The 54,882-nt window shown below is 61.1% G+C and carries 50 protein-coding genes, 3 tRNA genes and 1 pseudogene (1 of these 54 running past the window's edge); 23 read left to right on the top strand and 31 right to left on the bottom strand.

Annotation, left to right across the window (positions count from 1 at the left end):
- Both NW806_RS00720 and NW806_RS00715 read left to right on the top strand, forming a co-directional pair.
- On the top strand, positions 1-292 hold the 3' portion of the coding sequence (locus tag NW806_RS00720; RefSeq protein ID WP_414409637.1) for a BolA family protein. The gene continues 11 nt to the left of window position 1, outside the view; the window shows 292 of its 303 coding nt (coding positions 12-303); the start codon falls outside the window, past its left edge; it ends in the stop codon at positions 290-292.
- A 39-nt stretch (positions 293-331) separates the two neighbouring features.
- Positions 332-682 carry a phage holin family protein gene (locus tag NW806_RS00715; RefSeq protein ID WP_414409636.1) on the top strand — a complete coding sequence of 117 codons (351 nt, stop codon included), beginning with the start codon at positions 332-334 and terminating at the stop codon, positions 680-682.
- A 53-nt stretch (positions 683-735) separates the two neighbouring features.
- On the opposite strand, the gene topA is transcribed toward NW806_RS00715, so the two are convergent.
- Positions 736-3,396 (bottom strand): type I DNA topoisomerase, encoded by a 2,661-nt coding sequence (gene topA, locus NW806_RS00710; RefSeq protein ID WP_414409635.1) that lies wholly within the window; start codon positions 3,394-3,396, stop codon positions 736-738.
- 192 nt (positions 3,397-3,588) lie between these two features.
- On the opposite strand from topA, the gene NW806_RS00705 reads away from it, so the two are divergent.
- The 3 genes from NW806_RS00705 to NW806_RS00695 all read left to right on the top strand — a co-directional run bounded on the left by NW806_RS00705 (position 3,589) and on the right by NW806_RS00695 (position 5,489).
- Positions 3,589-4,014 (top strand): VOC family protein, encoded by a 426-nt coding sequence (locus NW806_RS00705; RefSeq protein ID WP_414409634.1) that lies wholly within the window; start codon positions 3,589-3,591, stop codon positions 4,012-4,014.
- Positions 4,015-4,191: 177 nt separating this feature from the next.
- On the top strand, positions 4,192-4,344 hold the full coding sequence (locus NW806_RS00700) for a photosystem II protein Y (RefSeq protein ID WP_414393370.1): 153 nt from the start codon (positions 4,192-4,194) through the stop codon (positions 4,342-4,344).
- 29 nt (positions 4,345-4,373) lie between these two features.
- Complete coding sequence (locus tag NW806_RS00695) at positions 4,374-5,489, top strand: NAD(P)/FAD-dependent oxidoreductase (protein WP_414409633.1); 1,116 nt, start codon at positions 4,374-4,376, stop codon at positions 5,487-5,489.
- Between the two features lie 4 nt (positions 5,490-5,493).
- Here the strand turns inward: NW806_RS00695 and NW806_RS00690 are convergent, their stop codons facing one another.
- The 9 genes from NW806_RS00690 to NW806_RS00650 form a co-directional block, all read right to left on the bottom strand.
- On the bottom strand, positions 5,494-6,648 hold the full coding sequence (locus NW806_RS00690; RefSeq protein ID WP_414409632.1) for an FAD-binding oxidoreductase: 1,155 nt from the start codon (positions 6,646-6,648) through the stop codon (positions 5,494-5,496).
- Between the two features lie 34 nt (positions 6,649-6,682).
- Complete coding sequence (locus tag NW806_RS00685; protein WP_414409631.1) at positions 6,683-8,095, bottom strand: cytochrome c biogenesis protein; 1,413 nt, start codon at positions 8,093-8,095, stop codon at positions 6,683-6,685.
- 10 nt (positions 8,096-8,105) lie between these two features.
- A complete protein-coding gene (locus NW806_RS00680; RefSeq protein WP_414409630.1) occupies positions 8,106-8,843 on the bottom strand; it encodes a cytochrome c biogenesis protein CcdA in 738 nt (245 codons plus the stop codon).
- Positions 8,844-8,951: 108 nt separating this feature from the next.
- Positions 8,952-9,470: an inorganic diphosphatase gene (locus tag NW806_RS00675; RefSeq protein ID WP_414393789.1), complete on the bottom strand. Its 519-nt coding sequence runs from the start codon at positions 9,468-9,470 to the stop codon at positions 8,952-8,954.
- An 82-nt stretch (positions 9,471-9,552) separates the two neighbouring features.
- Positions 9,553-9,624 (bottom strand) — tRNA-Asn (locus NW806_RS00670).
- Between the two features lie 47 nt (positions 9,625-9,671).
- A complete protein-coding gene (locus NW806_RS00665; protein ID WP_414409629.1) occupies positions 9,672-11,501 on the bottom strand; it encodes a proline--tRNA ligase in 1,830 nt (609 codons plus the stop codon).
- An 89-nt stretch (positions 11,502-11,590) separates the two neighbouring features.
- On the bottom strand, positions 11,591-14,593 hold the full coding sequence (infB, locus tag NW806_RS00660; RefSeq protein WP_414409628.1) for a translation initiation factor IF-2: 3,003 nt from the start codon (positions 14,591-14,593) through the stop codon (positions 11,591-11,593).
- 300 nt (positions 14,594-14,893) lie between these two features.
- Positions 14,894-15,214 (bottom strand): YlxR family protein, encoded by a 321-nt coding sequence (locus NW806_RS00655; protein WP_414393383.1) that lies wholly within the window; start codon positions 15,212-15,214, stop codon positions 14,894-14,896.
- Between the two features lie 33 nt (positions 15,215-15,247).
- Entirely contained in the window at positions 15,248-16,285 is a 1,038-nt protein-coding gene (locus NW806_RS00650; protein WP_414409627.1) for an HD domain-containing phosphohydrolase, read from the bottom strand.
- Positions 16,286-16,528: 243 nt separating this feature from the next.
- On the opposite strand from NW806_RS00650, the gene NW806_RS00645 reads away from it, so the two are divergent.
- Both NW806_RS00645 and NW806_RS00640 read left to right on the top strand, forming a co-directional pair.
- Positions 16,529-16,927, top strand: coding sequence for a DUF4346 domain-containing protein (locus tag NW806_RS00645; RefSeq protein ID WP_414405420.1), 399 nt, complete (start codon positions 16,529-16,531; stop codon positions 16,925-16,927).
- A gap of 84 nt (positions 16,928-17,011) precedes the next feature.
- Entirely contained in the window at positions 17,012-19,861 is a 2,850-nt protein-coding gene (locus NW806_RS00640; protein WP_414409626.1) for a tetratricopeptide repeat protein, read from the top strand.
- On the opposite strand, the gene NW806_RS00635 is transcribed toward NW806_RS00640, so the two are convergent.
- From NW806_RS00635 to NW806_RS00620, 4 genes are all read right to left on the bottom strand, one after another.
- Positions 19,845-21,467 carry a copper resistance CopC/CopD family protein gene (locus NW806_RS00635; RefSeq protein WP_414409625.1) on the bottom strand — a complete coding sequence of 541 codons (1,623 nt, stop codon included), beginning with the start codon at positions 21,465-21,467 and terminating at the stop codon, positions 19,845-19,847. The genes NW806_RS00640 and NW806_RS00635 overlap by 17 nt on opposite strands.
- 17 nt (positions 21,468-21,484) lie before the next feature.
- Positions 21,485-22,057 carry a YcnI family protein gene (locus tag NW806_RS00630; RefSeq protein ID WP_414409624.1) on the bottom strand — a complete coding sequence of 191 codons (573 nt, stop codon included), beginning with the start codon at positions 22,055-22,057 and terminating at the stop codon, positions 21,485-21,487.
- 81 nt (positions 22,058-22,138) lie between these two features.
- Positions 22,139-22,462 carry a hypothetical protein gene (locus tag NW806_RS00625; RefSeq protein WP_414409623.1) on the bottom strand — a complete coding sequence of 108 codons (324 nt, stop codon included), beginning with the start codon at positions 22,460-22,462 and terminating at the stop codon, positions 22,139-22,141.
- On the bottom strand, positions 22,462-22,809 hold the full coding sequence (locus tag NW806_RS00620) for a c-type cytochrome (RefSeq protein WP_414393791.1): 348 nt from the start codon (positions 22,807-22,809) through the stop codon (positions 22,462-22,464). The genes NW806_RS00625 and NW806_RS00620 overlap by 1 nt, the downstream gene beginning before the upstream one ends.
- A gap of 144 nt (positions 22,810-22,953) precedes the next feature.
- On the opposite strand from NW806_RS00620, the gene dnaG reads away from it, so the two are divergent.
- Positions 22,954-24,852 (top strand): DNA primase, encoded by a 1,899-nt coding sequence (gene dnaG, locus NW806_RS00615; RefSeq protein ID WP_414409622.1) that lies wholly within the window; start codon positions 22,954-22,956, stop codon positions 24,850-24,852.
- Here dnaG and NW806_RS00610 read toward each other — a convergent pair.
- The 4 genes from NW806_RS00610 to NW806_RS00595 form a co-directional block, all read right to left on the bottom strand.
- On the bottom strand, positions 24,832-26,073 hold the full coding sequence (locus NW806_RS00610) for an NAD(P)/FAD-dependent oxidoreductase (RefSeq protein WP_414409621.1): 1,242 nt from the start codon (positions 26,071-26,073) through the stop codon (positions 24,832-24,834). The genes dnaG and NW806_RS00610 overlap by 21 nt on opposite strands.
- A gap of 101 nt (positions 26,074-26,174) precedes the next feature.
- Positions 26,175-26,969: a photosystem II manganese-stabilizing polypeptide gene (locus tag NW806_RS00605; RefSeq protein ID WP_414393399.1), complete on the bottom strand. Its 795-nt coding sequence runs from the start codon at positions 26,967-26,969 to the stop codon at positions 26,175-26,177.
- 116 nt (positions 26,970-27,085) lie between these two features.
- Complete coding sequence (gene hisG / locus NW806_RS00600; RefSeq protein WP_414393400.1) at positions 27,086-27,829, bottom strand: ATP phosphoribosyltransferase; 744 nt, start codon at positions 27,827-27,829, stop codon at positions 27,086-27,088.
- A gap of 49 nt (positions 27,830-27,878) precedes the next feature.
- The gene (locus NW806_RS00595) at positions 27,879-28,283 is read right to left on the bottom strand and encodes a DUF1818 family protein (protein ID WP_414409620.1); all 405 of its coding nucleotides are present in this window, start codon (positions 28,281-28,283) and stop codon (positions 27,879-27,881) included.
- A gap of 47 nt (positions 28,284-28,330) precedes the next feature.
- Between NW806_RS00595 and NW806_RS00590 the strand changes: the two genes are divergently transcribed.
- From NW806_RS00590 to NW806_RS00580, 3 genes are all read left to right on the top strand, one after another.
- Positions 28,331-29,977, top strand: a complete 1,647-nt coding sequence (locus NW806_RS00590; protein ID WP_414409619.1) for a SpoIID/LytB domain-containing protein — start codon at positions 28,331-28,333, stop codon at positions 29,975-29,977.
- An 8-nt stretch (positions 29,978-29,985) separates the two neighbouring features.
- A complete protein-coding gene (era, locus tag NW806_RS00585; RefSeq protein ID WP_414393405.1) occupies positions 29,986-30,993 on the top strand; it encodes a GTPase Era in 1,008 nt (335 codons plus the stop codon).
- A gap of 69 nt (positions 30,994-31,062) precedes the next feature.
- Positions 31,063-31,665: a glutathione S-transferase family protein gene (locus tag NW806_RS00580; protein ID WP_414409618.1), complete on the top strand. Its 603-nt coding sequence runs from the start codon at positions 31,063-31,065 to the stop codon at positions 31,663-31,665.
- 73 nt (positions 31,666-31,738) lie between these two features.
- On the opposite strand, the gene smpB is transcribed toward NW806_RS00580, so the two are convergent.
- Positions 31,739-32,203: an SsrA-binding protein SmpB gene (smpB, locus tag NW806_RS00575; protein WP_414393409.1), complete on the bottom strand. Its 465-nt coding sequence runs from the start codon at positions 32,201-32,203 to the stop codon at positions 31,739-31,741.
- Positions 32,204-32,234: 31 nt separating this feature from the next.
- Positions 32,235-33,608 carry a ribosome biogenesis GTPase Der gene (gene der / locus NW806_RS00570; RefSeq protein WP_414409617.1) on the bottom strand — a complete coding sequence of 458 codons (1,374 nt, stop codon included), beginning with the start codon at positions 33,606-33,608 and terminating at the stop codon, positions 32,235-32,237.
- A gap of 139 nt (positions 33,609-33,747) precedes the next feature.
- On the opposite strand from der, the gene NW806_RS00565 reads away from it, so the two are divergent.
- The gene (locus NW806_RS00565; RefSeq protein WP_414409616.1) at positions 33,748-34,938 is read left to right on the top strand and encodes an aspartate aminotransferase; all 1,191 of its coding nucleotides are present in this window, start codon (positions 33,748-33,750) and stop codon (positions 34,936-34,938) included.
- Positions 34,939-34,941: 3 nt separating this feature from the next.
- Here the strand turns inward: NW806_RS00565 and NW806_RS00560 are convergent, their stop codons facing one another.
- Positions 34,942-36,150, bottom strand: a complete 1,209-nt coding sequence (locus tag NW806_RS00560) for a Coenzyme F420 hydrogenase/dehydrogenase, beta subunit C-terminal domain (protein WP_414409615.1) — start codon at positions 36,148-36,150, stop codon at positions 34,942-34,944.
- Between the two features lie 116 nt (positions 36,151-36,266).
- Positions 36,267-36,899, bottom strand: coding sequence for a response regulator transcription factor (locus NW806_RS00555; RefSeq protein ID WP_414409614.1), 633 nt, complete (start codon positions 36,897-36,899; stop codon positions 36,267-36,269).
- Positions 36,900-37,210: 311 nt separating this feature from the next.
- Between NW806_RS00555 and NW806_RS00550 the strand changes: the two genes are divergently transcribed.
- Both NW806_RS00550 and NW806_RS00545 read left to right on the top strand, forming a co-directional pair.
- Positions 37,211-39,262 (top strand): ribonuclease catalytic domain-containing protein, encoded by a 2,052-nt coding sequence (locus NW806_RS00550; RefSeq protein WP_414409613.1) that lies wholly within the window; start codon positions 37,211-37,213, stop codon positions 39,260-39,262.
- A gap of 58 nt (positions 39,263-39,320) precedes the next feature.
- Entirely contained in the window at positions 39,321-40,316 is a 996-nt protein-coding gene (locus tag NW806_RS00545; RefSeq protein ID WP_414409612.1) for a phosphate ABC transporter substrate-binding protein, read from the top strand.
- 5 nt (positions 40,317-40,321) lie between these two features.
- Here NW806_RS00545 and NW806_RS00540 read toward each other — a convergent pair whose 3' ends face one another.
- Positions 40,322-41,443 carry an LptF/LptG family permease gene (locus NW806_RS00540; protein ID WP_414409611.1) on the bottom strand — a complete coding sequence of 374 codons (1,122 nt, stop codon included), beginning with the start codon at positions 41,441-41,443 and terminating at the stop codon, positions 40,322-40,324.
- Positions 41,444-41,689: 246 nt separating this feature from the next.
- On the opposite strand from NW806_RS00540, the gene NW806_RS00535 reads away from it, so the two are divergent.
- Complete coding sequence (locus NW806_RS00535) at positions 41,690-43,150, top strand: pyruvate kinase (RefSeq protein WP_414409610.1); 1,461 nt, start codon at positions 41,690-41,692, stop codon at positions 43,148-43,150.
- A gap of 12 nt (positions 43,151-43,162) precedes the next feature.
- Here the strand turns inward: NW806_RS00535 and lptB are convergent, their stop codons facing one another.
- The gene (gene lptB, locus NW806_RS00530) at positions 43,163-43,891 is read right to left on the bottom strand and encodes an LPS export ABC transporter ATP-binding protein (protein ID WP_414393426.1); all 729 of its coding nucleotides are present in this window, start codon (positions 43,889-43,891) and stop codon (positions 43,163-43,165) included.
- A 108-nt stretch (positions 43,892-43,999) separates the two neighbouring features.
- Here lptB and NW806_RS00525 point away from each other — a divergent pair.
- Together NW806_RS00525 and NW806_RS00520 are read left to right on the top strand one after the other, a co-directional pair.
- Positions 44,000-44,383: pseudogene (locus NW806_RS00525) on the top strand (pentapeptide repeat-containing protein); the annotation flags it as partial.
- Positions 44,384-44,433: 50 nt separating this feature from the next.
- Positions 44,434-44,532: a pentapeptide repeat-containing protein gene (locus NW806_RS00520; RefSeq protein ID WP_414409718.1), complete on the top strand. Its 99-nt coding sequence runs from the start codon at positions 44,434-44,436 to the stop codon at positions 44,530-44,532.
- 45 nt (positions 44,533-44,577) lie between these two features.
- Here NW806_RS00520 and NW806_RS00515 read toward each other — a convergent pair.
- Together NW806_RS00515 and NW806_RS00510 are read right to left on the bottom strand one after the other, a co-directional pair.
- Positions 44,578-44,658, bottom strand: a tRNA-Leu gene (locus NW806_RS00515).
- A 61-nt stretch (positions 44,659-44,719) separates the two neighbouring features.
- Positions 44,720-45,664: a PLP-dependent cysteine synthase family protein gene (locus NW806_RS00510; RefSeq protein WP_414409609.1), complete on the bottom strand. Its 945-nt coding sequence runs from the start codon at positions 45,662-45,664 to the stop codon at positions 44,720-44,722.
- 152 nt (positions 45,665-45,816) lie between these two features.
- On the opposite strand from NW806_RS00510, the gene NW806_RS00505 reads away from it, so the two are divergent.
- From NW806_RS00505 to NW806_RS00495, 3 genes are read left to right on the top strand one after another with little or no spacing between them, the layout of a single operon-like run.
- On the top strand, positions 45,817-46,962 hold the full coding sequence (locus tag NW806_RS00505; RefSeq protein WP_414393431.1) for a cob(I)yrinic acid a,c-diamide adenosyltransferase: 1,146 nt from the start codon (positions 45,817-45,819) through the stop codon (positions 46,960-46,962).
- A gap of 15 nt (positions 46,963-46,977) precedes the next feature.
- Entirely contained in the window at positions 46,978-47,721 is a 744-nt protein-coding gene (locus tag NW806_RS00500; protein WP_414409608.1) for a lysophospholipid acyltransferase family protein, read from the top strand.
- Entirely contained in the window at positions 47,709-48,497 is a 789-nt protein-coding gene (locus tag NW806_RS00495; RefSeq protein ID WP_414409607.1) for an alpha/beta fold hydrolase, read from the top strand. Before NW806_RS00500 ends, NW806_RS00495 begins: the two co-directional genes overlap by 13 nt.
- Here the strand turns inward: NW806_RS00495 and NW806_RS00490 are convergent.
- Both NW806_RS00490 and NW806_RS00485 read right to left on the bottom strand, forming a co-directional pair.
- Positions 48,475-49,203: an HAD-IA family hydrolase gene (locus NW806_RS00490; RefSeq protein WP_414405439.1), complete on the bottom strand. Its 729-nt coding sequence runs from the start codon at positions 49,201-49,203 to the stop codon at positions 48,475-48,477. The genes NW806_RS00495 and NW806_RS00490 overlap by 23 nt on opposite strands.
- Positions 49,200-50,186 carry a PhoH family protein gene (locus NW806_RS00485; protein WP_414409717.1) on the bottom strand — a complete coding sequence of 329 codons (987 nt, stop codon included), beginning with the start codon at positions 50,184-50,186 and terminating at the stop codon, positions 49,200-49,202. The genes NW806_RS00490 and NW806_RS00485 overlap by 4 nt, the downstream gene beginning before the upstream one ends.
- Positions 50,187-50,769: 583 nt before the next feature.
- Between NW806_RS00485 and NW806_RS00480 the strand changes: the two genes are divergently transcribed.
- The 3 genes from NW806_RS00480 to NW806_RS00470 all read left to right on the top strand — a co-directional run bounded on the left by NW806_RS00480 (position 50,770) and on the right by NW806_RS00470 (position 52,325).
- Positions 50,770-51,321: a hypothetical protein gene (locus tag NW806_RS00480; protein ID WP_414409606.1), complete on the top strand. Its 552-nt coding sequence runs from the start codon at positions 50,770-50,772 to the stop codon at positions 51,319-51,321.
- A gap of 106 nt (positions 51,322-51,427) precedes the next feature.
- A tRNA-Ser gene (locus tag NW806_RS00475) sits at positions 51,428-51,519 on the top strand.
- Between the two features lie 47 nt (positions 51,520-51,566).
- Positions 51,567-52,325, top strand: a complete 759-nt coding sequence (locus NW806_RS00470; RefSeq protein ID WP_414409605.1) for a TIGR00297 family protein — start codon at positions 51,567-51,569, stop codon at positions 52,323-52,325.
- A gap of 75 nt (positions 52,326-52,400) precedes the next feature.
- Here the strand turns inward: NW806_RS00470 and NW806_RS00465 are convergent, their stop codons facing one another.
- The 3 genes from NW806_RS00465 to NW806_RS00455 all read right to left on the bottom strand — a co-directional run bounded on the left by NW806_RS00465 (position 52,401) and on the right by NW806_RS00455 (position 54,633).
- On the bottom strand, positions 52,401-52,733 hold the full coding sequence (locus NW806_RS00465) for a ribulose bisphosphate carboxylase small subunit (RefSeq protein ID WP_414405442.1): 333 nt from the start codon (positions 52,731-52,733) through the stop codon (positions 52,401-52,403).
- 3 nt (positions 52,734-52,736) lie between these two features.
- The gene (gene rcbX / locus NW806_RS00460) at positions 52,737-53,144 is read right to left on the bottom strand and encodes a RuBisCO chaperone RbcX (protein ID WP_414405443.1); all 408 of its coding nucleotides are present in this window, start codon (positions 53,142-53,144) and stop codon (positions 52,737-52,739) included.
- Positions 53,145-53,208: 64 nt separating this feature from the next.
- Positions 53,209-54,633, bottom strand: coding sequence for a form I ribulose bisphosphate carboxylase large subunit (locus NW806_RS00455; RefSeq protein ID WP_414393443.1), 1,425 nt, complete (start codon positions 54,631-54,633; stop codon positions 53,209-53,211).
- Between the last annotated feature and the right edge of the window lie 249 nt (positions 54,634-54,882).

The raw sequence follows: 54,882 nt of genomic DNA, 5'->3' as shown, positions 1-54,882 counted from the left end.
GGATGGCCTGCGGCAGCTCCTGGCTGAAAAGCTGCAAGCTCTCTACGTCCACGTGGAGGACGAGTCGCACCGCCATGCTGGCCATAGGGGACGGCACCAGGGAGCGGGAGGACACTACCGCGTACAGGTGGTGTCGCCTCTTTTTACTGGCAAAACGCTTTTGCAGCGCCATCGCCTAGTGTACGCCGCCCTAGCCGAGCAGATGGGGCAGAGCATCCATGCCTTGGCCCTGCAAACGTACAGTCCCGAGGAGCTGCCGGCCTCCGAGATGTCTCACATTGAAATAGCATAGAGGGCGAAACGGCTACCCCAGCGAGGGAAGGGAGAAGGTATGGCAGCTCTTTTAGCCACCTGGCTGATGTCAGCCTTGAGCGTGATGATTTTGGCTTGGCTCTTGCCTGGGATCCACGTCTCCGGGTTTGGAGGTGCCTTGGTAGCGGCGCTAGCCATTGGTTTGGTAAATAGCTTGGTGAAGCCACTCCTGCAGTTGATTACCCTACCGCTTACGATCTTCACTTTTGGTCTGTTTTCCCTAATTTTGAACGCCATTTGCTTGCTCATTGCCGACAAGCTTGCCGGTGACGCCTTCAAGGTTGACAACTTTGGCTGGGCACTGGTTGGGGCAATTGCTCTCTCCATCATTGGCAGTTTGGTTCGGAGCATTTTTGAACAAGCTGCTTAGTTTCCTTGCAGAACAAGCCGAGTTAGCCAGCAAGTTGCCCCTACCCCCACCGCTCAAGCCCGAGCTTTGGAGACAGCCTCCAGCAGGGTGGGAGGGGATTGTTGCTTCTGGGGAGCAGCTTCAGCCTTCTTGGCCCGCTTGGCCGTCGCTGGTCGGCTGGCTTTTGCCTGGGCCTTGCCCTCTTTTTCCGCCAGCAGTTCCAGAGCCATCTCCAGGGTCACGGCTGCAGGGGAGAGATCTTTGGGCAGCGAGGCGTTGACTTTGCCGTGCTTGACGTAGAGCCCATAGGGGCCGTCGTGGAGAGTTACGGGCTTGCCATCTTCGGGGTGGGATCCCAGCTCGCCTAAGGGTTTGGCCGAGGCGCGACTGCGGCTCTTTTTGGGCTGGGCCAACAGCTCCAGGGCCCGCTCCAAGCTAATGGTCAGGACATTCTCATCGGGGGGCAGCGAGCGAAACTCCCCGTCGCAAGCCACGTAGGGGCCGAAGCGGCCAATACCGGCCTGCACCTTTTTCCCCGATTTGGGGTGTTCGCCCAACGTACGGGGTAGGCTGAGCAACCCCAGGGCAATCTCTGGAGTGACGTCCTCCGGCTTTAGCCCTTTGGGCAGGGAGACGCGCTTAGGCTTTTGGTTTTCCTCAGAAATTTCCCCCAACTGGACATAGGGTCCATAGGGGCCCTGCGGGATCACGTAGATTGGCTCTTGGGTCTCTGGGTGGAAGGCGATGGGCTTGGGGCCTTCCTGCTTGCGCCGGATAAGCTCCTCGATGTGTTCAAGGGTCAAGTCGGCAGGGGGAATATCTTCAGGTAGGTTGGCACGTACCTCTCCTGCTTCGGTTTCGACCACCACATAGGGTCCGTAGGGGCCAATACCAATCTTGGCGGGCAGGTTTTCTAGGTGAATGGAGCGAGCCAGGTTAGGGTCAATTTCTAGCTCCCGTGCCTTCACTTGCCCCTCAAGGCCCTGCTCACCCAGGAAGAAGTGGCGCAAATAGGGCAGCCACTCTGCCTGGCCGGAGGCGATGTCGTCCAGGGTTTGCTCCATCTCGGCAGTGAAGTGGACGTTGACGAGGTTGGGGAAGTATTTTTCCAGCAGCTCGGTAACGGCAAAGGCCGTGTAGGTGGGCACAAGGGCGCTTCCCATCAACCTCACGTAGCCCCGGCTCTGGATGGTACTCAGGATGGTGGCATAGGTGCTGGGCCGGCCAATGCCCTCCTTTTCCAACACCTTCACCAGGGAGGCTTCGGTGTAGCGGGGCGGAGGTTGGGTTTCATGAACCACCGGCTCCAGCCGCAGGCAGTCCACTTGCTCCCCTACCTGCAGCAGGGGCAGGTGCACCTCTTGATCTTCCAAAGCCGCCTCTGGGTCGTCGGATCCCTCTACGTAGGCGCGGAAGAAGCCGGGGAAGTCAATGCGCTTGCCGCTGGCCCGGAAAACCGCCTCGTCGACCGTAATGAGCACAACCGTGTGGGTTTGCCGCGCCTCAGCCATTTGACTAGCGACGGTACGCTTCCAGATGAGGTCGTAGAGGGCCAGCTCCTGCCCCGTGAGCGGGGTTTGGCTGGGCAGGCGAAACTCCGAGCCAGCAGGGCGAATGGCCTCGTGGGCTTCTTGGGCCCCTTTGGTTGTAGTGGTGTACTGCCGCGGCTCAGGGCTGAGGTACTCCCTGCCGTACATCGCCTCCACGCAGGCGCGGGCAGCACGGATGGCCTGCTCTGACAAATGCACCGAGTCGGTGCGCATGTAGGTGATGTAGCCCTCCTCGTAGAGCTTTTGGGCAATGCGCATCGTCTGCTGGGCTGACAGGCGCAGCTTGCGGTTGGCCTCTTGTTGCAGCGTGGAGGTGGTGAAGGGAGGGGCGGGCTTGCGGATGGAGGGGCGCTCTTCTACAGAGCTGACCACCCAGACTTTCCCCACTAAGCGCTCCCGCAGGGACTCCGCCTGGGCTTGATCCAAGAGCACTACCTCTCGCCCGGCTATCAGCTGCCCCGTGCTGGGATCGAAGTCTTGTCCACTGGCTAGCCGCTTGCCACCCAGGCTCACCAGCTCTGCCGGGAAAACCGTCGCCGAACCAGCGCCCTTTGACTGCAGCTCTGCTCGGAGATCCCAGTAGAAGGCTTTCTTGAAGGCCCGCCGCTCCCGCTCCCGATCCACCAAGAGCTTAACCGCCACCGACTGCACCCGCCCGGCTGAGAGTTTGGGGCCAATCTTTTTCCACAGCAGCGGCGACAGAGTGTAGCCCACTAGGCGATCCAGGATGCGGCGGGTCTCTTGGGCCCGCACCAGCTGCTCGTTCACCTCGCGACAATTTTGCAGGGCCTCCTGAATGGCCTCGCGGGTGATCTCGTGGAACACCATGCGGCGGGTAGGCACCTTGGGCTGCAACACCTGTTGCAGGTGCCAACTGATGCTTTCTCCCTCCCGGTCTTCGTCGGTGGCCAGGATCAGCTCATCTGCTTTCTTGAGCGCCTCCTTCAGCTCCTTGACCACCTTTCTTTTGTCTTTGGGGATCACGTAGAGAGGCTCGAAGTTAGCGTGGACATTGACCCCTAGGCGGCTCCACTCTTGATCCTTCACCTCCTCGGGAATGTCGGCAGCCGACTCGGGCAGATCGCGCACATGTCCCATTGAGGCCTGCACCTCATAGTCGGCGGGCAAGAAGCTGCGGATGGTACGAGCTTTGGTAGGAGATTCAACAATGACCAGCTTGGGCATGATGAAGTCTAAAAAGACTGACTGCAGCTATCGCGCCCCCCACTTTTGGCGGGCTAGGGCGTGCTGTAAGAGTTGCTCAAGAATCAGGGACTCTTCTCTGGAGCGTAGCAAGTCTGCCTGCGCTTGACTAGGCAGCTTTCGCTAGGCCTCCTCCTAAGACTCCAGTTTCCAGATCTGGGGACACTCCTGACCATGCACCACTTTTCAATTCGCACTGCCGATATCTTCCGCTCCATGGCCTTCTACGAGAGGCTGGGCTTTAAGGTGGAAGAGCGGTTCACTGCCGGGATCACTTTGGCCTGCTGGATGCGCGGTCCCTGGGGCCGCCTGGAGCTGATTCAGGTACCCCAGCCCCACCCTGCCCCCGATCCCTTTGGGGATCCCCACTATGTGGGCTACTACCACCCCTCTTTTGAAGTGGGCCCCGAATGGGGATCCCTGGCCACCTACCTAGAGCATTTACAAGCGCAAGGGCCCCTAACCGTGGTGTTGCCGCCTCAATGCCAGAAAATTGGGTCTCAAACCTACGAGGTGGCTTTCATTGCCGATCCCGATGGCCTGCCGATCGAGCTTATCCGTCTGCAGGGATCCCTAGCGTCAAAAGCGGAGCCGGCTTAACCAAGGCTGCCGCCAGCTAAGGCCCAGGGCCCAAGGAGCGCAAGCAGGCTTCAGCGCCATAGAGGAGGTGTTGCCCAGCGCGCCCTTGAAAGCATCCCCGCCCTTGGGGGCTGGGGGGAACGTCAATTGGGTTTATCCTGGACGTAGGTTGTGTTGCCCTTGGAGAGGATAAGGCTTATGGAGATGGATCTCCGTCCCCTGCTCATTCTGGCTCCTGTTGTTTTAGCTGTAAGCTGGGCCGCTTACAACATCATCAAGGCTGCCATCAAGGGGGAAGCCAAGCTCTTTGGCGAGAGGGGTAACAACCCCTTTGGCAAGAGCAACAGCTAGGATCCGTTGGCAGCTCCTAGACTCCCTGTATGTCGGACGCAAATCCCCCAGAGGCAGGGCCGTCGCCTGCGCTGGCTGACCGGAAGTCAGCGGATGTCATTGTTGTCGGAGCAGGGGTGGCCGGCTTAACCTGCGCACGGCAACTGTTGCGGGCAGGGCTGCAGGTTCTGGTACTGGAGAAATCGGCAGGCCTTGGCGGGCGCATGGCCACTCGACGGGTTCAGCACGCTGGACAGACAGTGCCCGTAGATCACGGAGCGCAGTACCTGACTGCCGATTCCGATGGCTTCTATCGCTGGGTCAGGGAGCTCCTGGGCCTAGGACTGCTGAGGGAGTGGACCCGTTCCTTGCATCTGCTGGATCAGGAAGGGCTGCACCTAGAAAATGCCAACGACCAGAAGCCGCGCTATGTCTCTCCCCAGGGCATGACGGCGCTGGCTAAGCAGCTAGCTGCTCCCCTAGCGGTTTACACCCAAACTCGGGTAGTGGGCCTCGAGCCCCAGCCAACCAGTTGGCAAGTGCAAGCCGAAGATGGCCAGTGCTACGAGGCTGCGGCCCTGGTGATGGCCATCCCCGCTCCCCAGTTGCTGCCTTTGCTGCGAGGAAAGATTGCTCCTGGGGACAACCTGTTATCCCTTCTGGAATCCGCTGCCTACCAGCCTTGCGTTGCCGTGTTGGCTAGCTACGCCGAAGACACGCCGCTGCCCCCCTGGAAAGGGATCAAGGGTTTGGACGATCCCCTATTGGCTTGGGTGGCCCTAGACAGCAGCAAGCGGCCCCAGCCCCTGCCGCCGCTGGTGGTTTTGCACGGGGGAGCGGAGTGGTCGTCGCTGTATCTCGAGGCGGCGCCTGAGGAGCTGGAAAAGGCCGGTCGAGAGCTGCTGGCCCATGCTGCCCAGCGCTTGGGATCCTGGCTGGCCTCGCCGCAGTGGATCCAGGTTCACCGCTGGCGCTACGCTCTTCCTGGGGAGGCGATAGGTCTAGCCAGCCTTGGCACCTACGTTCCTACGGGTTCCGGCAAGAGACTCCCCCTGGTGTGCGCTGGCGATTGGTGCGCTGGAGGTCGCGTAGAAGGGGCCTGGCTCTCTGGCCAAGATGCTGCTAGAACCTTGCTGGAGATGTTGGGAATGGGAGGGCGCTCCTAAGCAGTTAGACTAAACGGGGGCCGAAAATTCCAGCCGGGTCAAACTGCTGCTTCAGCCTCTGCATCAAGGTTGCTGTCGGGCCAAAGTTGGGGGCTAGGGCGGTTTTTAGAGCCGGCGGCGCCTCCAAGAGCACAAGAAACCCTCCCGCAGCCTGGAGATGGCGCTGCAGTTGCAGCAGGGATCCCTCCTCAGGCTGAGGGATCCAGGCTCGCCCCAATCCGCAGCCGCGGTGCAGTTGCACCTGGGCGCTAGGGAAAAGGGATTGGAACTGCTCCAGAGTTGCCAGGCTTTGGCTGGGCGGGCAGCCAAACTTGGCCAACACCATCCCCGAACGGGGCAAGGGCAGAGGCGGAGCCCCAGGCCTTACCTCTTGCCAGCTCAATCCCGCAGGAGCTAGCCGCTGCACCAGAGCCGTCTGTTGGGCAACTACCCGCTCCGAGCCGTGGAAGTGGATCCAGAGCTGGGATCCCTCCCCCCTTAGCCAGAGATCCACCCCCGCTGGGCTGACCGGCGCATTCAGCACCTGCCGAGCCAGGACCTCCAAGTCGGCCAGGGCTCCTGTGGCCAGCAAGGTTGCTTGGGCCGCCGGCAAAGGATAGAGCCGCAGGGTTACCTGCGTCAGGATCCCCAAACTGCCCAGGGATCCAGTAAACAACCTCGTCAGGTTGTAACCGGCTACGTTCTTAACCACCCGTCCCCCTGCTTTAGCCACCTCCCCGTCGGCCCGCACCCAGGTGATGCCCAGCACGAGGTCGCCAATGCTGCCGTAGCGCCAGCGCAGCGAGCCCGTATCGGCGGTGGCGATAATGCCGCCCACTGTGGCCCAGTCAGGGTAAAGGGGATCCACCGGCCACCATTGCTTTTGCTCGGCCAAGATCTGCTGCAGCTCCGCCAAGGTCATGCCGGCCTCTACTGTTACGGTCAGGTCGGCAGCCGCATGGTCAATGAGGCGGCGCAGCCCCCGGGTGGAGAGGATGAGATCCACTGTTTCCAGGCAAGGGGCCCATCCCCACTTGCTCCCCTGCCCCAGCGGCAGCACCTTCCGCCCCTGGCACTCCCTGAGGATTTGAGCCAGTTCCGCAACGGTCGAGGGAGTTTGGATGGGGATAGCAGTGGCTTGGCTGGAAAGAAAAGCCGCCAGCGCAGGAGAAAAAGCCATAGTTGCCCCAAGACTTCTTTTGTAGGCAGAGAGCCTAGAGGCTGGCCTCGGCAGGGCGAGACTCTTTCTCCCCAGAAGGGGAGGAGGCAAGCCTTTGCTGCTCCACCAGGCGGGCAAACTCCTGCTCGAAGGTCACTAGGGCGCGGTTGGTTTTGCCCCCTAGGTAGAGTCCTGCCTCCGTCTCCAGGGCCCAAACCTGGCTGTAGCTGAAATAGCTCATCACCACTCCCAGCATCAGCAGCCCAAACCCAAGGTAGACAAGGGGGATCCCTGGATCCGATTTAATCTGCAGGCCGGTTGCACCGATAACCTCATCCAGGTGCAGGGTGAGGCGGTTGGGGAAGCGCTGCGGGGCAACTTCGTCGAGAGCTAGACTCATGCCCTGGCGCAGGGATCCTATCCACTGGCCCTCGGCGTCGTAGAGGAGAGCTGTCCCCTGCAGATCCGGCAGTAACAGCGTCAGGCCCTCGCTAAGATTTGGCCGAGTGGGGATAAAAGCGCCCCAGAGCTTGTTGCCCGCCTGGTTGGGCACCCGCACCACTGGGATCTGGAAGGGGGGGCTGTTGTTGAGGCGGATGCGGATGCTATCGATGCTCCAGTCGGCCTGGTAGAGGGTCACACCCTGGTAGGAGAGGGGATGGTTGACAGAGATGGTCTGGCGTTTGACCTCCTGGCCCCCCTCCAGAATGGAGAGGTCAGAATAAAACTGCTTCACCCGCCCGTCGGGAGCATAGTCAATCCAGAAGCGGTTGACCCGAATCTGCCAGGTGGGCAGACGAGCCAGATCCCCTGCGCCGGTGATGTGTTCGATGGCGGCAACCCCGCCGCTGGGAATCAGCTCCTGGGCCTTGAAGCCAGCAAGGCTGCCCCAGATGGCCCCCAACAGGATGAGCAGCAGGCTAGCATGCACCAAGATGGGGCCGAACCGCCCAATCAACCCCTTGCGGGCGTAGAGGCAGGATCCCTCCTGAAACACAGCGTAGCCCCCTTGGCGCAGCCGCTGCGGCAATCCTTGCAGGGATTGCTTGGGCAGATAGGTCCAAAAGGGCAGCCGCTGGAAGGAAGGGGGGCGGGTGAGGTAGCTCCAGCGACGGGCCGCCTTGAGCATCGGCCATTGGCGCGTGAGAGAACAGGCAGCCAGGCTGCTGCCAAGTAGGATCAAAAGAGCCAGAAACCAAGGGGTGCGATAGACGTGATCCAGCCCCAGCTTGAGGATCAGCCGCCAGGTGAGAAAGCCAAACAGGGCCGGCTGCTCAGGGTAGTGGGCCTGATAGAAGGCCACCGTTTCCTCTTGCTCGATGACCGTGCCGATGGCACTGAAAACAGCAATTGCCAAGAGAAGGCCAATGGCTAGCCGCAAATCCACCAGCAGCGGCAGCAGTTCATGGCGCAGATAGCGCCGCAGGGGGGAAAGCCACCGCGCCAGCGGGGCAGAATCCTTGGACATACAAGCTCCCCTAGGTCCAAGCCGAGAGGATGGTGACGGTGCCGAACCCCACCAGCACCAGGCCACTGGCATAGGTAAGCCAGCCCGACCAGCGCCGCAGGGCCAGCAGTTGCTTAATCGCGCCGGTAAACACCCCCGCCAACAGCAGCGGCAAGACCAGCCCCAGGGCGTAGGTCAGCAGTAGCCCACCTCCCACCCAGGGCTGCCCTGTGGTGGAGACCCAGCCTAGCAAGGCCACCAAAACTGGCGTACTGCAGGGAGAGGCTGCTAGACCAAAGGTGGATCCCAGCAACACCGACCGGCCTAGTCTGGGCCACTCGCCAGGGATCTCCAACCCGTTAAACCAACTGGGAAAGCGCAAGGGGATGACCTCCAGCAGGTTCAGGCCCATGAGGATGGCGAGCCCGCCCGCTACTAGGGATCCAAAGGGGGTGGTTTGTCCGTAAACCCGGCCTAGCAAGGCTGCTCCCAAGCCCAGCAGGCTGAGGGTCAAAGCCACACCAACGGCAAAGCCCAGGGATTGCACCCAGACCTGCCGGCGCACCTCTCCGGCCGCTGCGGGGGCGCTGGGAGTGTAGCCGCCGATGTAGCCGATAGTTACCGGCACCATGGAGAGCATACAGGGAGAAAGGCTGGTAACCAGACCTGCTAGACCCATCGCCAGTAGGCTCAGGGGAGAGAGGTGCTGCAATTGACCTTGAACCAGCTCCGCTGCCCACTGCTCCAGGTGGTAGAGGATATCCGCCATAGAAGAAGCCGTCGCGTCTAAACCTAGGCTAGCTCAAAGAACCTGGAGAACTTGGCGCTGACTGGCCAGCGCCCTCAACGGCAGCTCCAGCTTGGAAAGCCTGGGGAGCTACTTGGGCTGTTGGCAGGCGGCAATGCTGCTGGCGATAACGGCCTCGGTTTCGGCCAGGCCTTTCCAGCCCAGAATCTGGGTTTCTTTCTTCTCCAAGCGCTTGTAGGTGGCAAAAAACTCAGCAATCTCGTCCAGGCGGTGCTGGGCAATATCTTCCAACTTGGTTACGGAAGCGTAGCGAGGATCCTTAGCCGGCACACACAGCAACTTCTCATCCGGCTCCCCCGCATCGATCATCTGCAGCATGCCCAGCGGGCGCACCGCAATCACACACCCCGGAAAGGTCGGCTGATCCATGATCACCAGGCCATCCAAGGGATCCCCGTCCCCTGCCCGCGTGTTGGGCACAAAGCCGTAGTCGTAGGGGTACTGCACCGAGGAGTAGAGCACCCGGTCTAGGATCATCACGCCCATCTCTTTGTCAAACTCGTACTTGTTCTTACTGCCGCCAGGGATCTCGATCAAAAGGTTGAGCAAGCCTGGCTCTGGTTGGGCAGGGATCCGCGACAGGTCGATCACAGCCAATACCCTCGGAAGACGTGACGAAGAAACAGCCAGAGGGCATTATACCCCCTGGCTTGAGATTTCAGCTAGCAAGCTCCTCGGGCAAGATTCGAACTTGCGACCAATCGGTTAACAGCCGACCGCTCTACCGCTGAGCTACCGAGGATCGAGACATATCCCATCATAGGGAAAAAACCGCTGCAAGGCAACTCCTCAGTCGGGCACCGCTAGGGCAGCAGCAAGGCGCTCTTTCAGGGTAGCCACCACCGCTTCAATGGGAAGATCCACGGCCTGACCGGTGGCCCGTTCCGCCAATTCCACCTTGCCCTGCTTGAGGCTGCGCCCCGTAGTTAGGCGATAGGGGATCCCGATGAGATCGGCATCTTTAAACTTGACGCCGGCTCGCTCATCTCGGTCGTCCCAGAGGGTTTCGATACCGGCAGCGTCCAGCTCTTGCACCAGTTTTTCTGCCACCTGCATCTGCTCCGGGTCAGCAGTGTTGGGCACTACCACCACCACGTGGTAGGGGGCAATGGCCACCGGCCAGATGATGCCGTTGGCGTCGTGGGACTGTTCCACTGCCGCCTGGGCTAGTCGCGATACCCCAATGCCGTAGCAGCCCATCCACAGCGGCTGCTCGGCGCCGTGCTCGTCGGCAAAGGTAGCCCGCAGCGGCAGCGAGAACTTGAGGCCCAACTGGAAGATATGGCCAACCTCAATGCCCCTTGCCCCCTGGAGCACCTGGTCAGGGTTGAATAGACAGCGATCTCCTGGTTGGGCTTTGCGCACGTCAACCACCTCCGGCAAGGGGTACTGCTCCCCCCAGTTGGCTCCCACCACGTGTCGCCCCACCTGGTTGCTACCGGTTACAAAGTTCTTCAGCGAGGCTGCTGTCTGGTCAGCTAGGCGCAAAATCTTGGGGGCAAAGTGTTCCTGCGGGCCCAGGCAGCTATCGGGCAGGTCAGGGGCAATGTAGCCCACGGGAACCGGATCCCCTTGCCAGCTTTTTTGGATCTCAGCATCTGCCAAAGTGAGTTTGAGCAGCTTCTTGGCTTGGTAGCGCTCCGCCAGACGGTTGAGGTGGTTGGCCAATTTCACTTCATTGACCTCTTGATCCCCGCGGATGCTTAGTAAAACCACCACCCGCAGGCCGTTGTCGTAAAGGGCCTGGTAGAGCACATTCTTGACGATCAAAGTGGGGGAGATCTTCAAGAAAGCCGCCAGCTTCTCGATGGTTTCCGTTCCCGGCGTATCCAGAACCTGGAAGGCTGTGTAGGGAGACTCGGCTGCCGGCGGCGGAAGGGAGACGGCTTTCTCCACATTGGCAGCATAGGAGCCATCGGGGGTGTAGAGGATCTCGTCTTCCCCGGCAGAAGCCAGCACCATGAACTCCTGGGACATTGCCGAGGGCCCGCCAATGGCGCCCGCATCGGCCTCCACCACGCGAAACTGTAGCCCGCAGCGACGCAGGATGCGGCTGTAGGCGCGGTACATATCCTGGTAGGTCTGGCGCAGGCTCTCTTCAGTGGCGTGGAAGGAGTAGGCGTCTTTCATGAGGAATTCCCGGCCCCGCAGCAAGCCAAAGCGAGGTCGGATCTCGTCGCGGAACTTGGTCTGGATTTGATAGAGGATTTGCGGCAACTGGCGATAGGAGCGGATGAGATCCCGGGCCAGCAGGGTAATCACCTCTTCGTGGGTGGGGCCCAGGGCCAGCTCGCGCCTCTGGCGGTCTTCGAGGGCAAACATGATCCCTTCTGCCTGGGTATACACCTCCCAGCGGCCCGACTCCCGCCAGATCTCCGCTGGCTGCAACTGGGGCAAGAGACACTCCTGAGCCCCAATGGCGTTCATCTCTTCCCGAATGATGTTCGAGATCTTCTGCAGCACCCGCCAGAGCAGGGGCAGATAGGTGTAGATCCCGGAGGAGAGCCGCCGGATAAAGCCGCCTCGCAGCAGCAGCTTGTGGCTGGCCAGCTCTGCTTCGGCAGGATCCTCCCGCAGGGTTACAAACAACATCTGACTCAATCGCTGGCTCCGCTGCATTCCTCCCTTCCCCTTGACAACTGCCTCCAGTGTTCTCAAGAAGTCCTCCCCCTGGGAGGGATCCCAGAGACTCTAGGCCGCCCAAATGACTAGGCAGGCGCTAGGGTTCGCCGCTTGGTAACCATCTGGTAGACCTCGATAATGTCCCCTTCTTGCCAGGCGTCGAACTTCTCGATGGCGATCCCACACTCGAAGCCGGCAGTTACCTCCCGCACGTCGTCCTTGAAGCGTCTGAGAGAGTCGAGGCGCCCCTCGTAGACTACCTCTCCTTTGCGGCGAACCCGCACCAGGGCATTGCGCTGCACTTTGCCGGAGAGCACGTAGCTGCCGGCAACGGTGCCGCGGCTGATGGGAATGACTTTGCGCACTTCCGCCTGGCCCAGCGGCTCTTCTACCTCCTCCGGCTCCAGCAAGCCTTCCATGGCTGCCCGCAGGTCGTCCAGCAGGTTGTAGATGATGTCGTATTCGCGCACATCGACCCCCTTCTCGTCGGCAGCCCGCCGCGCGCCAGGGGCAAAGGTGGTGTTAAAGCCCAAGATAATGGCGTCGCTGGCTGCTGCCAGATCCACGTCAGTCTCGGTGATCTCCCCAGGAGCTGCCAGAAGAACCCGTAGGCGCACTTCCTCTTGCGGCAGATCCTGTAGGGCCGTCTGGATGGCCTCGGCGGATCCCTGGACATCTGTTTTGAGAATCAGGTTCAACTCTTTGAGCTGGCCTTCCTGAGCTTGAGCTGAAATGCTAGCCAGGCTGACACGGCGAGAGAGCGACGCCTGTTGTAAGCGGCTTTGCCGCAGCGCCTCCGCTCGCTCCTCAGCAATGCGGCGTGCTTCTTTCTCATCGCTGTAGACCTGGAACTCATCCCCTGCCGCCGGCACCTCCTCCAAGCCCAGCAGTTGTACCGCTGAAGAAGGCCCGGCCTCCTGTAGCCGTTGGCCGCGGTCGTCCATCATTGCCTTGACGCGGCCAAACACTGCGCCCGCCACTAGCGTATCCCCCACCCGCAGGGTGCCGTTTTGCACCAATAGAGTGGCCACTGGCCCCCGCGCTTTGTCCAGGTGGGCCTCAATAACAGTGCCGCGAGCGGGACGATTGGGGTTGGCCTGCAGCTCCGCCACATCCGCTACCAACAGGATCATCTCAAGCAAGGCGTCTAGGTTGCGGCGGGTGAGAGCGCTGACCTGCACCATGGGCGTGTCGCCACCCCACTCCTCCGGCACCAGCCCATGCTCTGCCAGCTGCTGCTTGACGCGCTCCGGCTGGCTGCCGGGCTTGTCAATCTTGTTGATGGCCACAATGATGGGCACCTGGGCTGCCCGCGCATGGCTGATGGCCTCCAGCGTCTGCGGCTGCACCCCATCGTCGGCAGCCACCACCAGGACAGCGATGTCAGTAACGCTGGCGCCGCGGGCGCGCATGGCCGTGAAGGCCTGGTGGCCAGGAGTATCCAGAAAAACAATGCGCCGCTTTTGGCCCTCAAAGTCTACATCCACGTGGTAGGCGCCAATGCGCTGGGTGATCCCACCGGCTTCTTGCTGGGCCACGTTAGTGTGGCGGATGGCATCGAGCAAAGTGGTTTTGCCGTGATCCACGTGACCCATGATGGTGACCACCGGCGGACGGGGCACCAGATGGTCAATGTCCTCCAACTCAAGCATCTCGCTTTTCCTAGCTTTGGGCTCCGTCTCCGGCCGGCGGATCTCATAGCCCAACTCTTTGGCCACCGTCTCAGCCAGCAACTCGTCTAAAACCTGGTTGATGGTTACCTTCACCCCCTTGAAGAAGAGGGTTTTGATGATCTCAGTTTCCGACACCCGCAGGCGCTGGGCTAATTCCTGCACACTGAGGCTGCCCTCAAGAACCAGAACCTTCTCTTGCAGCGGCAATTCCGCCGTCTCCTCAGGGGGGCTAGTTTTAGTGGATAGCTGCGAGGAGCGCTCAGCAGCTGGCCGAGGGCGCGGGGTTGAAACAGCCGCTGTCGGCGGACGCTGGGCAGGGGGCTTGGCAGTGGGACGGGGCAAGGGCTGGATGGCGTTTAGCTGCGCTTGCTTGACGGTGGAGATCGCCGTCAGAGAATCCAAATCCAAGCCATCTCCATCTCCTTCCTCGCGTCTGCGTTTGCGCTTGCGCTCGGCCTGGCTGCGGCTGGATCGCCGTTCGAGGGCTTTTAGCTCCTCATCCTCCTCTTCTTCCACCGTCTTGCGCTTGACCTTGGGCGTGGCAGGCCGCCCAGGAGCCTCGACCAGCACGGGAGTGGAGATCCCTTCTGGCAAGGGGGGAGAAGATGCTGGCTCGGCGGGAACCGTTTTAGCGGTAGGACGGGTGGGCGGCCCCACCAACTCCAGCCGCCGCTGGGGACGGGGAGCCTCCTCCACTTGGCTGGGGCTGTCTTCCTTTTTGGGAGCTGCTGGCTGGCGCTCGGGAGGACTGGCAGGGCGAACAGGTGGGCCCACGAGCTGGGGACGCGGTCGCTGGGCGGTTGGGGGAGAAGAAGCCTTCGCTTCTGCAGGACCAGGAGCAGGGCTGGGCTCGGAAGCCGCTTGAGGCGACTCAGGCCGTCGTGGAGGGGGGGGCACCGTTGGGCGCTTGGCCGCCGGAGCAGGGCCGGCCTGGGGGCTAGCTGCTTTGGCTACAGCCGGCTCAGGTCGAGCTGGAGGGGGCGTCAGCTGTGGCCTGGTCTCACCCACGCGAGCAACTGGTGGCTGCGGCGGGCTGACTGCAGGAGCCTCTTTTGGCGGAGGGATACGTTCAGGTCGCTGCAGCAGCGTTTTGGGAGGACTGGCTTCACTAGGGGGGGCTGGCGGCTGAGCAGGAGCAGGCCGGCGAATGCCAACAATAGCCTGAGGGCGCTCGCTCGCCTTGGCTTCCGCCGCCGGCTCGGCTGGCGAGCTTCCTTGCGGCTTGCTCCGCGGGCGAGGTGGTTTCACAATAGGAGACTTGCCCAGCTTGCTACGCACCAACTCAGCTTGCTCTAGGGAAATGGTGCTGCTGTGGCTCTTGAAAGGGATCCCCAGCTGCTCACAAACCTCCAGCACCTCGCGATTGTCACGCCCCAGTTCGCGGGCAAGGTCGTACAGTCGAACTTTGTCGGTCATTCCTCTGCTTGCCTCTGCTCCTCTCTCCTTGTCAGTTTTACAGGAGTTGAATCAACCTCAATTAACGGATTGAGACTAAACCTGCTGCAGCATAATTCCAGGGGGAATCTAAGTCCAAAAGGGCCGGGGGGCATAGGCAACTAGGGCAGGAAGCAACACCGACAGTGCCTTTTTAGGATAGCCCTTCTACAGTTCCCAGAAGTTGGCCACGGCCGACCTCCCCCAGCCCCATTCTGACAGCTAAGAGGGGCTACCGTGTAGCTGGAACGGAGTGAACCCAGTACCTTGACCGATTCAGGGCTACTGAGGTTGCTCTGAGACTCGCCCCTCTGGGACTGATGTCTCCTGGAGGCTTTCTGCCTCAGAACTGCGCAGCAATTCCTGCTCCAGCAGTTGCCACAGCGAGTCGGGCACCGGCGCCTTGAGGGCTCTACTCATCTGGTGCCTCCGCCGGGCTGCCTGCAAGCATTCTAGCCGGCGACATAGGTAGGCAGAACGACCCATGCCTCTGCCCAAAAGCACCTGGTGAGTGTCGTATTGCCTAACCAGCCGCCACAACTGGGAGCGGGGAAACAATTGGCGGCAGCCTACGCAGCGCCGTAGAGGATCTGCGCCTGCCAAAGGATTTGCCTTGAGGAGCCTACTTGGCCTAGTCTACTTCAACTGGGGCAGCCGTGACTGCAGAAACTCGAAGAAACGCTCCACCAAGTAGGGATCCCGCCAGCCCTTGGCTGTTTCTTCCCGCAGGATGTCCATGGCCTCTTGAACGGTGAAGGCGCGCTTGTAGGGTCGCTCCGAGGTGAGGGCGTCGTAGATATCGACAATCTGGAAGATGCGGGCCACCAGCGGGATCCCTTCTCCCCTGAGGCCATCGGGATAGCCGCTGCCATCCCAGCGCTCGTGGTGGTGGCGGATGAGGGGCAGCACATCTCTCAGGGTGCGCAGCGGGCGGCAGATCTCCTCTCCAATCAAGACATGGGATTTCATCACCTCCCACTCTTCCGGCGTATGCTTGCCCGTTTTGCCCAAAATCGCATCAGGTATACCCACTTTGCCGATATCGTGCAGGTAGCCTCCCCAGGTCAGCACCTTGATTAGAGGACGGGGTAGCTGGAGAAACTCGCCAAAGCTTTTGGCCAGTTGTGCCAGGCGCTCACAGTGATCCCCAGTGATGGGATCCCGGCTTTCCACAATGCGGGCAATGGCAAATAAAGCCTGGGCGGCATGATCCAAGTCTTCGTTCAAATGCTTCTGGTGAACGAGGGAACGCACCCGCGCCAGCAATTCCGCCTCGTCAAAGGGCTTGCCGAGAAAATCATCGGCCCCTGCCTCAATGCCCCGCAGGCGATTTTTGCGGTCGCTAGCGGCTGTCATCAGCACCACCGGGATCAAGCGCGTCTCCCCATTGGCCTTGATGCGCCGACAGACCTCAAATCCGTCGAGCCCCGGCATCCTTACATCCAACAAAATCAGATCCGGCTGCAGGGTTTGCACCATTTGCAGGGCCTGCTGGCCGTTTTCCGCCTCGCTGACCTGGTAGCTACTGCTCTCCAGCAATTTCCTCAGCAACAGGCGGCTGTCGCGCTGATTGCCCACAACGAGGAGGTGCCCGGCCTGCCCGCTTTCCGTTGTTAAAGGGGTTACCTCAGGGATCCCATCCCCCCCAAGCCTCTCAGCTTCAGCCGAGTGCATTTTGGCAAAGACTGTCGCTCGCTCACTGCTTTCACGGTAATCTCACCTTCCACCTGCAAGCATCCGCCTTTTCGCTGAGTTTGCCAAGGCTTTAAGTAACTGCCAATGCTTGAAAAAGCACTGGCAAACCCTAAGACTTCTCCTGAAGCAAGGGATCCCATTCCTCGGCCACAATAGGGATAATGAAGGTAGTCTTGGCTACGTTTTTGGCACCCGTTTTGCTAGCTTCTTGGCAACTTTACTATGTCGTCTTTTTCCTCTGAGTCTCTGCGGGAGCAGGTGCGCCGCATTGATGACCAGCTTTCCCGCCGGCCCCTGGAGCTAGACCCGGCAGGCTACTTTGTCATCTATGTGGATCGACAGCAGCAGCTCATTTGCGCCAAGTACTACAGCACCGTGATCAACGAGCGGGGTCTGGCCACTGACCCGGAGACTGGAGCAGTGATCCCAGCGCGAGGGCCAGTCAATCGCCCGCCGCAGCGGGTGTACGTTGGGCGGACGGCCAAAGAGTTGTGTGTCCAGATCTTTGAAAAGGAAAGCGAGAAGGTAGTCTCCCAGCTTAGCCACGCTGCCTACCTGGGGCGGGAGTTCCAGAAGGCAGAGGCGGCCCTCATCTCTGGCGAAGAGTACGTGCAGGACTAGGGGCAAGCTCGCTGCAGGGGAGCAGCTTGTGGCAAAATCGAGCCAGCTTGCTGTGACCAAGGTCACAGCGGGGCAAGCTGGGCTATGGAAGACAAGGTTAAGCCGGGAACCCTTCTGCGGGGACGCTACGAAATCCTCGGCCTTTTGGGGCAGGGGGGCTTTGGGGTTACCTACAAAGCGGTGGATCGCGACACTTTCAATACTCCCTGCGTGGTCAAGCGCCTGCGCCCCCTCTCCACCGATCCCTACACCCTGGCCACGGCCCGCAAGCTGTTCGAGCGGGAAGCCAAGGTTCTCAACCGGCTCAACAACTACGACCGGGTGCCCCGCCTCTTGGCCCACTTCGAGCAGGATCAGGAGTTCTACCTGGTTGAGGAGTTCATTGCTGGGCACGATCTCGGCCAAGAGCTGGTGGCTGGCCAGCCTCTAAGCGAGGCGGAGGTCGTCAAACTGCTGTGGGAGATTCTGGAGATCCTCCACTACGTCCATGCCCGTCAAATCGTGCATCGGGACATCAAGCCAGCCAACCTGATGCGCCGCGACGCCGATGGCAAGCTGGTGCTGATTGACTTTGGGGCGGTGAAGGAGGTGGGACGGCTAGGCAGCCCTGCCCCTGGCCAAACCCAGTTGGCGACGGTGATTGGCTCAGTGGGCTACATGGCCCCGGAACAGCTCAGCGGCAAGCCCCAGCCCTGCAGCGATATCTATTCGGTTGGGGTGCTGGCCATTCAGGCGCTCACCGGCCGTCCCCCCACCAAGATCCCAGACGATCCGTGTACTGGCCAGCTCCTCTGGCGGGATCTAGTGCCGGTTAGCGATGCCCTAGCGGAGATTCTGGATCGCATGGTCTGTCCCCGCTGGCAGGAGCGCTTTCAATCGGCGGCTGAGGTGATGGAGGCGCTGCGGCCTCTCCTGCCTACCCCCACCGAAGGTGTAGCGCCTGCTCTTTCCCAGCTTTCGGTGGATCAGCTCTTGGCGATGCGCTTGGTAACCCGCGGCCAGGAAAAAGCTCGCCAAGGGGATCTGCAGGGGGCGATTGCCGACTACACGTTGGCCATCCAACTGGATCCCCAGAATGGCCGCGCCTATAGCCAGCGGGGCAGTGCCCGCTACAAAAGTGGCGACTGGGCAGGAGCTGTGGAGGACTTCACCCAGGCCATTCAACTGACAGGGGATGCCCGTGCCTATGTCAACCGCGGCATCGCCCGCTACCGGCTGGGGGACTATGAGGGGGCAGTTGCCGATTACACCCACGCTCTCCACCTCAACCCCAACTGGGCCGTGGCCTACTACAACCGCGGCAACGCCTACCGGCAGCTCGAGCAAAACCAAAAGGCCATCGAGGACTATTCCCGCGCCCTTGAGCTCAACCCCGAGGAAGTACGGGCTTATTTCAACCGCGGCGTGGTGCGCGGCCATCTGGGAGATGCGCAAGGGGCTGTGGCCGATTTTTCCGAGGTCATCCAACGAGATCCCCAGGATGTGGAAGCCTATTTCAACCGGGGCGTGGCGCGGGCGCAGTTGCTGGACTTTCAGGGAGCGATTGAAGACTACACCCAGGCGCTGCAGCGGGATCCCGCCCACTCTAAGGCCTACTACCACCGCGGCCTGGCCCGCCAAGCTTTGGGGGATCCCCAGGGGGCCATCGAGGATTTTTCCCAAGCCATTGCACTGCAGCCTGCTGGGGCCTCTGAGGCAGGGGTGGCAGCGCAGGCGGAGCTCTATCTGCAGCGGGCTATAGCCTACCTGGGCAACAACGCCCTGGAGGCAGCGCTGGCTGACTGCGAACAGGCGCTCCGCCTTAACCCGGAGCTGGCGCCGGCCTATTTCTACCGAGGGCTGGCCCGCCAGGAGTTGAGAGATCCGGCAGGCGCCTTAGCCGACTTCAACCGCGCCCTGGAGTTGGATCCCCAGCTGACCAAGGTCTACCTCAACCGTGGGATTGCTCATCTGGATCTGGGCCAGCTGGAAGCGGCTCTTGCCGACTTGAACCAGGCCATTGCTTTGGATCCCAGCGATGCCAGGGCCTACAGCAGCCGCGGGCAGGTCCACAGGCTTTTGGGGGATCCCTTGGCGGCCCTGCAGGACTACACGGCTGCCCTGGAGCGGGATCCGAACAACCTGCAGCTCTATTTCCACCGTGGCCAGGCCCATTTCGACCGAGAAGATTGGCCGGCAGCCTGTGCGGATTTCTCCCAGGTGCTGCAGGCGGCAGCCCAAGCGGGGCCAGAGCTGCTAGCCAGTGCCTATCTACGCCGGGGCATGGCGCGGCAACGGCTGGGGGACTGGCAGGGGGCCCTGGCGGATTTCACCGCCCTAATCCAAAAGCAGCCGCAGGCGTCTCAGGGATTTGCCCTGCGGGCGGCGGTACATCTGGCTTTGGGCAACCAAGAGGCGGCGCTAGCCGATCTCGACCAGGCTTTGAGCTGCAACCGCGACTGGGGGCTAGCTGATGCCGCCCTGGCCTACTGTCAGCGGGGGGATCTGCACCGCCAGGCCAACCGGCCGGAGCAGGCCATTGCCGACTACACCCAGGCGCTGCTCCTGAACCCCCAGGAGCGTCAGGCTCTCTTCTGGCGGGCCCTGCTGTGGGATCAAAGGGGGGAGACCGACAAAGCGCTAGCCGACTACACGCAACTGTTGCAACTGGAGCTAGAGCCCCAGGAGCGCCTCTTGGCCCTGAACAACCGCGGCTGGGCCCATGCCCAACAGGGAGATTTTGCAGCGGCCCTCCAGGATTACACCCAAGCCATCACTCTGGATCCCGCCCACTTCAAGCTTTACCTCAATCGCGCCCTGGCTCGTCTTGCCCTCGGCGATTGGCAGGGAGCTTGCCAGGACTTCCAAACGGCTCTCCAGCTGCAGGACTACGACGGACGGCTCTTGGAAGCAGCGGCAGGGATCCCTTCACTTGCCCCTACAGGACAACTCTGATGTGCCCACGCCGCTCCTCAAAGTCGCTGATCAAGAGTCGCACCTCAATCTGCCATTCTCCCCCCAATGTTAGGGGCACATTCTCAACCGCAAACTGGCCGGGCTTCTTCGGCAGCATTTGTCGGCGCAGAGGTGGGATCCCACGTTCGGGCAGGGAAAAGGCCAAGTTCAGCTCCTGGGCTGGGATCTTTTTAACCTCCACTTGAACCCGGTTGTTACCAGGGCGACAGGGCAGGATCCGCAGGGAGAGGCTGCCTTCTGGCCAGCTCAATTCCTCTTGGCAGGACGGCTCTGCAGGGGAGCTCCTCTCCTGTCCAGGCGGAGCTTGAGCTACCAAAAAACTGGTCAGGGCCAGCACCAGGATCAGTCCCACCAGCTCCAGGCGGACGATCTGGCGCAGCAACCGGCCCACCGCCTGCCCACCCTGCCGTAATGCTGGCACCAGCCGAAACTTGTTGTGGGCGCCCAGCCCCACCATCATTAGCACTATCAGCAACTTGGCCCAAAGGTATCGCCCATAGGGATGATCCCAGTCCCAGCCGCCGTGAATCCCGGCCATTCCCACCCCCGCTAGGATAAGCCCCGGCACTGCCCAGGTGGCTACGTCAGAAAACCGTTGGATAGTGCCTACAGATGGGTAGGGAGGAGCTTCCCTGCTCAGCAGGCGCTCCAGCCCCCATAGCCCCCCTAGCCAAAAAGCCGAGCCGGCTAGATGTAGCCCCAGCAGCGCCATCGTTCCTGCCGGATACTCGCTTGTGAGGGCATGGCCAATGGGCAGAAACGATCCAATAACCAACACCGAGCCCACGCTGCTGGCCCAGGCGGCGCCTCCCTCGCAGGCCCAGATCAGAACTCCTAGCCCCACTAGCCGCAGCCCCGTACCCCAGCCATAGGGAGAAAGCATCACACTCAGCAGCTTTTGCCCATTGAGGTGGGGGTAAAGCTGAGCCAAGTGCAAACCGAAGGCCACCAGAGTCAAACTAAGGGTAAGCCAAGCTGCCACGAAAGCCCAGGCCTTAAAGGACTCCGTCCCGCTGGCGCGAACAGAGAGCTCTATTCCATTTGCCCCCAAAACGCTCGAACGCCCCTGCAACAGCCGCCACCAGCCCAACACCCCCACCACAAAGAGGCTGCCCAGGTAGATCCCCCAGCGCACACCTACCAGCGGCCAATATAGGGGATCCCTTTTTCGAACCTGGGCCGCCCTCACCGCTTGAACCAGCTCTGGATCTGCAGTCCCCACCTGGAAGACAAACGAGCCACTCACCGGATGGGAATCAGCGGAAATGGCCCGCCAACTGACAAGGTAAACCCCCGCTGGGATCCCCCAGGGCAAATCCCCCTGAGGTGCCTCGCCTCTGCTCACCAGGTTTTCCAGGGGCAATACCTGTCCATTTCCGTCCAAAACCTGGAGCTGCGTAAGCTGCACCGGCTCATTGAAAACCAGCCGCACTTGCGTCGGCGCTTCCTGGAGCACCGCTCCATCTTCCGGGAAAGTGGAGAGCAAGCTGGCATGGGCGAAAGCGGGCGAGATCCCAGCCGTCCACAGCAAGAAGCCGAGGATCCCAGCCCAAATCCCAGCAAAGACCCTTCTAGGGCGAGACATCCTGCCCAGCAGGCCGCCTAGCGACTGCCGTGACCATGACCCTGTCCACTACCTCCACCTGTCAGCTTCAGCAGCGGGGCCGGCTCCGGCAAGCTCTTGGGATCCTCGCCCGGCTGCGCCACCTGGATCCAGCGGTGCATGCCTTTTTCGCACTCCTGGATCACCGGGATGGGGATGACCTCGCCGGGCCGATTCGGCAGCTTGGCGCTGATGCTGAACTCATCCATGAGGCCATCGGGCAGCGAGCCGCCACTCCAAATCACCTCGGCAACCGTTTCGGTGATCATCTTCCCGTGGGACTCGTATGGGGTCTTCAGCGGCCTTTTGACCGTCTCGATTTTCCACAGAGGGTGCACCATCGGCTTCACGGAAACAAATCCCTCTGGGATCTGCACCCGCAAGCGCTTGGTTGGGGAGCCATCACATCCATGGGGTACGCGAAAGGTGAGCTTGGTGTAGCTGCCTGCCGGGGCTTCTTGGGGATGGACGGTAACATGAGCCCAGGCAGAAGAAAGAGGCAAAAAGCTCATACCCAAAGCCAGCAGAGATTTTCTGGCTAGAGCTAGGTAACTTTGCAGATGCAGACCCATTTCCAATCTCCAGAGCTAAGTAACTTTGCAGACCCATTTCCAATCTCCTTTTTTTCCAATTTCTTTAGTTTTCCAATTTCTTCAGGGATGGCGATGGGATCCGTGGGATTCCATCAGGCTCATGCTGTGCTGGCCCCAACTGGAGAGACCCATGGACACCAGGCCGGCGCTGGCCAAGCCCATGGACACCAGCCCAAAGGAGAGAGCGCCCATGGCTACTAGGCCAATGGAGAGGATGCCGTGGGTTACCACACCGATGGCTACCACCCCATGGGCAGAAATGCCCACCGCCACCAGCCCATGGGCCCCTATGCCCACTGAGAGAAGCTGGCAGCGGGATCCCTGGACTTGACGGCCCTGCTCCTGCAGCGCCTGAGGTGCCACGGCCACTTCGTCCTGGGCCATTAGCCCTTACTCCAGTTGTGCTCAGCGCGATCCAAGACGTAGGCGGCCACCGCCTCGATCTCTTCTGGCTTGAGGAGCTTGCCAAAAGCAGGCATGGCCCCTTTGCCGTTGCGCACCTGGGCTTGGATTAGCTCTAGCGTATCCACGTGGTACTCGTGCAGGGCAGCTAGGGAGAGATTTTTAGCCGGCACTATCGAGTTGCGCCCGTTCAAGTGGCAGCCCACACACTTGGCCTGAAAGACCTTGGCTCCTAAAGCCAAATCCGGCTCAGCAGAAGCCACTTGCGGGCTCCAAAAGACAGCGGCACCGACAAGCAAAAGCAGCAAGAAAAGTTTAACGATCCGCATTTTCCTCTCAACAATTTGCAAAAGACTGTTCATGGAAAAATCTAGTTTTTGAAGCTAGACCATTATCTCTGGCGGGTCAGGCCACGTCAAAAGACAGCCTGTCAAGTCCCCCCAGCTACCATAGGGTGGAGGATCCCTAGGGCCATGAGCAGTCTGCCGCCGGAGTTCATCCAGTTAGTGCGCCAGAAGGCCGACATCGTTGAGGTGGTGGCCGAAAAAGTGGTGTTGCGCAAGCGGGGGCAAAACTTTGTCGGCCTCTGCCCTTTCCATGACGACCACAAGCCCAGCTTTCACGTCAGCCCCAGCAAGCAGATCTACAAGTGCTTCGCCTGTGGCGCCGGGGGAGATGTCATCCGCTTTGTTATGGAGACCGAGCGCCTTTCCTTTGCCGAAGCCGTGCGCTGGCTAGCCCGCCGCTACCATGTGCCTGAGCCCAAGGGATCCTTCTCCCCAGACTACGAACGCCAGGTCTCGCGTCAGGAAAAGCTGCTGGAGGTCTTGGCCATGGCCGCCGACTTCTACCGGCACGCCCTCCACTCCCCGGTGGGATCGGCGGCTAGGGAGTATCTGCATAGCCGCCGCTTGAGCGAAGAGACCTGTCAACAGTTTCAAATCGGCTTTGCTCCCTCCGGATGGCAGTCGCTCTACGAGTACCTGGTTAACCAGAAGCGCCAGCCGGTCAAGCTTCTAGAAGAAGCCGGCCTGCTGGTGCCGCGCCAGGGAGGAGGCCACTACGACCGCTTCCGCAACCGCATCATGCTGCCCATTTTTGACCTGCAGGGGCAGGTCATCGGCTTTGCCGGCAGGGCTTTAGGAGAGGAGCAGCCCAAGTACCTCAACTCCCCAGAAACGGAGCTTTTCAACAAGAGCCAGGTGGTCTATGGCCTCAACTTTGCCCGCGAGGCCATCGCCAAAGCCGACCAAGTTTTGGTCGTGGAAGGGTACTTTGATGTGATCGCCCTGCACCAAGCCGGCATTGCCTATGCGGTAGCCGCCATGGGCACGGCCCTGACGCCGCACCAGGTCAAGGCTCTGCTGCGCTACACGCCGTCCAAGCGGGTCATCCTCAACTTCGATGCCGACCGCGCTGGGTTGAATGCCGCCCTGCGGGCTATTCAAGCCGTTGAAGAACAGGCGCGGCGGGGGGAAATCGAGCTGCGCATCCTCACCCTTCCCGCTGGGAAGGATGCCGACGAATTCCTGCGGCAGCACCCGGCTTCCCAACTAGAGGCCCTGCTGGCTCAGGCTCCCCTATGGCTGGACTGGCGGATTGAACAGGTGCTGGCCGGTCGGGATCTCAGCCAGGCCGCCGATTTCCAACAGGCCTATCGAGCGCTGGTGCAACTGCTGGCCGGTCTAGGCGGGCAGTGGCGCTCCTTGTATATCCACAAAGTGGCGGAATTGCTCAGCCGGGGCAGCGCTCGCCTCAGCCGCAATCTGGAAGAGGATCTGCGACGTGCCGTGCGCCAGTACCGCTGGTCAAAACCCCAACAACCTGCTGCCGACCGGGGATCCAAACTCTTGCAGTCCGAGTCCCATCTTCTGCAGATCTACTTGCATTTTGCCGAGTACCGCCGCGAGATCCGCCAAACCTTGATGGAGCGGGAGCTGCAATTCAGTTTCCGTCCTCACCGGGAGCTGTGGCAGCGGATCTTAGAGCTGGTCTCGGCTCAGCCGGAACTGGAAGACGAGGAGGAGGGTCTTTTGACCGCCCTGCGCACTCTCTGCGCCCAGGACGACGCCCTCAACGAGCGCCTCAGCCACCTGCTCTGGCAGGACGAAACTACCCGCGTGGCCCTGATGCGTCCGCGCCTGGTGGTGCGGGCTGCTCTAGCCAACATGGAGCTGGAAATTCGCCAGAAGCGCTACCGCTACTGGACGCAGCTCTGGGAGCAGGCTTTTTCCGAAGGCAACACCACTCTAGCCGCCCAATACCAGGCCAGCATTCACCAGGAATATCAGGCTATTTTGGCCTTGCAGCGCCAGGTGCAGCTTAACCTGGAAGATTTGCCGGAGACAGCGCTAGCGGAGGAGTGGACTTAAGCAGTTCTGGGTCCGCTCTCCCTCAAGAGAAGGGGCAGGGGGGGAGGGCGCAGTGAAGCGCGCCGGCGAGAGACTGGGGAGCCACTCATCCGCCTGGCCATACGCCTGCTGGGCAAAGCGGCGAGCTAAGGCCGGCAGGATGGCCAAAGGGCTGCTGAAGCCAGAAAAGAGTTGTAGCCCTTCCCAGCCGGGCAGGGATCCCACCAAGGGATAGTGATCGCCGCTGAAGGCCACCAAGCAGTGACACCAGCGCCCGGGCAAGTGGGCCACTTGGGGTAGGTAGCGCCCCACCTGCGCCCGGATTTGCGCTTCGCCGCTAGTGGCATCCAGCTGGGCTTGAGGATCCGTCAGCACCCGACTGATCTGGCCCAGGCGAATGCTGCCGTCCAGAAACTGCAGGATCCCGACATCCAGGATGGGCGGGCAGAGCTCCTGCCCTGGCTTGTCCCAGAGGGGATCCCGGTCGGGGTGAGCCGCCTGCCGCTCCAGCTCCAGGCGCTGCACCGGCGCGCTCATGACAATGGTTCTCAGCCGCACTGCCGCAGGCTCTAGCTCGAGGGATTCGGCGTGGGTGAAGTAGATAGGGGCATAGATGCCAGCTTGACGCAACAAAGCCCGTGTCCAGCCGCCGGCGCACACCACCACCTGGGCTGCCCCGTGGAAGTCGGCGGGTGTCTCTACGCCGGTGACCCGCTGCCCTTGCCGCCGCAAGCCAGTTACGCTTTGCAAAAGCAGGGATCCCCCCAGGCGTTGGAAAGCCCTCCGAAAAGCCAGGGTCGTCAGCCAGGGGTGGATGTGGCCGTGCTGGGCCCAGAGCACGCCCTCCAGGGCCGCCGGCTGCAAAAGGGGCTCCAGCTCACAGGCCGTCTCCACCGGAATCCGCTGGGGTGGGATGCGACAGTCGGCTAGATCCGCCTCCACCGTTTCCACTGAGTAGCCAGGAGCAACCAATAGGAGCAGATCTAGCTCGCGAAAGTGAATATCTGCCTCCAGCTCCTCTGAGAGAGTGCGGTAGCGCTGGATCCCTTCTTCCCCCAGAGCTTTGAGCAGGGGAGTTTTTCCAGCCCAATGAGCCAAGCCACCGTAGCTATAGCGGGTGGCACTGGCGGGCAGCGCCTCCTTCTCAAGGAGAAGAACGGATCCCCCCTGGCGGGCCAACTCATAGCTTAGGGCTGCTCCGGTGATCCCGCCGCCGACAACAATCCAGTCATAGTTGGCCATGCCTGTCGCGCTCCTCGGTTGGCAATTGCTCCGCCCTTGCCAGGAACACAAAAACAGGCAGGGATCCGCCCCTGCCCTGGAATGGCCTGCCTCAGGTTTTTTTAGGACTCCTGCGCCAGACGGGCATAAAACAGGCCCTGAACGCGAACGGTGCGAGGTTCCAGTGCCCCTTGCTCGGTACTAGACGGCTGAATGCTCACAAAGGAGCCAGCGATTTCTCCAGTGCTGGAATCTACGCGAGCAATGCGCAGCGACATTTTCCCCCGGGAAATCTCGTCCACCTTGCGGTTGGCCGCAAAGTCCTCCTTGGCCGCCTGCAGCCCCACAGCCGTGTCGTAGCCAGTGCTAGAACCCCGCCCCCGCGAGTCGAGGAAGCTGCTGGTACGGTAGCCGGGCACCAAGAACTCGCCTTCAAAGTCCGTTGAGGGATCGATGACCGACCCTTGAGCGGTGGCCACCAAGTCTTTCACGCTAAACAAAAAGGGCACCAGCTCGCGGCGAGGCAACTGACCGGTGGTTGGCTGGAAGGTGATCCCATCCACCACTTTGAACTCCAAGCCGCCCTCTTTGGCAGTGACTTCCGCTTTAATCGGCCCCAGGGTAGCAGCCGAGATCATGATGTTCTTGGCTTTGATAAACTCTTTTTCCCCGTTCCGTTTTTCTTCTTCCACCTCGATTTGCACGGGCTGGAAGCAAACATCGGTCAGCTTTAGGGATTCCCCCTGGGGCACCTCAATGCGGCCGCGGGCATTGTCCGAGACCGACGGGCAAATAGCCGCCTTGCCTGTGTTGCGGATCTGGTCGTAGGTTAGAGGGGCCTTGGCTGCCTCAGCCCGAAAGGCGAAGACGCCTAGACAAAGCGCCAGCAGGATGGCGAGCAGGGGACGGTACCGCATAATCAACCTCGAAAAACCTGTTTTGAATCTCTTGGGAAATAAACCAGTGCCCCCATTGTACGCAATCGCAATCCGCTCTTTGCTAAGCCAAGCAAAGTTTCTTGACTAGGCAAGAACTAAAGCTGGCTAACCGCTAGAGATCCCAGCCAGTGCTCTCGGATTTGGGCCACCAGTTCACCGATGGGCTGCTGGTTGACCCGGTAGCTGGTGGGATGGGCAATCAGGCGGGCTGTGCTCTCGAAGAGACAGTCCCGCTCCACCAGGCCATTTTCCCGCAGGGTGCGGCCGGTGGCCACCAAGTCCACAATGGCATCAGCCATGCCCGTGAGGGGAGCCAGCTCCACTGAGCCGGCAAGGGAGATGAGCTCCACCGGCAAATCCAGGCGGTCGAAATACTCGCGGGCACAGCGGACAAACTTGGAAGCTACCCGGGCATAGGGCGGCAACTGGGCTGCTGAGGTGTAGGGGCTGTCTTGGGGAAGAGCCACCACCATGCGGCAGTAGCCAAACTTTAGGTCCAACAGGTGGGCTACCCCCGCTTCCCTGCCGGCATAGCGCTCCCGCAGGACATCGTAGCCGACAATCCCCAGCTGGGCCTGGCCGTACTCCACGTACACCGGCACGTCCTGGTTGCGCACCAGCAGCGCCGCGTAGCGCTGTCCCTTGAGCTGGGTAGGGGATTCAATGCGCAGGAGGCGATTGGCCGGATCCAAAAAGCGGCTAAAGTCGATCCCTACCTGCTGCAGACAGCGGATGGCATCGGCTAGCAAAGCTCCCTTGGCGAGGGCAATGGTGATCGGCTGACGGTCGGGAGGATGAACTTGGCAGTCGTGCAGCTGAAGATCCAAAGCTGTCGACATGAAGGGGGCCGCTGTCCCAGGGCAACTCCCAATCCTAGCAACTGCTAGGTCATCTGTGCTCCCGAAACTGGGCAAGAGCACGACACAGCCCCGGGACAGCCTCTGCTGGCCAGAAGCCCTCGCCGCGCCGGCCCTGGTGCAACTGTAGGTAGAGATCCCAGGCAGCGGGGCTGCCGTGGGCAATCAAAGTTAGCAAGGGGAAGGTCTGCTCCAGGGTGAGGCTCTCTTCGGCCATCAGTTGGGAGGCCATGGCCTCCATATCCCGCTGCAGGCAGTACACCCCCTGCCCAAAAGCTTGCCACTCCTCTTGAGTTAGCTCCAGCGCCCAGGTTTCTCCTCCCACAAGGGCCACAAAAGGAGAGCGCCGGGGATCCCAGCCCAGTCGCCAGCCGGATCCCTTACAGAGAGGAGAGGGGGTAGAAGAGAAAAAAGCCTCCATGCTGGGGTAGGCCAAAAAGATGCAGGTAGAATCAACGGGTGCGTTACCAGCATAAAGCGCCGATGCTCAGTTACCAACCTCCCCCCACCCAGCGGCGGTTTCCTCTCCAGGGCACGCTCGGCTGGGGTGTGCTGCTTGCGGCTTTGGCGTTGCGCGCCACAGGGGATCCCGGAGGAACCTGGGCCACGGTGGCTACCCCGCAAAACCCGATCTTACGGGTGGGCATCCTGCAGCAGTTTGGTCGCTCTGAACAGGATCAGGTGGAGTTGGCAGCGCCAACCGGCTCGCTACTGACGCTGGAATTTCCCCAGGCCGACGGCAGCACCAAGAGGCAGCGCACTCCGCGCGTAACCGTCGGGATCGTCAACCGCGCCTTGGCCACTCCAGAAACCGTGTACCGCCTTGTTCTCAGCAGCCACAAAAGTTTTGAGAGCGCCGAGGCTAGCGCCAAGCGTTGGCAGGCTTTAGGGATCCGCACCGAGATTGCCCAGCCGCAGGAGTGGCAAGTGTGGGCCAGCCGCGCCTACACCCCTCAGCAGTTGGCCCAGATTCAGCGCTATGCCCAGGCCAAAGGGATCCCCCAGGTGCGGCTTGAGGTCCAGCAGCGGCGCCAACAGACCCAGCTAAGCTGGGTGCATGGCCACTTTCGCTACCACCGCACCCGGCTTCAGGTAACCTCGGACGCGGGCTATCTGCGGGTAAACGACCGCTACTATGCCGGCTCGATTACCATTCAGCCTAACGCCTACGGCAGCTACACCGTGGTCAACGCCGTGCCGCTGGAAACCTATCTGCGGGGGGTGGTGCCCCACGAAGTAGGGCCGGGAGCTCCCTTTGCCGCCATGGCCGCCCAGGCAATTCTGGCGCGCACCTACGCCCTCAAGAACCTGCACCGCTTTCAGGTCGACGACTACCACCTCTGTGCCAACACCCACTGCCAGGTCTACAAGGGGCTGACGGGAACCCATCCGCGGGCGGACGAGGCCGTTCGCCAGACCAGCGGCTTGGTGCTTACCTACAATGGCAAGCTGGTGGATGCTGTGTATTCTTCCTCCAACGGCGGCATCTCGGCAGGCTTTGAAGAAGTTTGGGACGGCGAGCCGCGCCCTTACCTGCGCCCCCGCGCTGACCTCGCCCACCAGCCCGCTCAGCCCTTTGATTTGCGGCGGGAGAGCGACTTCAAGGCTTTTCTGGAGCAGCGGGAAGGTTTCCATGAAGCAGGGGTATCTCGCCTTTTCCGCTGGGAGTTCTCCCAATCCCTGGCGGAGCTCAACGCCCAGCTGCGGGCTGCCCAAGAGTACCTCGGGATCCCTCTCCCCGAGTGGACGACCATCCAGGGGCTGCAGGTTCTGGAGCGCTCGGTCAGCGGTCGGGTTCAGGCGCTGCAAGTGGACCTGCAGACACCCCAAGGATCTCACTCGCTGGTTTTGCGCAAGGATCAGGTGCGCCTAGCTTTTCCCCGTCTCTACAGCACCCTGTTTCGCGTCGAGCCCCTAAAACAGGGCAAGGAGCTAGCGGGCTACCGCTTTATCGGCGGCGGCTTTGGCCATGGGGTGGGGCTGAGCCAGTACGGCGCCTACACCCTAGCCCGTCGGGGGTTGAATGCAGCCGAGATCCTCGCTTTCTACTACCCTGGCACGACCCTGGCCAAGCTGGGATCCCTCCCCGAGGCTTCGCTGGCTGACCAGTCCTTGTCCGTCCAGAAGTAGCGTTCCCCATGGCAGCAGAGCAGCAGAATGCCGGCCATCCTCCGCTTGAGGAGCAGGAGATCTCAGCCCCGCTGGAGCCCGTTCAAATAAGGGGGTTGGAGCCCTCTGCCCTTCCCGCGGCCCCACCAGGGTTTAAGTCGGGGTTTGCGGCGCTCATTGGACGGCCCAATGTGGGCAAGTCCACTCTCATGAACGCCCTGGTAGGTCAAAAGATCGCCATCACCTCCCCTGTGGCCCAGACCACTCGCAACCGCCTGCGCGGGATCCTCTCCCTCCCCCAAGCCCAGATCATCTGGGTGGATACTCCTGGCATCCACAAGCCCCTCCACCGACTGGGGGAGATCTTGGTGCACAACGCCCAGGCCGCCATTGGGAGTGTGGACGTCGTTCTCTTTGTGGTGGATGGCTCAGTGCCAGCAGGTCGCGGTGACGCTTTCATTGCGGAGCGAATCCCTGCCACTACCCCCTGCATCCTTGTCTGCAACAAAGCCGATCTCCTCAAAGACGCTGCCACGCGCCAAGCTCACCAGGAGAGCTACCAGGCCCTGCGGCCCGCTGCGCCGGTGGTTTGGGTGTCTGCCCTGGATCCCGGCAGCTTGCCACCCCTTATCCAAGTCACTGTTGACCTGCTGCCTGCGGGGCCCTACTACTATCCGCCAAACCTGGTCACCGATCAGCCAGAGCGATTCATCATGGCGGAGCTCATCCGGGAACAGGTGCTGCTGCACACCCGCGAGGAAGTGCCCCACTCGGTGGCCGTAACCATCGACCAGGTGGAGGAAACCCCCAAGGTTACCCGCGTCTTGGCCACCCTCTACGTAGAGCGGGACTCGCAAAAAGGGATCCTCATTGGCAAGGGAGGGGAAAGGCTCAAGCAAATTGGCCAGGCTGCCCGACTTCAGATTCAAAAGCTCATTGCCGGCAAGGTGTACCTGGAGCTGTTTGTCAAGGTGCGGCCCCACTGGCGGCGCTCCGAGCACCTCCTGCGCGACTTCGGCTACCGCCTCGAGACGTAGGGATTGAGCAGAGCGGCGGTTGCAGCTAATCATGGAAATGGCAATGCTTCCTGTGGAAGGCTAACGACCATGCTGCGACTGTACGGGATCCCCACCTCTGGCAATTGCTACAAGGTGGAGCTACTTCTGAGGCAGCTGGGGATCCCCTATGAGACGGTTGAGGTGAACTCCCGCACCGGCGAGAACCGCCGCCCCGAGTACCTGGCCAAGAACCCCTTGGGCCAGATCCCGGCCTTGGAGCTAGAAGACGGCACGGTCTTGGCCGAGTCGGCTGCAATCTTGGTCTATCTAGCAGAAGACACCCCTCTCTATGGCCAAACGCGGCTAGAGCGGGCTGAGATCCTGAAATGGCTGTTTTTTGAGCAAACCCGCATTGCTCGCTACATTGCCACTACCCGCTTCCTCGTGCGGACTGGCCAGGCCGAGGCCAACGCCGAGCTGATTGCCCAGAACCTAAAACTGGGCACGGAGGCCTTGGAGATCATGGAAGGCCATCTGAAGGGGAAAGAATTCTTTGTGGGCAACCGCTACACCATCGCCGATCTGGCCCTCTTCACCTATACCCACGTGGCGGAGCAAGGCGGGTTTGACCTCAGGCCCTTCCCCAACATCCGCGCCTGGTGTAAGCGGGTCAAGGCCACCGAGCGCTTTTTCCCTCTCCCTGGAGCCTAGAGGTCCCCCTGCAGCCGATTGACGGAGAGTTGCCGGGCAGCTACCCATCGGAGCTACCGAGAGCCGGCAGTCCCTAGCGCCCCTTGAGCTCGCGCTGGATTTCCCGCCGCGTCTCCCGTTCCTTAATGGCTTGCCGCTTGTCGTGGAGCTTTTTGCCGCGGGCCACGCCCAGGTGGGCTTTGATCCAGCCGCGGTTGAGCACGAGCCGCAGGGGAACTACCGTCAGGCCCTTTTGCTCCACCAAACCCCGCAGGCGATCAATCTCACGGCGGTGCAGCAGCAGCTTGCGGCGGCGGGTGGGATCGTGGTTGAACTCCTTGCTGGTAGTCCCGTGGGGGGCAACATGCAAGTTGTGCAGCCAGGCCTCGCCATCGCGAAAGAGCGCAAAGGCATCTTGGAGATTGGCTTTGCCTGCTCGGATGGACTTGACCTCCGTGCCGGTGAGTTGGAGCCCAGCTTCGTAGGTCTCCAAGATCTCATACTCAAAGCGGGCGCGGCGGTTTTCCACTAGAGTTTTGACGTTGGGATCCACAGCCATAGGCTTTTTTGAGGTTTGGTTAACTCCAATCCTAGGGGGAGGCCAGGGATCCCTCCAGCTTGCGCACTTCCTGGGCCACCCGCCGCTCCGACTTGCCGCGCCAGATAAAGCGGAGGGGAGTGCCGGCAAAGTCTAAGTTTTGCCGGAAGTGTTTTTCCAGGTAGCGGCGGTAGTTTTCTTTGAAGAGATCGGGATCGTTGACAAAAAGGAGGAAAGTGGGGGGCTGCTCTGCTATCTGAGTGCCGTAGTAGATCTTGCCCTGCCTGCCCTGGCGGTTGGCGGGGGGCGATTGCCAAGCAAGGGCATCCTGCAGCACTTCGTTGACCACGGAGGTGGGGATGCGTTTGCGATGGGCAGCTACCACGGTGTTGACCTCAGCGAAGATCTTGTGGGTGCGCTGCCCCGTAAGGGCGCTAACAAGCAACAGGGGCGCCCAGTCGATGAAGTAAAGCCGCTCGCGGAGCTCGCGGGTGTACTCGTTGATGGTGTAGGTATCCTTTTCCACTGCATCCCACTTGTTGACGACGATAATGCAGGCGCGGCCCTCTTCCTCAATGCGGCCAGCCAGCCGCTGATCCTGCTCGGTTACCCCCTCCAAGGCGTCAATGACCAGCAGCACCACGTCTGAGCGCCGAATGGCCTTGAAGGCCCGGTTGATGCTGAAAAACTCCACCCCGTACTCCACCCGGCTTTTCCTACGGATCCCGGCTGTGTCGATGAGGCGGTAGGTCTGCCCCTCCCACTCCACCAGGGTGTCGATGGCATCGCGGGTGGTGCCGGCGATGGGGCTGACAATGGCCCGCTCGGATCCTACTAGGCGGTTGAGCAGGCTGGACTTGCCCACATTGGGCCGGCCAACAATGGCCACGGCAATGGGCTCTGCTTCAGTTGCGGCTTCCTCCCCTCCTGGCAGATGGGGCAGCACTGCCTCCAGCACCTCTGCCACGCCATTGCCGTGGAGGGCAGAGCAGGGGATCGGCTCGCCCAGCCCCAGCTTCCAGAAGACTGCCGCCTGGGCCAGGCCCAGTTGCCCTGACTCGCACTTGTTGACGGCCACCACCACTGGCAGGGGTTGTTTGCGCAGCCAATCGGCCAATTCTTTGTCGGCGGGGGTCAGCCCTTCGCGGCCATCCACCACGAAGATCACCGCGTGCGCTTCGGCCATCGCTGCCATGGCCTGCTGGCGAATATGGGGCAAAAATTCGCTGTCGTCGCCAAAGACCAGTCCGCCCGTATCCACCACCCGCAGGCGGCGCCCATTCCACTCCACCTCTTGGTAGAGGCGATCCCGCGTTATGCCAGGCTCGTCGTGGACAATGGCCGCCCGTACCCCCGCCATGCGATTGACGAGGCTGGACTTGCCCACGTTGGGGCGACCCACAACAGCTACTAGAGGTAAGGGCACGGCTGCTGTTGAGAAAGCCAAAGCTGGATCTCTATCCTAGCCGTTGGCTTTCCTGCCGCCCAAGACTGGCCTTGCTCTAGATTGCCTTGGGAGCCGCTCTGGCGGTAAGCTGTGCAGTTAACCCCAATTCCGTGGCTTTATGAACCTTGCCCCTGCCCAACGCCTGCGCAAGCTGCCTGCCTATGTCTTTGCCCGGCTGGACGAGCTCAAGGCCCGCGCCCGCCAGCAGGGGCTGGATTTGATCGATCTGGGCATGGGCAACCCCGATGGCCCCACCCCCCAGCCCGTGGTGGAAGCAGCCCAGGCGGCCATTGCCGATCCCCTCCACCACGGCTACCCTCCCTTTGAGGGCACAGCTAGCTTCCGCCAGGCCATTGCCGAGTGGTACTGGCGCCGCTATGGAGTGGAGCTAGATCCCAATGACGAGGTGCTGCCTCTTCTGGGCTCCAAAGAGGGCCTGACCCACCTGGCCTTGGCCTATGTGGATCCCGGGGATCTGGTGCTGGTGCCTAGCCCCGCCTACCCGCCCCATTTTCGCGGCCCCTTGATTGCCGGCGGCCAGATCTACCCGCTGCTGCTGCGTCCGGAAAAAGGGTGGCTCATTGACCTGCAGGAGATCCCGCCGGAGGTGGCCAAGCAAGCGCGGCTGCTCTACTTTAACTACCCCAACAACCCGACAACGGCGGTGGCGCCCCGCTCCTTTTTTGAAGAAGTGGTGGAGTTTGCCTGCCGATACGACCTGCTCTTGGTGCACGACCTGTGCTACGCCGAGCTGGCCTTTGACGGCTATCGGCCCACCAGCCTGCTGCAGATCCCCGGTGCCAAGAACCTGGCAGTAGAGTTCCACACCCTCTCCAAAACCTACAACATGGCCGGCTGGCGGGTAGGGTTTGTGGTGGGCAACCGCCAGATCATCCAGAGCCTGCGCACCCTAAAGACCAACCTCGACTACGGCGTTTTTGGAGCTATCCAAAAGGCCGCCGAAACTGCCCTGCGCCTGCCCAATAGCTACTTGGAGGAGGTGAAAGAGCGCTACCGCCGCCGGCGCGACTATCTCATTGCCCGCCTGGCGGAGTTGGGCTGGCAGATCGAGCCGCCGCGGGCGACGATGTACCTCTGGATCCCCACGCCCCGCACCGTCGACGGCACCCCCGAAGGCTCGACGGAGTTTGCCCTGCGGGTTTTGGAGTCCACAGGCGTGGTCGTAACCCCTGGCAACGCTTTTGGAGAAGGGGGAGAGGGCTACGTACGGATTAGCCTCATTGCCGACTGCGAGCGCATAGGGCAGGCCATCGACCGCTGGGCCGAGGCCGGGATCCGCTACTGCTGAGCCTCAGTCTTTCGGAAGGTGATACTGCTCCACAATCCGCCGGGCAAAGGGAGGGACATGCCGCTCCAGCTTGTGGGGATAGTGGCGGCGCACATAGAGATAGTTGCGGACAAAGTGGGAGTCGATGGAAAAGCGGGCATACTCCAGGCCGCGGGGCCCAAAGCGCTGGATGGCTGCCCCCAAGATCCGAGCCAGCCATAGGGGCAAGCTCAAGGCTTGCTCATAGGCTTGGATCCCCTGTTGCACTGCCGCTTGCCGCGATCCCTGCGAGATCACCGGTTGGGTTTCCAGCTCTTCCCAAACCAGATCCAGGAGCTCCCGCCCGCGCGAGTTGCGCACCACCAGCCACTGCCAGCCAAAGGGGGATCCCATGTAGCCCACCACCAGGTCGGCCAGGCTGTTGACGTAGTCAAAACAGGTGAGGCAGGAGGGGGCAAACACGTCTTTGAGTTCTTTGGTCTTGAGAGCAAAGAAAGGCACCTTTTCCACCGAGCCATCTTCGTGTTTGAAGTGGATGTGGAAATCCTGCATGAACTCGTAGTGCACTACCGTCTGCGGGGAGCGACTGGTGGTTTCCAAAAATTTTTGCAGCCCCGCGCGGCTGACGTTGTCCACACAGGGGGTGCCCAACACATAGAGCTTCTCCAGGCCCAGCTTGTTCTCCACCGCCCGCAAAGCCTGAATCTGGCAGCCTACGCCGATGACCAAGAGGCGCTTGAGGCCGCTTTGCTCCACCTCCTCTAAGACCGACAAGTTGGGCGATAGCGTTGGCTTGTTAACCCGCGCCGCCAAAACTGCCTCCGGGGTACGCGCCAAGATAGGCCGCGGCTGAAAGCGGTCCTGGGGATCCGCCTGCACGCACACCACGCCTTCCACTAAGCCGCTGCTGAGAGCTTTCATGCCAATGCTGCTGACAATGCCCGTCCACTGGGCGCCAGGGATCGGATCCCGCTTGCGGGCCGTGTACATTGCCTCGTAGACGCCGAAGTAGTCGGTATCGCTGACAGCAGGCGACTTGGAGCGCAGCGATTCTCGGGATCGCCCGTGGGTTTGCTCTTCCAGGTGGGTAAATTGCTGGTTTAAAAAGGCACAGGCCTCTTTGACATGGGCGACATAGCGGGTATCGCAGAGGCCGCACTGGCTACACAGCTCTTTGGCTGGATAGTGGCCGGAGCGAATGGGCCGAGCCGGACGCGGTGGACGAGATCCCATAAGGTCTAGACCCTAGCCGACACAGGAGCCCTGGGCGGGTACCTCCTTACAGTTTGCCGCCAAAACCGCAGACAGCGGGCAGAGAAGTTGAGGGATCTGCGATCCTGCCAAGCCCTTTAGCCTCTGCCCAAACCACTTTCTATGGCCCAGCGGGCCAGCTCGGTGCGATTGTGCAGGCCGGTTTTGGCTAGCATGTTGCTGACATGGCTTTCGATGGTGCGCTGGCTCACCCTCATCACCTCGGCAATCTCGCGGTTGGACATGCCCCTGGCTACGTACTGGAGCACCTTGGTTTCCGTAGAGGTAAGCTCTACTTCCCAATCCAGCTGGATGACCGGCTGAACGGGGGCACCTTGCATTTGCAACAGGCGCTCCGTGCGTTTGAGGGTAGCTTCCACCTGCGCCACCAGCTCTTCCGGTTCAAAGGGCTTGACCAGGTAGGCGTCTGCCCCCGTATTGAGCCCGCGCACCCGATCTGCCGTTTGCCCCCGCGCCGAGAGAAAAATGACCGGGATCCAATCCGTGGCCCTATCGGAGCGAAGGGTCTGGACAAAAGTGTAGCCATCCATCTCCGGCATCATCACATCGCAGATGATGAGATCCGGAATCAAGCGGCGCATCACCTCCAGGGCTTCCAGACCATTGCTGGCTGCCACCACCTCGTAGCCGCGAAACTCCAGGTAATCCTTCACCAGGAGGACGAGATTGGGATCGTCATCAACAACCAGTAAGCGCTTTGGGGCGTCCACGGCTAACCTCGTCGTTGCTGGCAAGCCCAGATGACCGGGACTTGCTAGGTAAACTTTTGGAGATGGAGAGACCCAGAATCTACGGCCAAGATTCTACCTTGCTCCTGATGGTTTCCACTGGCTTGTGTAGATTTTCTTCAACCAGCTAGGAGGGGCTTCAGCAAGCTCTGTCTTGGGATCCCTGGCAGCTAGCAGCCTCCACCTAGCCTTTTAGGGTAAGTTTGCTTGGCGGGTTTTTCCCATAGTCAAGGAAGGCAGAGCTAGGGGAGAATGTTGAGAGCAGCAAGCGTGAGCCTGGCTGGGTAGAGAGGGTGGAAAAGGGTACGCTGGTAGAGTTTCGCCACAATAACGAGCGGCTATTGGCTGTAGTTCAGGGCACGGAGGGCAAAAAGAACCTGCTGTTGGAGGTGCCCTCAGGGCAGGTTTACAGCGTTCACCCCCGCCAAATTACGTTTGCCCTGAACGGCAATTCCAACTTTACCGTTTCCGACATCCCCAGCTTTTGGCAGGCGGTTCAGGCGAAGCTGGATCCCGAGAGCTTGGCTTTGGCCTGGGAATTGGTTCAGGAGGAGCGGCGGCCCCTGAGCCTGTCGGAGATGGCGCAGTTGTTGTTTTCCGACGATTCGCCGGTCTCCACCTATGCAGCCTACCGCCTTTTGAGCGAGGATTACATTTACTTTAAGGAGAAGGGAGAAGGCTACGAGCCGCGCCCGCCGGCACAGGTAAAGGAAATTCTCCATCAAATTGCTGTCGCCCAGCAGCGGCAGCAGGAGCAGGCCGAGTTTGAGGCCCGCCTAAAAGCAGCGGTGGCCCAGCCTGGGCAAAAGTACACTTGGACCCCGGCGGAACGGGCTCGTCTGGAGCTGTTGGAGCGCTTAGCTTTGCAGGGAGCACCCGATAGCCTTCGCAACTACGAGGATCTTTCCCACAACCTCACCCCCTCGGATCGCGAGCGGGCTTCCCACCTGCTGCGGCTCCTGGGATTCCCCGACACGCCCCAGGGAGCTTTTGAGGCGTTGGTGGCTTTGGGACTGTGGAGCCGCCACGAGAACCTGGCCCTGCGCCTTACGGGGATCCCCACCCAGTTCCCCAAAGAGGTGGAGCGCTACACCCAAACTTTGCTGGGCGGCCCCCCTCCCTTCCTGGAGTCCCATCGGCGTCGGGATCTCACTCATCTTCACACCTACACCATTGACGACGCCAGCACTCGCGACATCGACGATGCCCTCAGCGTCGAGTTTTGGTCGGAGGACGAGGCGAAGCTTTGGATCCACATTGCCGATCCCAGTTGTTGGGTGCAGTGGGGGGATCCTCTAGATCTAGAGGCCCGCCGGCGGGGTACCAGTGTCTACCTGCCAGAGCGGGTGATCCCGATGTTCCCGCCAGAGCTGTCCACTGGTCCTATGAGTTTGGTGCAGGGGGAGGTGCGGCCTGCCCTTAGCTTTGGCATTCGCCTGGGAGGCGACGGGGCGGTGCGCGACTACGAAATTTGCCTTAGCCAAATCCAGGTAAACTACCGCCTCACCTACGACGATGCCGACGAGATGCTGGAGTTGGAGGCAGAGCCGCAGCTGACAGCCATTGCTCGGGCAGCCCGCTGGCGCTACACCTGGCGACTTGGGCAAGGGGCGATCCCTATTGGCCTGCCGGAGCAGGACATCAAGGTCATCGACGAGATCCCCCACCTGCGCGTTATTGAGGATACGCCGGCGCGGCAGATGGTGGCGGAAATGATGGTGCTGGCCGGCGAGGTAGCCGCTCGCTTTGCCCGCCAGCATGGGATCCCGGTGCCCTACCGCCTGCAGCCTGCTCCCGAACTGCCCCCGCCGGAAGTTTTGGAGCTGTACCCCCAGGGGCCGGTCAGGTCCTTTGCCATCATGCGGTGTCTGTCGCGGGCAGAGGTGGCCACGCAACCCGAGCGGCACGCGGGCCTGGGCCTTGATGCCTACTGCCAGGTAACTTCCCCAATTCGCCGCTACCTGGATCTGGTGGCGCACTACCAGATCAAGGCCTTTTTGCGCGGGGATCCCCTGCCCTTGACAGAAGCCGAGGTACAGCAGGTGTTGCTAGGCATTGAGCCAGGCACGGCCGAGGCCGCTCAGGTGGAGCGCAAGTCCAAGCGCTACTGGAGCATTGAGTACCTGCGCCAGCGACCAGGGCAGACTTGGCGGGCCTTGGTTCTGGGCTATCTGCGCGAGGAGGAGAACCTGGTGATGGCCATGCTGGATGAGATTGCCTTTCGCGTGCCGGTGCGCTTGGAGCGGCAGGTGCCGCTGGGGGCTTGGATTGAGTTGGAGGTTCTCCAAGCAGATCCCCGTGCCGATGTGATTGAGTTGCGGGAGGTAAGAGACTTTGCTCCCTAAAGAGGGGGGTAGCTGATACAACAGAGGAGGGTTATCCCCGTTCCCCAGGAGGAGTTCCATGGCCACACGACCTTCTGGCCCGCCGCCGATTGTCTACATTCTCCTGATTGCCATCTTGGGAGGGGGCGGCTGGTATGCCCATCGTTCAGGCTTGCTCAGCTCCTGGCTTAGCCGCACCTCTGGGAGCCCGACTGCTCAGCCGCAAGCCCCAGCGGCACCCAACCTTCCCCAGGCACAGGCCCCCAATCCCCCTGCCAGCTCCGTTAACCTGGACACTTCCCTGCCCAACCCGGCGGTGCTGCAGATGGATGGCAGCGTCACGATGGTCCGCATCGTCTTGGCCTTGAAGTCTGGCTACAGCCAGCGCAACCCCAGCATCCCCATTACCTACGGGATCCCGGATGGCAAGCCCAACGGCTCCAATGCTGGCCTTAAGGCGCTGATGGAGGGCCGCATCCAGCTTGCTGCCAGCTCCCGCCCCCTCAACGCCACGGAGGTGCAGGCGGGTTTGCAGGCCATCCCAGTGGCCAAGGATGCGCTGGCGGTGGCGGTGGGGGTCAACAACCCCTACAAGGGCGGCCTGACGCTGCAGCAATTGGCCGATATCTTCCAGGGTCGGATTACCAACTGGAGCCAGGTGGGCGGTCCGGATCGGCGGATTCGTGTCCTCAACCGCGCTCCCCGGAGTGGCACCTACAGCGTTTTCCAAGAGCTGGTGTTGCTGGGGCTGCCCTTTGCCCCCGACAACCCCCCTTACTTCACCACCGCCACCGAAGATGTCACCACTCCTCTCCTGCGGGCGCTGGGGGAAGACGGCATCACCTACAGCACCGTGGATCAAGTGCAGAACCAGCAAACGGTGAGGATGGTGCCCATCGACGGCCAGATGCCCACCCGCGAGGCCATTCAAAGTGGCCGCTACCCGCTGGCCCGCAACGTGTTCTTGGTGGTGCCGCGAAAGACCAGCCCCGTGGTGGCTGACTTCATTAACTACGCCCTCTCGGATCAAGGCCAACAGATCATTGGCCGCACCGAGTTCATCCCGCTGCGCTAGCCAGCCTAGCGGTTGGCGCGGTAGAGCAAGGCCCCCCCTATGCCTAGGCAGACGAAGTTGGGCAGCCAAGCTGCCACCTCTGGCCCCAGCGTCCCAATCTGCCCCAGCGCCTGGCTGACAAACAGGAGCACGTAGTAGGCAAAGATAATCAGCACGCTGAGGCCCAAGCCCAAAGAAGAACTGGTGCGCTGGGGTCGTAGGCCCAGCGGGGCCCCGATCAGGGTGAAGGCCAGACAGGCAAAGGGGATGGCGTACTTCTGGCTAAGGTTGACCTGGAGGCGGCGTACCCGCTGCAGATCCCCTGAGCTGGCAAGAACCTCAATGTAGCGGCGCAGCTCTGGAATGTTCATCTCCTCGGGGCTGCGAACCTCCTGGGCCAAATCCAGCGGCACCCGCGACAGACGCAGCTCTTGGCGGGCAAAGGTGGCGATGTTGCTGTAGGTGCCGTCGGGCGAAACGATGTAGGTGGTGCCCTCCTCAAACACCCAGAGGTTCTCCCGGGGATCCCAGCGCCCCCGCTGCGCCAGCAGAATTTGACTGAGAGCCTCGTTAGAGACATCCAGGACGATCACGCCGCGCATCTCTTGGCCATCGAAGCTGCGGGCGTAAAACTGACGGGTTAGCCCTTGCCGTCGGGAAAAGCTGCCATCGGGCTCCGGCGTGAGGATCTCGCCAAATTCTTGGTAGAGGATGTTCTCGCGGCGAAAGTCAGGATGCCGGTTCAAAGCGCGGTTTAAAGTCAAGGCTGCCTGGCGATTGCTCACCGGCACCACCAGCTCGTTGAACAGAAACGTTAGCGCCGTTACCAACAAGCTGAGCAGGACAGCCGGCACCACCAGGCGGTAGAGGCTCACGCCGCAGGCGCGTAGAGCCGTGATCTCGCTATCGGCAGACAGGCGCCCATAGGCCAGCAACGTCGCCAACAACATTGCCATGGGAAACGTCAAGACGATGATCCCCGGTGCCCGCAGCAGAAACACCTGCAGGGCCACTGCAATCGATAGCCCCGCCTCCACCACCAGGCGCACCAGCTCAAACAGAGAGCTCACGGCCATCACCAGGGTGGTAAACGCCCCCACCCCAAAGAGAAACGGCAGGAGCATCTCGGAGAGGATGTAGCGATCCATCAGGCCTACTGCACAGACGAGGGAGAGCCTGCGGCAAGACTGCTTGACCGAACAAGGAGTGGGGGGAGAGGAGAGTTTCACGCAACCTAAGGGTAGTTGGGACAGCCAGCCCTTCGCCCAAGAGGTGAAGGCTGTTAACGACTTTAGACCGGAACCTTGGGGAACAAAAGGTTAATTCCCTCCCTTTCTCAATCCAATCCGCCTACGATCGACCTAGGCGGGCAGAGGACTGGGCTGGGTTCCAGCATGGCTTCTTTTCATCTCAAGGGTTTGCTGGAGCGGCTCCTGGAGCTACGACAGCAGGTTGTCGAGGGATCCCAGAACTACCTGGCCGCCTGGGGCTGCCTTGGGAACCCTCCTGCAGCCCTCTGCAACCTGGCGCGCTACCTGGCGCTACGCCAACACGATCTGCGCAACCTGCAATTGGAGCTGGCTGCGGTGGGGCTGTCCTCGCTGGGACGGTGTGAATCGCGGGTCTTAGAGACCCTGGATGCGGTGATCGCCACTTTGGCAGCCACGCAGGGCCTAAGCCACAAGGGGCCCAGCTATGAGGAGTTTTACGCTGGGGACATGGCGCTGGAGCAGCATGCTGAGGCGCTGTTTGGCCCTCCTTCTCCCCACCGCCGCGCCCGCATCATGGTGACTCTGCCCAGCGAAGCTGCCGAGCAGCCCGAGCTGCTGCTGCAACTGCTGCAACGGGGGATGAACGTGGCCCGGATCAACTGCGCCCACGACGATCCCCTGGTGTGGGAGAAAATGGTGGCCCACTTGCGCCAGGCCGAAGCCCAGACTCAACGGCGCTGCAAGATTTTGTTCGACCTGGCCGGCCCCAAGATCCGCACGGGCCCGGTGGCCATGCCCCCCGGCAAAGCCAAGGTGTACCGCGGGGATCGCCTCCTGCTCACGGCAGCCATGCCGCCGGTCACCTCTGACCCCTCTTGCCAGGTGCAGGTGGCTTGCACCCCGCCAGAGATCTTGGCGCACCTGCAGGTGGGGGCAACTGTCTGGATCGACGACGGCAAAATCGGCGCCCGTGTCGTAGGGATCGAGCCGGTAGGGGTGGTGCTGGAGGTGGACAAAGTCGCCCCGCAGGGCAAGAAGTTGCGGGAGGGAAAGGGCCTCAACTTTCCCGACAGCCAGCTCCCGATCCAGCCTCTGACCGAGAAAGATCGCCAAGACTTGGACTTTGTGGTGCAGCATGCCGACCTGGTGGGCTATTCCTTTGTCCAGCAGCCGGCAGATTTGCAGTTGCTGTTTTCTGAGCTGGAGCGGCGCCAGGCCCGTCCTGATCTGGGCTTGCTCCTCAAGATTGAAACGCAGCGGGCGGTGAAAAACCTACCCGCCTTGATCGCGGCCGCCGACGGCTGCCGACCGCTGGGGGTGATGATTGCCCGGGGGGATCTGGCCGTAGAGATAGGTTGGCTGCGCTTGGGGGAGATCCAGGAGGAACTGCTGTGGATCTGCGAGGCGGCCCATGTGCCGGTGGTCTGGGCTACGCAGGTGCTGGATCAGCTCACCAAAGAGGGCCTGCCCTCGCGGCCTGAGCTTTCCGATGCGGTGATGTCTGCCCGCGCCGAGTGCGTCATGCTCAACAAAGGCCCCTATCTCCTGGAGGCAGTTGCCCTTCTGGATGAGCTGCTGGCCCGGATGCAAGCCCACCAACACAAGAAAAGCCAACGCCTGCGAGCTTTGTACTCCTGGCGCTAAGATGAAGCAGCATCAAAGACGAAACTTCTCCCCCAGGTAATACTTGCGCACCAAGGGATCCGCCGCCAGCTCTGCTGCCGTGCCCTTGGCCAGAATGGCTCCCTCGTTGAGAATGTAGGCCCGGTCGGTGATCTCCAGCGTCTCCCGCACGTTGTGGTCGGTAATCAAGACGCCGAGGCCCCGCTGCTTGAGCTTGGCCACCACCTCCTGGATGTCGGCCACCGCAATGGGATCCACCCCCGCAAAGGGCTCGTCCAGCAGCAAAAATTTCGGTCCGTGGATCCCAGCAGCCAGGGCGCGGGCAATCTCGGCGCGGCGCCGTTCTCCCCCCGACACCTGCAAACCCAAACTGTGGGCCACATGGGCAATGCGGAACTCCTCGAGCAGGTGGTTGAGGCGCTGCTGCCAGAGGCGGCGAGGCACCCCCGTCTGCTCCATAACTAGCAGCAGGTTGTCTTGAATGCTAAGGCGGCGAAAGATGCTCGGCTCCTGGGCCAGATAGCCGATCCCCAATTGGGCGCGGCGATGCATGGGCAGATGGGTAATATCTTGGTCATCTAGCCAGACATGGCCGCGGTTGGGCTGGATTAGGCCAGTCATGATGTAGAAGGTGGTGGTTTTCCCCGCTCCGTTGGGCCCCAGCAACCCGACGATTTCCCCTTGCTCAATGCTCAAGCTGACATCCTTGACCACCTCGCGGCGGCCATAGCGCTTACAGATGTTTTCCAGTCGAATCTGCATAGGGCCAGCCCAGGACTAGACGCTTTTTCCTCATCATCAATGCTGGCGGATCCCGAAAGCTAGTTCCACCAAAAGCAGTGGGCCCCACCGTCGCTCCAGGAGGTCCAGATGTCCCTATCCTGGGAGCAACGCAGGACAACCTCGCTCCGCTGGGTTGTTGTCGTTAACTTGGCTACCATGAATTTCCCTCTCCAAGCTTCCGCTATTCTGGCGCTGCTGACCACGGCAACGGTTGCCTCCACTGCCGCTGCCACCCCCAACGCTTGCTTCCTGCGCTACCTGCTGGCTTCCAAAGCCTGCCCCAACTGCCGTCTGGGAAGCAACCTGGATCTGGCAGAAGCCAACTTCCAGGGTGCCGACCTCATCGAGGCCAACTTGGAGCGCGCTATCCTGACCGGCGCCGATCTCAGCGGTGCCTACCTGGTGGGAGCCAATTTGCCACAAGCCAACTTGCGCGGCGCCAATCTTAGCGGTAGCTACCTGGAGGGGGCGGATTTGCGCGGTGCTGACCTGCGGGGGGCTAATCTCTCTACGGCGCGGACTTGCGCGGGGCCGATCTGCGTCATGCCAACCTGGTTGGAGCTGACCTGCGCTTTGCCCGCACCCAAGGTCCACGCCTTCAGGGTGCTGTCCGGGAGTAGCGCAAAGAGCTCCCTCTGGGAGAAGTGTCAAGCGTGAAAGCCCACTGCGGATGGCGAGACTCGAACTCGCATGGCAAAGCCACACGCCCCTCAAACGTGCGCGTATACCAATTCCGCCACATCCGCGCTAGCTGGACTTCTTCTATCCTAGCAGCAAAAAGGCCGGGGTGTTAGGGGGCCGGCAACCCTAGTCCTCGGTCCAAAACCGCTCCGAGAGGTACTTGTCGGCCCCGTCGCAGAAAATGGTGACCACCACCCCCCTGGAAAGTTGGCGAGCCACCTCAAGGGCAGCCACCACATTGGCACCAGAAGAGATGCCCACCAGTAGCCCTTCCTCCAAAGCTAGGCGCTTCACCATCTTCTGGGCAGCTTCGGTGGAAACCTCGAGGTGCCGATCCGGCAAGCTGGGATCGTAGATTGCTGGCTTGAGGGCCGTGGCCATGTGCTTAAGGCCTTCGAGGCCGTGGAAGGGGGAGTCCGGCTGCATGGCAATGATCTGGATATCAGAGCGGTACTCCCGCAGGCGCCGCCCCACCCCCATGCAGGTGCCGCTGGTGCCTAGCCCGGTTACGAAGTGGGTGACCTGTCCCTGGGTTTGCTCCCAGATTTCCACCCCTGTGGTCTCGTAGTGGGCCTGCCAGTTGGCGGGATTGCTGTACTGGTCGGGATAGAAGTAGAGATCGGGGTTTTCGGCGTAGAGAGCGCGGGCTTTCTCGATGGCCCCATCGGAGCCGAGGGCTGGATCCGTGAGCACCAAGTCCACCCCGTAGGCAGCGAGGATCTTCTTACGCTCTGGGCTAGCGTTGGCCGGCAGGGCCAGCTTCACCTTGTACCCCAAAGCTGCCCCTATCCAGGCATAGGCAATGCCCGTGTTGCCGCTGGTGGCATCCAGGATAATCTTGCCAGGCGTAAGCTTGCCCTCGCGCTCGCCAGCGCGAATCATGTTCAGGGCCGGGCGATCCTTGACCGAGCCGCCGGGGTTGTACCACTCTGCTTTGCCGTAAACTCGCACCGCCGGCGGCAAATCAGCAGTAACCCGCCGCAGGCGAATGAGCGGCGTCCGTCCCACCAGATCAATGGGGCTCTCGACCGCAGGGGGCAAGGGGCGAGAAGAAAACGCACTCGGGTACAAGCGGGATCCCTCGCTAGACAAGCACTGGACTGGACAACCATTGCTCATCTTATCCCGGTGTTCGTCAGTTCCAGCCTCTTCTGGGCTTCCCCGGCTCCTTTAGCTAGACTCTAAGATGGGGGTTAGCAAAAAGCACTTTGGGCAACAGCAGGATGCGGAGCGGCAGGGCAGAAATCGGCATTGTAACGGCGCAACAATTTGATCGCCGGCGAGGTCAGATCCACGTCTACGACGGCGAGGGCAAGGGCAAGTCACAGGCGGCTCTGGGGGTTGTGCTGCGTTCAATTGGGCTGGGGATTGAAAACTCGGCCCCTAGCCGGGTGTTGCTGGTGCGGTTTCTCAAGGGACCGGGCCGCACCTATGCAGAGGACGCCGCGATTGCCGCTCTGCAGCGGGGCTTCCCCCACCTTATCGATCAACTGCGCACGGGGCGAGGAGAGTTCTTCGGCCCCGACGAGATTACCAAGTTTGACCGCCAAGAGGCTCGCCGCGGCTGGGATGTAGCCAAGGGGGCGCTGGCATCGGGCTTCTACTCGGTGGTGGTGCTGGACGAGCTAAACCCGGTGCTGGACCTGGGCCTGCTGCCTGTGGATGAGGTCGTCAGCACCCTCAAGCAAAAGCCAGAGGAGATGGAGGTCATCATCACCGGGCGGGGCGCCCCCAAGGAAATTATCGACCTAGCAGATCTGCACTCGGAAATGCGCAGCGTGCGGCGGGCGGCGGATCCCCAGAACGGACAGCCCCCCCTCAGCGGCATCGAGATCTACACCGGCAACGGCAAGGGCAAGTCCACCAGCGCTCTGGGCCGGGCTCTGCAGGCCATTGGGCGCGGCATCAGCAAGGATCTCTCCCACCGCGTCCTGATCATGCAGTGGCTCAAGGGGGGAACGGGCTACACAGAGGATGCAGCCATCCGCGCTTTGCGGGAGAGCTATCCCGATCTGGTGGATCACCAGCGCTGCGGTCGCGACGCCATTGTCTGGCGGGGCAAGCAGCAGGAAATCGACTATGTGGAGGCAGAGCGGGGCTGGGAGCTGGCTAGGGCAGCCATCGCCTCGGGGCTTTACAAGACCATCATTCTGGACGAACTCAACCCGACGGTGGATCTGGAGCTATTGGACGTGGAGCCCATTGTCGAGGCTTTGCTGCGCAAGCCGCGGGACACGGAGATCATCATCACAGGGCGCTGCCATGCGCCTCTGCCCTACTTTGAGCTTGCCTCTGTCCATTCGGAAATGGTGAGCCACAAGCACTACGCCGAGCAGGGAGCCGATCTGCGGCGCGGAGTGGATTACTGAGCAGGGTGGCGAGCGGTGCTGGATCAGCTCCTGCAGCGAAGCGGGTTCCCCGACGCGAGGGCGCTGGCGCAGCTCTTGCTTGGCCTTTTCCAGACGGAGGTGTGGGTGGAGGGCAAGGAGCGGGTTCCCCAGGGCCCCCTGCTGGTGGTAAGCAACCATCGGAGCTTTTTGGATGCGCCGCTGCTGATTGCGGGGCTGGATCGGCCAATTCGCTTTGCTTGCCACTACTACCTCTCTCAAGTGCCCCTTTTGCGGGAGGTTGCCTTGGCTCTGGGTTGTATCCCCCTCCAGCAGGGATCGGGTTCACAGCTTGCCTTTTTTCGCCAGGCGCAGGCCACCCTGGCAGCGGGCGGGGAGGTGGGAATTTTCCCCGAAGGGGCGGAGCAGATGACCCGCAAAACCTTACCGCAGGAGGTGGGGCGGTTCCAGCCGGGCTTTGCCCATCTGGCCTTGGCTGCTGGCGTGGATCCCCTGCCAATCCTACCGGTGGCAGTGTGGGCCCAAGAGGAGTGGCGAGCAATCGACATCCCCATGGCTTTCTTCCGCTGGTTTGACCCCACAGAGCCCAGCTTTCAGCAGCCGGGGGGGCATCCGGTGGTGATCTACCGTCAGGTGGTGGTTCGAGTGGGATCCCCTCTTTGGGTGAGGGGAGCAAGGCGCTATACCTGCCGCCAGGAGCGGCTGCAGCTCATTCGGGAGTTAACGGCAGCCGCCCGCGAACAGGTGCGCTTGGGGTTGACAAGGAGATGGAAAGATTGAAAAGCAAGCCCACCGCCTCTAGTCCAAGCCGCCAGAAGCGGCCCCTGCTGCTCTATTTGCCGGGTATGGATGGCACGGGCAAACTGTTTTACCGGCAGGCGCAGGCTCTGCAAGCCGAGTTTCGCGTCCGCCCTCTGAGCTTAAACCATCCCGAAGCGGGGCATAGCTGGGAGAGCTTGGCCGATTGGGTGGGATCCCAACTGGAGGAGGGAGCCTACCTGTGTGGCGAGTCCTTCGGAGCTTGCCTAGCCCTGGCTGTAGCTGCCCAGCAGCCGGAGCGCTGTCGTGGCCTGATTCTGGTCAATCCGGCCTCCTCGCTGCGGCGCCGGCCCTGGTGGTGGGCAGGTCAGGTTCTCCTGCCCTTTTTGCCGCCGGGACTTTACTACCAACTGGCGGAGCGGGGGTTAGGGTTTTTGGCGGAGCTGGGCCAAATGGAGCCGCCGGATCGGGAGCGGCTGCGCCAGGCCGTGCACAGCGTTTCTCCGGAAGTGGTTGCCCATCGTCTAGCCTTGCTGGGATCCTTTGCTGTGGAAGATTTGCCCCTCGAGTCGATGAGGCTGCCAACCTTGCTGGTGGCGGGGGGGCAGGATCGTCTCCTGCCCTCGGTGCAGGAGGTGCGGCGTCTGGCGGAGCGACTGCCCCAGGCCCAGGTGGAGATCTCGCCTTTAAGCGGCCATGCTTGCCTTCTGGAGCGGCGGATGAACCTGCGGCGCTACTTGCTCAAGCCCGATGGGGTCTTTGCCCCGCTACTGCTCAATTCCGCTCTGGCCCCCTGAGCAGCAAGAGGGAGCCCCACAGGTTTTCGATTCGCTCTTGGCAGAAGCCGTCTTTCCCCTCTCGATCCAGCCAGAGGGCTCTCAGGCCTGCTGCCTTGGCCCCCTCATAGTCTTCGCGGCGGCTGTCGCCAATGTGCCAGGCAGCGGCAGGCGGGATCCCCTGGGCCGCTAGGGCAGCCTGGAAGATGCGGGGATCGGGCTTGGCATAGCCCACCTGGGTAGAGAGAGTAAGGCTAGAAAAATAGCCGTCCAGTTGCAGCGCCTGCAGCACCCGCACTAGACGGCTGTCGAAATTGGAGATTACCCCTAGCTGGATCCCTTCCTGTTGCAGGGCTTGCAAAACTGGCAGCGTCTCGGGATAGAGCTCCCAAGGGTCCCCTGCGGCAAAATGCTCGAACAGGTGGGCAAAAAACGCTGCAAAGCGCTCCTCCCCAAAGGCAGTAAGGGATCCCTCCACCTGGGCAAAGGTCTGGCGCACCACTTGATGCCACCAGGCCCGCTCCCACTCCTCTAAAAGGGATCCCGTCAAGCCCACGCAGGCGGGTGGCGGAGCACTGGCAAAAGCTTGGGCAAAGGCGCGATCCAACGCCCGTGGCTCCACGGCTACCCCGTATTCTGCCGCTAGCTGACTGTAGACTTGGCCCACGCTGCCCCGCACCCGGAACAGGGTGCCGACGGCATCGAAAAAGATCGCCTTCGGCCTCATTGCTGGTTTTCGTAGCGCGCGTAGGCCTCGACAATCCGCTGGACTAGAGGGTGGCGCACCACATCTCGCTGGTCAAAGTAGCAAAAGGCCACCCCCTCCACCCCCGCTAGGATGCGCTCTGCAGCCGCCAGGCCCGACAGTCGATGCTTGCCCAGATCCGTTTGGGTGAGATCCCCGGTAACCACCATGCGGGAGCGGAAGCCCAGCCGAGTGAGGGCCATCTTCATCTGCTCAGGGGTGGTGTTTTGGGCCTCGTCCAAGATAATGAAAGCGTTGCTGAGGGTACGCCCCCGCATGTAGGCCAGCGGCACCACCTCGATGACTCCCTGGGCCATTAGCTGAGGCAGCTTGGCCGGGTCGATAAACTCAAACAGGGCATCGTAGAGAGGCCGCAGGTAGGGATCCACCTTTTCCACCAGATCCCCTGGCAAAAAGCCCAACTTCTCCCCCGCCTCTACTGCTGGTCGCGTCAGGATCAAACGCTCGTACTCGCGGTTTTGCAGGGCTGTGATGGCGACAACGGCTGCTAGATAGGTTTTCCCCGTGCCTGCTGGCCCAATGCCGAAGCAGAGATCGTGGGTGCGAATGGCTTGTACGTACTCCTGCTGGCGAGGCGTTTTGGGCCGAATGAGCTCTCCCTTGCGGGTGCGAGCCAAAACCCCTGCCTGCACTTGCCGATAAACCTCAGCTTCTTGGTTGGAGAGAGCACGGAAGGCTTGTTCAGCATCGACTGCTGTTACAGGGTGCCCGGCTTGCCAAAGGGGTTTGAGCAATTCTAGCCACTGCCGCACCTGCTGCCGCTGTTGAGGTGTTCCCCTCAGATAGAGATCCTGCCCTCGCAGGGTAACCGAGGCGCCGCTGCAGCGGCTAATCCACTTCAAGTTAGACTCCTGCACGCCCGCCAGGGACATGGCCTGCTGGGGACTTGACAAAGAGATGATCTCGAGATCGGTGACAGCGGAGGAAGTCAAGTGGTTGTGCATGCCGTGGGCGCCGTGCACCCTAAGACCTGTTGAGACCTGTGATGGCGATCCTATCAGAAGCTCCGGCTAAAGCGCTCCAGGTTATGGCCAGCCTCGGCAAAAGGCTTCTCGGACAGCAGAGTCCGAGTGTTCTAGGACACCAATTGGGAAAACTCGCCCCCCTCGAGTTCGAGATTCAGTTTTTGCTAGCAACGGAGTTAGAAATATTGAAAGAAATCTTTTTCTTCTGAAATAGTCGTTACTCATCAAGCAGAGCTAGTTTAGCCTTGAGGGTGTATAGCCTCCCAGTACATTCCGCCATTCACGTTGTCGATTTACATTAATGAAAAGGCATCTGAACCTGTTTACATTAATGAAAAGGCATCTGAACCTGGTCTTTCAGCACTTTTGGTAAAAATTTGAAAAAGTCGAACCCGCTCTTTGGGCAATTTGGGTAACCTGGATTTGCTAGAGCTAGCAAGAGAGAGAACTTCCAATAGAGAGCCTTACGAGAATCTGGAGCTGTTTTTTATCAGCTTGCCTTAAAACTTCTTAAGGCTTCACAATCACAATCTTGCCTTGCAAGGAAACTAAGGAGATAGCAATGTCTACCCAATTGGTTACGCCCGCTACGTTAGAGCTTCTGCAAGTGGATTTGACGCAAGTCCCTCCAGAGATTACCTGTGATGGCAGCGACTTGGACTGGAGCCAAGCCGTGGTGATCGAGGGCAGTCAGCCCCAAGAGGAAAATTTGCAGGGCTGGATTGCCTTCTGTGGCCTGCGGGTTAACCACGAGGCCGGCAATGTCCTGTACTGGCAAGGGCAGCCGCTGCGGGCCAGCCGCATTCGCTTTTTCGTAAGAAATGTAGCCTGGCGCTATGGCTTCTCTTTCTCCACCAGCATTCGCTCCCCTCTCGGCAAAGGGATCTCCACGCCTCCCGACTGGCGCTACCCTGGCCTTTGCCGCTACGGCCTGGTGCTGTTCCAGCCCAACGTCCAGTTGGTGGCCCGACAGGTCTGGGAATCCTCGCCCGAGCAGCCGCAAGAGGTGGATCTGGATCCCAACCTGGATATTGCCTTTAATGTCAACGCCGCCAAGGGCAGTTACAGCGACAACAGCGGCAGCTTCGATATCTACGTGCAGGTGGTGAGCTAAGGGCAGCCAGGGATCCCCGCCGAGAACAGTTGCCGGCTGGGATCCCATCTTCTACAATAGGTGAGCTAGAAGTTGGCACCCAGCTTGCCGCTGGCTCTGCCAGCTTGGAGAGGTGGCTGAGTGGTCGAAAGCGGCTTCCTGCTAAGAAGTTACGGGGCCCAAAAGGCTCCGTCGAGGGTTCGAATCCCTCCCTCTCCGTTGCCACAGCCAAAGCTAGCCACCTTTGCCGCTGACGGAGGGCACCGATGGGCCAGGGATGGCTTCTAAGTCAGTGGGGAGTGGCGCTTTGGCTCAATTTACTTCTCGTGGGGCTAGCCCTGCAGAGTCCCCAAAAGGCGCTGACCCGGGCTGGGGTGCTCCACGCAGGGCTGCTGGGTTTGTTGGTGTGGGGGGGCCTGGGGTGGCGGGGCTACCTGGTAGTAGCCGCCTATTTTTTAGTCGGCACAGCCGTCACCCGCTTGGGGATCCACCGGAAGCAGGCGCAGGGAATTGCCGAGAAGCGAGGAGGGGCGCGGGGCCCAGAAAATGTCTGGGGCTCTGCTTTGACCGGGGCGGTATGCGCAGTGGGATACGCTTTCTTTCCGCACTCCCTGTGGTGGTTGGGGTATAGTGCCAGCTTTGCAGCGAAATTGGCCGATACCGTCAGCAGCGAAGTAGGCAAAGCCTATGGACGGCAGACCTTTTTGATCACCACTTTTCAGCCGGTGCCTGCCGGCACCGAGGGAGCTGTCAGCCTAGAGGGATCCCTGGCGGGGGTGACGGCAGCAGGGGGAATGTCCGCCTTGGCCTGGGGGATTGGCGGAGAATGGGTGGGAGGGGATCCCTGGTGGCTGAGCGCCTGCTGGCTGGCCGGCATCCTGGCCACTCTAGCAGAAAGCTGGATGGGGGTAGTGCTGCAGCCCCGCCTGGCCTGGATGACCAATGAGGTGGTGAACGGCATTCAGACAACCCTTGCCGCTCTTTTGGCGGTGGGGCTAGGAGCCCTCCTGGGGATTGGAGCGTAAAGAGAGCCCAAGGAAAAAGGGAGGAGCCCTCCGGAAGCTCTCTCCCCTAGGGGTGTAAAAACAGCAGAACAGCTTCTAGCGCAAGCCGCTTGGCTTGTAAACCAAGAAGCCCAGCACCTGACACTGCTTAATGTTGTCGAAGCCCACCACGCGGATGAAGCAATGGGGGTAAGCGCTGCGGCAGGCCTGCACTTCGGTCAGCACCTCCTGTGGAGAAGTAGCGCTAAACAGCGGCAGCTTCCACAAAGTCCAGTAGTGGTCGGTTGGCTCGGAAGATTCGTTGAATTCGATGGCAGGGATGTAGCCCTGATCCAGGATGTACTGCACCTGCTTGAGGATCTGCAGATCCGTTAGGGGTGGCAGATAGGAAAAGGTTTCGTAGCGGCGCTCTTTCGGTAGGGTTTGCATAACTTACTCCGTTTCAGGTGTAGGGTTTTGGAGAGGGGATCCTGCCTCTGGGTGGGTGACCGGCAGGGATCCGGTTGCTGAAGTCAGCCGTTCCAGGTGGCTGCGGCGGTGTTCCATGTTGGCCTGTTGAATACCGGTTTTGGCCATTTCCGGCAAGTAGTCGACCACCTCCGCTGCCAGGTACTCTCGAACGGTCATGATGCGGTAGGCCAAGTCGGCCCGCTCTGCCAGCAAAGCCCGAAGATAGGCTTCCCCATCCTGGAAGCTTTGCCGAGCAGAAAACTGCTGCAGCCAGAGGGCCCTGGGAGGATCCGTCTCGCTCAGCTGGGCCAGCACCGTGCGCATCGCCTGATAGGTCAGGTAGCTGATTAAAGTTTTGGCCGTGTCCTTGGCGATCTGCTTTAGATCCATGACCGATCCAGGGGTTGGGCCAGGGGGGCAAGAGAGTCCAGAGATCCCTTGCCCCCGGAGAGTTTCAGAGCGTATCGACCGGCTTGAACTCGAACTTAACCTCTTTCCACAGCTCGCAGGCAGCCGCCAGCTCTGGCGACCACTTGGCTGCTTCGCGGATGATGTCGCTGCCCTCTCGGATCAGGTCTCGACCTTCATTGCGGGCTTGGATGCAGGCCTCCAGGGCCACGCGGTTAGCTGTTGCACCGGGAGCATTCCCCCACGGGTGGCCGAGCGTGCCGCCGCCAAACTGCAGCACCGCGTCGTCCCCGAAGATCTCCACCAGCGCCGGCATGTGCCAAACGTGGATCCCTCCAGAAGCCACCGGCATGACCCCAGGCATAGAAGCCCAATCTTGGGTGAAGAAAATGCCGCGGGAGCGATCCGCCTCGACGTAGTTTTCCCGCATGAGATCCACAACGCCCATGGTGATGGCGCGGTCGCCTTCCAACTTGCCCACCACCGTACCGGCGTGCAGGTGGTCGCCGCCAGACATGCGCAGGCACTTGGCCAGCACCCGGAAGTGGATGCCGTGGTTTTTCTGCCGGTCGATCACCGCGTGCATGGCGCGGTGGATGTGCAGCAGGATGCCATTATCGCGGCACCACTTGGCCAGGCTGGTGTTGGCCGTAAAGCCGGCGGTGAGGTAGTCGTGCATGATGATGGGAGCGCCAATCTCCTTGGCAAACTCCGCCCGCTTGAACATTTCCTCACAGGTGGGCGCGGTCACGTTCAGGTAGTGGCCCTTGATCTCGCCGGTTTCGGCTTGAGCTTTGTGGACCGCTTCCATGACAAACAAGTAGCGATCCCGCCAGCGCATGAAAGGCTGCGAGTTGACGTTCTCGTCGTCTTTGGTAAAGTCCAGCCCACCCCGCAGTGCCTCGTACACAGCTCGCCCGTAGTTTTTGGCGGAAAGACCCAGTTTGGGCTTGATAGTGCAGCCCAGCAGCGGACGGCCATACTTGTTCAGCTTATCCCGCTCTACCTGAATGCCGTGGGGAGGGCCCTGGAAGGTCTTCAGGTAAGCTACGGGAATGCGCAAGTCTTCCAGCCGCAGCGCCTTTATGGCCTTAAAGCCGAAGACGTTGCCCACAATTGAGGTGAGCATGTTGGTTACTGAGCCTTCCTCGAAGAGATCCAGCGGGTAGGCGACGAAGCAGAAGTACTGGTTCTCTTCGCCAGGAACCGGCTCGATGTCGTAGCAGCGGCCCTTGTAGCGGTCCAAGTCAGTGAGCAGATCGGTCCAAACGGTTGTCCAGGTGCCCGTCGAGGACTCAGCTGCTACTGCCGCCCCTGCTTCTTCTGGAGGAACGCCTGGCTGAGGCGTAACCCGAAAACAGGCTAGGATGTCGGTATCTTTGGGCGTGTAATCAGGGGTGTAATAGGTCAGTCTGTAGTCTTTCACCCCCGCTTGATAGCCGCTCTTGGTTTTCGTTGCTGAATAGGCCACGTCAATCCTCCTCTACACGAATGACAAACTCTGCAAAGTTGAGAACTAACATCTCCAGCTTCAGGCAACAGGCGAGGAAGCAGAGGTAAGGAGCCTCAACTGCCTGCCCTTTCTGGCCTTGGAGTTGCCTCACAATCGGTAGGCTCGACCTTGCAGCCTACCTCTTCCCCCTCAACCTGTGAGCCCTCTTTCCCTGACTCCTTTCATCGCTAGCTTTAACGCACCAAGTCCAGAAAGCCTCTATGGACT

This window comes from Synechococcus sp. W65.1, assembly GCF_047461615.1.
In the GTDB taxonomy this organism is placed as follows: Bacteria; Cyanobacteriota; Cyanobacteriia; order Thermostichales; family Thermostichaceae; genus Thermostichus.
The sequence above is the reverse complement of the archived record's forward strand: the minus strand, read 5'-3'. Positions and strand labels throughout refer to the sequence as shown.

What these genes read in the sequence shown, in the direction of transcription:
- NW806_RS00480 (WP_414409606.1), top strand. Translation starts at nt 50,770, where the DNA reads ATGTCTACCCAATTGGTTACGCCCGCTACGTTAGAGCTTCTGCAAGTG.
- dnaG (WP_414409622.1), top strand. Translation starts at nt 22,954, where the DNA reads ATGAGCAGTCTGCCGCCGGAGTTCATCCAGTTAGTGCGCCAGAAGGCC.
- NW806_RS00680 (WP_414409630.1), bottom strand. Translation starts at nt 8,843, where the DNA reads ATGGCGGATATCCTCTACCACCTGGAGCAGTGGGCAGCGGAGCTGGTT.
- era (WP_414393405.1), top strand. Translation starts at nt 29,986, where the DNA reads ATGGCAGCAGAGCAGCAGAATGCCGGCCATCCTCCGCTTGAGGAGCAG.
- smpB (WP_414393409.1), bottom strand. Translation starts at nt 32,203, where the DNA reads ATGGCTGTGGATCCCAACGTCAAAACTCTAGTGGAAAACCGCCGCGCC.
- NW806_RS00565 (WP_414409616.1), top strand. Translation starts at nt 33,748, where the DNA reads ATGAACCTTGCCCCTGCCCAACGCCTGCGCAAGCTGCCTGCCTATGTC.
- NW806_RS00505 (WP_414393431.1), top strand. Translation starts at nt 45,817, where the DNA reads ATGCGGAGCGGCAGGGCAGAAATCGGCATTGTAACGGCGCAACAATTT.
- NW806_RS00465 (WP_414405442.1), bottom strand. Translation starts at nt 52,733, where the DNA reads ATGCAAACCCTACCGAAAGAGCGCCGCTACGAAACCTTTTCCTATCTG.
- NW806_RS00700 (WP_414393370.1), top strand. Translation starts at nt 4,192, where the DNA reads ATGGAGATGGATCTCCGTCCCCTGCTCATTCTGGCTCCTGTTGTTTTA.
- NW806_RS00560 (WP_414409615.1), bottom strand. Translation starts at nt 36,150, where the DNA reads ATGGGATCTCGTCCACCGCGTCCGGCTCGGCCCATTCGCTCCGGCCAC.
- NW806_RS00645 (WP_414405420.1), top strand. Translation starts at nt 16,529, where the DNA reads ATGTCGTCTTTTTCCTCTGAGTCTCTGCGGGAGCAGGTGCGCCGCATT.
- NW806_RS00650 (WP_414409627.1), bottom strand. Translation starts at nt 16,285, where the DNA reads ATGCACTCGGCTGAAGCTGAGAGGCTTGGGGGGGATGGGATCCCTGAG.
- topA (WP_414409635.1), bottom strand. Translation starts at nt 3,396, where the DNA reads ATGCCCAAGCTGGTCATTGTTGAATCTCCTACCAAAGCTCGTACCATC.
- NW806_RS00605 (WP_414393399.1), bottom strand. Translation starts at nt 26,969, where the DNA reads ATGCGGTACCGTCCCCTGCTCGCCATCCTGCTGGCGCTTTGTCTAGGC.
- NW806_RS00540 (WP_414409611.1), bottom strand. Translation starts at nt 41,443, where the DNA reads ATGGATCGCTACATCCTCTCCGAGATGCTCCTGCCGTTTCTCTTTGGG.
- NW806_RS00535 (WP_414409610.1), top strand. Translation starts at nt 41,690, where the DNA reads ATGGCTTCTTTTCATCTCAAGGGTTTGCTGGAGCGGCTCCTGGAGCTA.
- NW806_RS00485 (WP_414409717.1), bottom strand. Translation starts at nt 50,186, where the DNA reads ATGCACAACCACTTGACTTCCTCCGCTGTCACCGATCTCGAGATCATC.
- NW806_RS00690 (WP_414409632.1), bottom strand. Translation starts at nt 6,648, where the DNA reads ATGGCTTTTTCTCCTGCGCTGGCGGCTTTTCTTTCCAGCCAAGCCACT.
- NW806_RS00470 (WP_414409605.1), top strand. Translation starts at nt 51,567, where the DNA reads ATGGGCCAGGGATGGCTTCTAAGTCAGTGGGGAGTGGCGCTTTGGCTC.
- NW806_RS00610 (WP_414409621.1), bottom strand. Translation starts at nt 26,073, where the DNA reads ATGGCCAACTATGACTGGATTGTTGTCGGCGGCGGGATCACCGGAGCA.
- NW806_RS00695 (WP_414409633.1), top strand. Translation starts at nt 4,374, where the DNA reads ATGTCGGACGCAAATCCCCCAGAGGCAGGGCCGTCGCCTGCGCTGGCT.
- NW806_RS00685 (WP_414409631.1), bottom strand. Translation starts at nt 8,095, where the DNA reads ATGTCCAAGGATTCTGCCCCGCTGGCGCGGTGGCTTTCCCCCCTGCGG.
- NW806_RS00495 (WP_414409607.1), top strand. Translation starts at nt 47,709, where the DNA reads ATGGAAAGATTGAAAAGCAAGCCCACCGCCTCTAGTCCAAGCCGCCAG.
- NW806_RS00625 (WP_414409623.1), bottom strand. Translation starts at nt 22,462, where the DNA reads ATGGCCCAGGACGAAGTGGCCGTGGCACCTCAGGCGCTGCAGGAGCAG.
- NW806_RS00630 (WP_414409624.1), bottom strand. Translation starts at nt 22,057, where the DNA reads ATGGGTCTGCATCTGCAAAGTTACCTAGCTCTAGCCAGAAAATCTCTG.
- NW806_RS00715 (WP_414409636.1), top strand. Translation starts at nt 332, where the DNA reads ATGGCAGCTCTTTTAGCCACCTGGCTGATGTCAGCCTTGAGCGTGATG.
- NW806_RS00490 (WP_414405439.1), bottom strand. Translation starts at nt 49,203, where the DNA reads ATGAGGCCGAAGGCGATCTTTTTCGATGCCGTCGGCACCCTGTTCCGG.
- NW806_RS00580 (WP_414409618.1), top strand. Translation starts at nt 31,063, where the DNA reads ATGCTGCGACTGTACGGGATCCCCACCTCTGGCAATTGCTACAAGGTG.
- NW806_RS00665 (WP_414409629.1), bottom strand. Translation starts at nt 11,501, where the DNA reads ATGCAGCGGAGCCAGCGATTGAGTCAGATGTTGTTTGTAACCCTGCGG.
- lptB (WP_414393426.1), bottom strand. Translation starts at nt 43,891, where the DNA reads ATGCAGATTCGACTGGAAAACATCTGTAAGCGCTATGGCCGCCGCGAG.
- NW806_RS00620 (WP_414393791.1), bottom strand. Translation starts at nt 22,809, where the DNA reads ATGCGGATCGTTAAACTTTTCTTGCTGCTTTTGCTTGTCGGTGCCGCT.
- NW806_RS00705 (WP_414409634.1), top strand. Translation starts at nt 3,589, where the DNA reads ATGCACCACTTTTCAATTCGCACTGCCGATATCTTCCGCTCCATGGCC.
- NW806_RS00545 (WP_414409612.1), top strand. Translation starts at nt 39,321, where the DNA reads ATGGCCACACGACCTTCTGGCCCGCCGCCGATTGTCTACATTCTCCTG.
- NW806_RS00640 (WP_414409626.1), top strand. Translation starts at nt 17,012, where the DNA reads ATGGAAGACAAGGTTAAGCCGGGAACCCTTCTGCGGGGACGCTACGAA.
- infB (WP_414409628.1), bottom strand. Translation starts at nt 14,593, where the DNA reads ATGACCGACAAAGTTCGACTGTACGACCTTGCCCGCGAACTGGGGCGT.
- NW806_RS00590 (WP_414409619.1), top strand. Translation starts at nt 28,331, where the DNA reads ATGCTCAGTTACCAACCTCCCCCCACCCAGCGGCGGTTTCCTCTCCAG.
- NW806_RS00635 (WP_414409625.1), bottom strand. Translation starts at nt 21,467, where the DNA reads ATGTCTCGCCCTAGAAGGGTCTTTGCTGGGATTTGGGCTGGGATCCTC.
- hisG (WP_414393400.1), bottom strand. Translation starts at nt 27,829, where the DNA reads ATGTCGACAGCTTTGGATCTTCAGCTGCACGACTGCCAAGTTCATCCT.
- rcbX (WP_414405443.1), bottom strand. Translation starts at nt 53,144, where the DNA reads ATGGATCTAAAGCAGATCGCCAAGGACACGGCCAAAACTTTAATCAGC.